Origin of the sequence: Amycolatopsis sp. NPDC024027 (assembly GCF_040638975.1) — a bacterium.
Classification (GTDB): domain Bacteria; phylum Actinomycetota; class Actinomycetes; order Mycobacteriales; family Pseudonocardiaceae; genus Amycolatopsis.
The window spans coordinates 841414-897628 of the sequence record NZ_JBEZYY010000001.1 but is presented as its reverse complement, the minus strand read 5'-3'; the positions used below and the strand labels follow the sequence as shown (position 1 = coordinate 897628).

The following is a 56215-nucleotide window of genomic DNA, read 5'->3' as shown; positions in this document are numbered from 1 at the left end:
GTCCGAGACACAGCTATCGAGCCCGTCAAGGGGGCAGTTTGCGCGATCGCTCGCCTCAGAGTAACCGTTGCTGAGTGTCGAAGTGAGCGTCAATCGGGGTGGCAAGCAGCGGACGTCCACAGACGCTCAGAGACTCTGAACGTGCAGGTCAGAGCCTGGAAGTCATGGTCAAGAAGTGACGAATTCCGCTCGTAATGAATAGGTCAGGGGTTCGATTCCCCTAGGCGGCTCCGCAGGTCAGGCCTCATCCGAGACACCTCGGGTGGGGCCTGACTCGTCTGGTGAGTGACAAAGTGAGTGACATAGACGCTCGGTCGCTGAGCGGAGAAAGTTCCGCGAGTTCACCCCTCGCGGGGAACTTGTCGATCGCGTCCGGCACCAGGCTGGGCGTAGCACGCTGACGCGGTTGAGCGACTCTGTGGTCATGAACATTGAGTTGGGCGACGCCGTCGCTACCCTGCGGGATGAGCTGCTGGACGCCGCCGACCGCGCAACGACCGCTGAGGTCGAGTTCGCGGTGGGGCCGATCGAGCTTGAATTTGCTGTCGAACTGAAAATGGACGCCAAGGCCAAGACCGGGTTCAAGGCGTGGGTGGTGTCAGCTGACGCTGAAGCCGGCGCCTCCCGCACGACCAAGCACAAGGTCACCGTGACGTTGACTCCGCGCGCACCAGGCGGCGGAGACATGATCGTGTCGAACAAAGCCCTCGACGGGGACGGACCCGGCGACGTGACCGGACACATCGGCCGGTAACGCGCGCCGATCAGAGGGAGGGACGCTCGCAGTGGAGCGGGAGCGGGTTGTAGCCGTGAACGGACCCGGGGGCCGAGGATCGGGCTATGCCATCGCCCCGCGGCTCGTGCTGACCTCGGCGCACGTCGTCACTAACACACAGGCGTCGTCGAAAGTGTTCCGGCCCGGCAGTCCTGGCAACTTCACGGCCCGCCCGGTGTGGTGCGGGACTCCGGAGGGCCGCAATGACGCCGCACTCGTGCTCATCGACGACCCGACGTGGCCGCCCTTGCCCGACGCCCCGTTGGCGTGGGGACGCACCGTCACACACCAGCCAGGTATCGCCTGCCAGACGTGGGGCTTACCGCAGATCGTGCAACGCGAAGGCCGTGCACCTGACACCGGCCAGGTAACAGGCACGCTCAACCCTGGCAGCAGGCTTGTCGCCGACCTGTATGAGCTGAACCTGGACTCATTCCCGCCCGAGGGTGATTCGCCGTGGGCTGGCATGTCCGGTGCGGCGGTGTTCTGCGGCGATCTACTCGCCGGCGTGGTCGCACTCGACCCCGCCGGACGGCAGCATGCGGCTTTGAACGCGGTGCCGGCCTACGTCCTACTCAACGACACAGCATTCGCAGAAGTGCTGGCCGAGTATGTGGGCGAGGACGCGCTGCGGTGTGAGGCGATCGAACTTCAGTCCTTGTTCGACTCCCGAAGTCACGTAACTCCAGGAGCGCCGATCTGCTCGCCTGCGGCGTTGCTGACGGCGCACCGCGCGGTGGTGCCGTTCCGCGGGCGAGATGACCTCCTAGCCGAACTGGAAACCTGGGTGGCGCAACCAGGCGTAGCAGTGTGGTTGCTGCATGGGCCGGGCGGTCAGGGCAAGACCCGGGTGGCGCAGGAACTCGCCACCCGGTTGCAGCACGAGAAGCAAGCTTGGGCGATCGTCTGGCTGGACCCTGCGGCGGATGCCGCGGGTATGGGCGTCCTGGCGGCTGTGTCGTCGTCAACACTGGTCGTGGTCGACTACGCGGAAAGCCGCGCCGACCAGCTCATCACCCTGTTCGCCATGCTGGCCCGACGCGATTCGATCGTGGCGGTGAAGGTGCTGTTATTAGCCAGGACCGCGGGCGTGTGGTGGGACGAACTGGTCGCGACCGGCGGTGACAGCGTGCGCGATCTCGCAGATCTAGTCCGATGCCGGTCGCTGCCGGCTCTGGATGCGACACCGCAGGCCCGAAACGCGACCTACCGGGCGGCGGTTTCCGCATTCGCGACGTCGCTGCATGCGGTGCAGGGTTTGTCCGACCGACCGTGGGTTGAGATCGTCGCAGCGTTACCAGAACCAACCGATCTCGCTTCGACGGTGCTGGGCGTGCAGATGAGTGCGCTGGCCGATCTGCTGGACGCGGTGACTCCCGCCACAAGCACAGGCGACGCCGACGTGACGCCGGACTTGCCGGGGCCTGAGGATCGCGTGCTGGCACATGAACGCGGGTATTGGAAATCCACGGGTATCGCCCAAGGACTGCTGCCAGGGCTAACGCTGGCGGCGTTGACCGATGTCGTGATCGCGACCGCGGTGCTCGGGCCGGCAACCGCCGAGGACCTCGGCGCGGTGGTGGCACGCGTACCGAGGCTGGCCGACCAGCCGACAGATCGGCAGGAGGCGGTTCGAACCTGGTTGCTGAGCATGTATCCGGCCGGTGACGGCGGCACCTTCGAAGGGCTAGTGCCAGACCGATTGGTAGAGCGACTGGTCGGTCGCTCAATCCTGCAGTCCGAGGGCATGTGCGTCGTGCATCAGCTGGCGCCTCAGGTCAGCGCCGGGGAGGCTGCGCGATTGCTGACCGTGTGTACGCGAGCGGCTGCGGATCCTCAGCTCGGCCAGGGGGTCGGCGACTGGGTGACACGGTGGTGCGTTGAGCAGGCCGACACACTCGCAGTAGCTGCGGTCGAGGTTGCAACCCGGGTCGAGGCGCCTGCGCCGCTAGTCCGGGCTGTCAACCAGATTGCCACCGCCGAGTGCGCGAATACGGCGTTACTCGAAGCTGTGCAGGATGCGTTCCCCTTGCAAAGTCAGGTGCACAGAGAAGCCGCGGCAAAGATCGCCCAAGCGTTGGTCGACCGTCATCGTCGGTCTTTCGCCAGGGATCCCAGCCAGGGCGGTCCGGACCTCGCTAAAAGTCTTAACAACCTCTCAATCCGCTTGCAGGGTCTAGGGCGGTTAGAGGAGGGAATGGCGGCCGTCATCGCGGCGGTCAAGATCTATAGCCGCCTAGTCAAGGAAGGTGCGGGTGCGTTCGCACTCGAACGGGTCAAATGCCTCAACAACCTTTCGAACTGTTGTTGGGCTTTGGGTCAGTGGGAGGCGGGTTTGGCGGCTATCACCGCGGTAGTCGCAGTAAACCGTCTGTTGGTCAGAGAGTATTCAGATACATTCTTGCCTGACCTGGCCATGAGTCTGTCTAACCTGTCGGCTTATCGTGGGGAGTCAGGGCGCCGGGAGGAGGCATTGGTCGCTATCTCTGAGGCTGTCGAGATTGGCCGTCGGCTGGCCGAGAGCAGCTCAGAGGTGTCCTTGTCCAACCTGTCTATGAATCTACTAAATCTCTCGAATTGTATGAGGGATTTGGGACGTAAAGAGGAGGCGTTGACGGCTGTCGTCGAGACCGTTGAGATCCGCCGTCGGCTGGCCGAGAATCGTCCAGATGCTTTCTTGCCCGACCTTGCCACGAGCCTGATCAACCTTTCGGCCAATCTTGGAGAATCAGGGCGGATGGATGAGGGTTTGACGGCTATCATCGAGGCCGTGGAGATTTACCGTCGGCTGGCCGGGAAGCGTCCAAATGCATTCTTGCCTGACCTGGCCGTCAGTCTGATCAATCTCTCTTTCTGTCTGTCGGGTTTGGGGCAGCGAGAAGAGGGGTTGGCGGCTATCGCTGAAGCCGTTGAGTTCTATCGTCGGCTAGCCAAAGATCGACCGGACGTGTTTTTGCCCAATCTCGCCATAAGTCTGAACAACCTCTCGGCCTGTTTGTGGGGTTGGGGGAGTCGGGAGAAGGGGTTGGAGGCCGCCGCTGAGGCCGTAGAGATCCGCCGTCGGCTGGCCAAGGATCGGCCGGATGCTTTCTTGCTCGATCTTGCCGTAAGTCTGAACAACCTTTCGATCTGTTTGGAGAGTTTCGGACGGCGGGAGGAAGGGCTAAGGGCCATCGCTGAAGCCGTCGAGGTCCTTAGTCGTTCGACGGAAGAGCGTCCTGACACGCACATCAGCGAGCTTAATCGGTCGCGTCATCTTCTAAATTGGCTGGCTGGCGATCCGTCACCCTCGCTCTCCACGGATACCAATATAAGGCCCTAGAGGGTGCTGAGTTCCTAACGTGGCTGCGTGAGTCGGGCCCCATCCGCAAGACACATCGGACGGGGCCCGACTTGTGTGGCGGTGACTACGACGCCTGGTCGGTGGACGAAGTACTTTTCGCAGCTCACTCATCACGGGGGAATAGCCGGTCCATTGCGGTCGCCCCGGACTCCACCACCGGCCGGATCTGTTTCCGGTAGACCAGCTCCGTCACGGCCGTGCTGCTGTGCCCGACCAGCCGCGAGATCTCCTCGATCGGCATCCCGCCGTCCGAGAGGATCGAGACGAAGCTGTGCCGCAACTCCCGGGGCGTCCACTCCGCCGGGTTGAGCCCGGCCGCCTTGATTACCCGGCGGAAGTCTCGCCGGACGTTGTTGACGTCCCGCTCGGTTCCGACGTTGGTTGCGAACACGAGTCCCTGTTCGTGCCAGTTGTCGCCCCCAACTGCCCTTACCGCCTGCTGGGCCACTCGGTGCGCTTCCAGTGCCTTGACGGCCCGTTCGGGCAGCGCCAGCGTCCGGCGGGACTTCCTCGTCTTCGTCTCGCCGCGGGCGCGGACCGAACGCCACACCTTGACGTTCGGCGGGATCGCCGGCGTCGCGTTCGGCTTGCCCACCAGGTCCACGTGGTCCCACGTCAGCGGGCGAATCTCCTCGGTCCGCGCGCCGGTCAGCAGGGACACCACGATGTAGGCGCGCCTCGGCGACGACTCCGCCGCCGCGAGCACCGCTTCGGCCTGGGCGAGCGTCAGCGCCTTCGACGGACGCCCGGTCCCCTTCCCGGCTGGCAGTTCGTCGCACAGCAGGACCACGTTGTATCGGACCCGCTTGCGCACCTGAGCGCGGTTGATCGCCCGGCGGAGGATCGAACGGAGTTTGCGCAAGGTCGAGGTCACTAGCACTTCGGCTTTCTCCGCCAGCCAGTCGTCGGCTTCGAGCTGACCAGCGGTCGGGTGCCGATCGCGGGCGCGATGTGGCTGTTGACCAGGGAACGGACGGTGGTGGCGTCCCGCTCGCCGGGTGGCTCAGCCGCGCTCGGCGAGCAGCTCCAAGCCTCCCGGGCCGAGGCGCAGCACCGAGGGGACCAGCTCCGTCGTCTCGTACGGGGACCCCGATACCTGCTCCCGGATCGTCTCCGCCAAGGCGGAATCGTCCCTCGCGACGTACATCTCGTCCGGGCAAGGGAGGCCGACGATCAAGTTGTGGTCCGCACCGAACTGCTGCGACAGCTGGAAGTACAGATCGGGCAAGGCCAGCGCGGACGCCGCCAGCAGGTTCTCCCGGATGACCGACACCAGCACGTCCGGACCCGAACGGCCCACCTCGAAGCGAAGCCCGCGGGCCAGGCTCTGGTACGCGACGCCGGCGAGGTCGGGGGCGCCCATCTCCTCGTGCTGGTGCCGGGTGATGTGGTGCATCCCGATGGTGCCGCGCGAAGTTCGGCCCACCACCGCGAAAGCCACCGACAACCGGCCGGGGACCAGCGGCTGGTGCGGCAGTGTGTCGAGCAAGCCGGCGCGGGGTGACGATGTGCTCCACAACACCGGGAGCACCTCCTCGGCCATCGCCGCGCGGGCTTCGGCGAATGCGCGCTCCCAGTCGCCGGCCGCCGGGCGGGGGAAGCTGTACGTGCACTCGGCCTTGCGGAAGTGCCTGGCCATGAACTTCTGGTCCGCCGTGGACGGCTGCCATTCGCTGTACACCGCCGAAACCGCCGATGCGCGCACCTTGTGCTGCTGCCGGACGCTCGCCCAGGCCTGCTCGACCGCGTCCTCGGCCTGGGTGGGGGCGCTGGCCAGCACCGGCTCGTCGAAGCCCTTGATGCGGAAGACGACGAGGTTCTCGGACACGTCGTCGTTCACCGGAACTCCCCCCAAAGCCGCATATCGCCTGTCTATCACGACCGGGCGCTCGGAAATCACCCGTACGGGGATGGCGAAGGGCCCCCGGCGAGAAGCCGGGGGCCCTTCGGACGGACTGGGGTTACTTCGGCGGGGTCACCTTCACCACCGTCGCCTTGGCGTCGCCACGGGGCGTTCGATAGGTGATCTCGTCGCCCGCCTTCCTGCCGACCAGGGCCAGGCCGAGGGGGCTGTCCGAGGTGATCGCGTCCGCGTCCTCACCCGGGACCGTCACCACCTGGAACGTCTCTTCGTCTCCGTCGGAGAAGCGCAGGGTGACGACCGTGCCGTCCGGGAGCTGGCTGTTGCCGTAGCCGCCGTGCTCCATCTTGGCCGCCAGCTCGGCGATCTGGCGGTCCAGCCGGGCCGCGGCCTCCGCCCGGTCGATCACGTCCGCCTGGTCCGCCGCGTCCCCGGTGCGCTCCTGCTCGCCGGGTTGCGGCGCGAGGGCTGCCCGCTGCGCGCGCAAGTTCTCGATTTCCTTCTCCAGCTGGCTGCGCGCAGCCGGGCTGAGCCCCTTGTCCCCTGAGATCACCATGCCGGGCATTGTCCGCCGCGCGGACCGGGGTGGCCAATCCGGTTTTTCACCCGAAAGCCGCTCACAGGACGTCTGCCCTAGGATTTCGGGTCCGGCGTCCAGGAAGAAGGTAACGAGAATCACCGTGAGCGCAGTCCCCGGCCGCAGCGAGCAGCTCTCGCCGAACCAGCTGGCCAAGCAGGAACAGATCGTCGAGGCCGCCCGCGTCGTCCTCGCCCGCGACGGGCTCGCCGGGTGCACCGTCCGGGCCATCGCCGACGCCGGCCCGCTCACCAAGAGCGCGATCCACTACTACTTCGCCGACATCGACGTCCTCATCGACCGGGCGATGGCCGCTCACATCACCGCCTTCGCCGCGGGCCTGCGCGAGGTCGCCGCGAAGCACGACGAACCCCGCGAGCGGCTCTTCGCCGTCCTCGAGGAGTACCTGAGCGTCTTCGCCGGGAACCCGAACGCCGCCTTCCTCTGGTTCGAGTATTGGATCGCCGCCGGCCGCGCGCAGCACCCGCAGGCCATCGACGTCATGCTGACGTCGCTCACCGAACTGCTCGCCGAGCTCCTCGCCCCGCTCGACGTCGACGACCCGCGGGCCCGGGCCCGTGCGCTGCTGTCGTACCTGCTGGGCACGGTCGTCCAGCAGCGCGTGCGCCCGCGGCCGTTCGCCACGCTGCGTGCCGACATCGAGGCGCTCTGCTTCGCGAACTACGGGTAGAAACCGCCAATAGATCCGTACTGCTCCGGATTGCGCGCTACGTCCGGCTCCCGCCAAGGTCGAGGAACCCCCGAGAGCAGGAGACGTGATGCGCACACGAACGTGCATGGCAGCGGCCGCGGCCGTCCTCTTGGTGCTCACCACCGGCGGCCAGGCCGGTGCCGCCCAGCCCGGCGGACCGCAGGTGTACGAGGTGAGCGGCGCCGCCACCGCCCAGCAACGCACCGAGGTCGCCCGGACCGGCGCCGACATCCTCGACGCCGACGGCGCCACGACCACGGTCATCGCCAACCCCGGCGAAGCGGCCCAGCTGCGCGCGCTGGGCTTCGGAGTCAAGACGCTCGGCAAGGTGAACCGGCCGCAGGGCACCGCCACCGTCGAGGACTTCCCGGCGGGCTACACCGGCTACCACACGTACGCGGAGACGCAGACCGAGCTGCAGAAGGCCGTCGCCAACTACCCGGCGCTCACCAAGCTGGGCAGCGCCGGCACCTCGTACGAAGGCCGCGCTATCTCGCTGATCAAGATCAGCGACAACGCCGCCACCGACGAGAACGAGCCCGAGGTGCTCTTCACCTGCAACCAGCACGCGCGCGAGCACCTCACCACGGAGATGTGCCTGCACATCGTCCAGCGGCTGACCAGCGGGTACGCGACGGACCCCGCGATCAAGCGGCTCGTCGACAGCACCGAAATCTGGGTCATCCCGAGCGTCAACCCGGACGGCTCCGAGTACGACATCTCCGGCGGCACGTTCCACAGCTGGCGCAAGAACCGCCAGGGCCCCGGCACCGACACCAACCGCAACTGGGGCTACAAGTGGGGCTGCTGCGGCGGTTCGTCGGGCTCGACGTCCAGCGAGACCTACCGCGGCACGGCGGCGTTCTCCGCGCCCGAGACCCGGGCCGTCTCGAACTGGGTGAACTCGCGCGTGGTCGGCGGCGTGCAGCAGATCAAGACGCACATCGACTTCCACACCTACTCCGAGCTGGTGCTCTGGCCGTTCGGCTACACCTACGCCGACACCGCGCCCGGCCTGACCGCGGCCGAGGCGCAGAAGTTCCAGACGCTCGGGAAGCAGATGGCCGCGACCAACGGCTACACGCCGGAGCAGTCCAGTGACCTCTACATCACCGACGGCAGCGTCAACGACTGGATGTGGGCGACGCACAAGATCTGGAGTTTCACCTTCGAGATGTACCCGAAGGGCAGCAGCCCGGGCTTCTACCCGCGCGACACCCAGATCGTCCCGCAGACCACGCGCAACGACCAGGCCGTGGACATCCTGATCAACGCCGCGATCACCGGCTGACCCCCAGCAGTCCGGGCGCGGCTCGCGAACGGCCTCCTTCTCCGCTGAGCCGGGGAAGGAGGCCTGCGCGGTTTAGGGTGCGGGCATGCCTCTGTTCTCGTTCGAAGGGCTCAGCCCGCAAGTCCACCCGGACGCCTGGATCGCACCCACCGCCACGCTCATCGGCGACGTCGTCGTCGAGAAGGACGCCTCGATCTGGTACGGCGTGGTGATCCGGGCCGACTTCGGCCGGATCGTCATCCGCGAGGGCGCCAACATCCAGGACAACTCGGTGATCCACGTCAACGACGGCGTCTGCGAAGTGGGCAAGAACGTCACCGTGGGCCACCAGTGCCTCGTGCACGACTGCACGATCGAGGAGCAGGCGCTGATCGGCAACGGCTCGACCGTGCTCGACAAGGCGAAGATCGGCGCGCGGGCGCTGGTCGCGGCCGGGGCGACCGTCACGCCGGCGACGGAGGTGCCGCCGGAGGTGATCGCGATGGGCAGCCCGGCGAAGAAGTTCGTCCCCCTGACCGACTCGGCGCGGATGTGGGTCGAGCACAACGCGGCGATCTACCAGGAGCTGGCGCGCCGGCACCGGGCGGGAACAAAACCGGTTTGACCCTCCAGTGACTGGAGACTCTAGCTTCGGGGCATGGCTCCGAAGAAGAAACTCACCCACCAGGTCACCCTGGAACTCGCCGCGGGCAACGCCCCGGTCGTCGACCTCGGCAAGATGCTGGGGCAGACCGGGGTCAACCTCGTCGAGATCAAGAAGACTTACGACGCGGCGACGGCGGCCCAGCGCGGCGACATCGTGCCGGTGGTCGTCTCGGTGTTCGAGGACCGCTCGTTCGCGCTCCGGCTCAAGACGCCCCCGACGTCGTTCCTCATCAAGAAAGCGTTGGGGGACAAGGGTTCTTCGCGGCCCGGGCACGAGGTCGCGGGCAAGCTGACGGAGGCTCAGCTGCGCGAGATCGCCGAGCGCAAGCTGCCCGACCTGAACACCGCCGACGTCGAGGCGGCGATGCGCACGATCGCGGGCACGGCCCGTTCGATGGGGATCGTGGTCGTGCCCTGAACGTCGGGTGAACCGGTCCGCGAGCGGAGTGGACTACGCTCTTCCCCGCAGCAGCGACTGGCGCCATCGAGGTGGAGCACCACCGGGAAGCGACGACGAGGCCGGCACCGCGCGCCTGGGTGAAGGCCACTCCAGAGCCGGAGTACGCCATGACACACCAGCCGAAACTGACCGCACTGGCCGCCGCCGATCCCGCCATCGCCGGGCTCGTCGAGGACGAAGCCCAGCGGCAGCACGACAAGATCCGCCTGATCGCGTCGGAGAACTACGTCTCGCAGGCCGTGCTCGAAGCCACCGGGACCGTGCTCACCAACAAGTACTCCGAGGGCTACGCGGGCAAGCGGTACTACGAGGGCCAGCAGTTCATCGACCAGGTCGAGCAGCTCGCCATCGAGCGGGCGAAGGCCGTGTTCGGCGCCGACCACGCGAACGTCCAGCCGTACTCCGGTTCTCCGGCCAACCTGGCCGTGTACCTGGCCTTCGCGCAGCCGGGCGACACCGTGCTCGGCATGGCGCTGCCCGACGGCGGCCACCTCACGCACGGCTGGAGCGTGTCCGCCACCGGCAAGTGGTTCACGCCGGTGCGCTACGGCGTCGCGAAGGAGACCGGCCGCGTCGACCTCGACCAGGTGCGCGACCTCGCCCGGCAGCACCGGCCGAAGCTGATCTTCGCCGGCGGGACGGCGATCCCGCGCACGATCGACTTCCCGGCGTTCGCCGAGATCGCCGCCGAGGTGGACGCGGTGCTCGTCGCCGACATCGCGCACATCGCCGGCCTGGTCGCCGGCGGTGCGCACCCGTCGCCGGTCGGGCACGCGCAGGTGATCACGACGACCACCCACAAGACCCTGCGCGGCCCGCGCGGCGCGATGATCCTGTCCGACGCCGACCACGCCAAGGCCGTCGACAAGGCGGTGTTCCCGGGGCTGCAGGGCGGCCCGCACAACCACACGACCGCGGCGATCGCGGTCGCGCTCGGCGAGGCGCAGCAGCCGTCGTTCAGCGAGTACGCGCACCGGATCGTCGCGAACGCCCGCGCGCTGGCCGACGCCCTGCTGGCCTGCGGTTACGACCTCGTGTCCGGCGGCACCGACAACCACCTGCTGCTGATCGACCTGACGAACAAGGGGGTCGCGGGCAAGCCGGCCGCGCAGGCCCTCGACCGCGCGGGCATCGAGCTGAACTACAACACGGTGCCGTTCGACCCGCGCAAGCCGTTCGACCCGTCCGGCATCCGGCTCGGCACGTCCGCGATCACGACCCGCGGCCTCCGGCCGGAGCACCAGGTCGAGGTGGCGGCGTGGATCGACCGCACGATCACCGCGGCGGCCGCCGAGGACGAAGCCGTGCTGGACACGATCGCCGCGGAGATCCGCGAGTTCCTGGCGCCGTTCCCGATCCCGGGCTACTCCGCCTGAGCCAGCGCGCCGAGCACCAGCGCGTGCAGGGCCGGTGCGGTCGCGACGAAGCTGCCGGCCGACGGCGTCCACGGGGCGCCGTCGGCGGTGGTGACCACCGCGCCGGCCTCGCGGGCGATCAGGGCGGCGCCGGCCAGGTTGGTCGCGTCGCGGCCGTACTGCCAGAACAGGTCCAGCCGGCCGGCGGCGACGTCGGCGACCTGCCACGACGTCGGCCCGAGGTTCCGCACGGCAGCGACCTGTCCGAGCATCGCGGTCAGCGACCGCCCGGCCGCTTCCGCGACCCCGGGCTGCTTCACGACGAACGGCGGTTGGCTGGTCGCCGCGATGACCGCGTCCAGGCTCTTCTTCCGTGAGGTCTCCACGGGTGTGCCGTTCCGGTGCGCGCCCTCGCCTCTCCGGGCCGCGTAGGTCTCCTTCAGCCACGGCGAGTGCAGCACGGCGAGCTCCGGTTCGCCGTCGCGCACCAGCGTCACGGTGAGGCAGTACTGCGGCAGGCCCTGGAGGAGCTGGACGGCGCCGTCGAGGGCGTCCACCACCCAGACCTCACCGCCGGGCAGGTCGTCGAACTCGTCCGCCCACGCCGCTGCGGGCCGGATCCCGGTGAGCGCGGCGCGGAGGCTCGCGGCCAGCGGGTCGTCGATCGCCCCGAACACCGAGGCGAGTTCTTCGAAGGTGGCGGGCGGCCGCTCCGGGGCGCGGACGCCGGCGGCCAGGGTTTCCACGATGTCGATCACGGATTTCAGCATGAGGCCAGGATTAGGCTCTGCTGGCGCCGGAAAGTACTCCCGGGCGTCGAGTCGAGCGAAACCGGACTTCGAAGTGCCTCTTTTGACGGAAATCGAACAGCGAGTGGTCTCCGCGCTGCAGGTCGACGGCCGCGCCGGGCCCGGCCGGATCGCCGAGGTCCTCGATCTCTCGCCGCGCACGGTCACCCGCGTGATCGCGCGGCTCAAGGCCGACGGCCGGTTGAGCGTGGTCTGCGTTCCGAATCCCGCACACGGCCTGCGTGGCGCGCTGCTTCTGCGGGTGAAGGTGCTTCGCGGCCGGACATCGGTGATCGCCGACGCGCTCGCGAAGCGCGACGACGTCCTCTTCGTCGACATCCTCGCCGGCGGCGAAGAGATCAGCGCCGTCGCGCTCGGCGGTCTCGACGGGCGGCTGGTGCACGACGCCTTGCCGTCGACGTCCGCGGTCACCGAGCTGCGCGCGCACTCGATCCTGCACGTGTTCTCCGACGCGACCCGGTGGCGAACCGGCCTGCTCACCGCCGACGAGGTCGCCGCGCTGACTCCGCCGCCACCCGGCGAGGACGTGCCGCTCGACGAACTCGACCGGCGGCTGCTGAACCGCCTCGCCGCCGACGCCCGGCTGGGCCCCGGCGACCTGGTCGCGGAAGCGCCGGAATCCACCGTCCGCCGTCGCCTCGACCGGCTGACCGCGGCCGGGTGCCTCCGCACCTACGCGAACATCGACGTCCGTGCGCTCGGCCTCGAGGTCGACGCGAACGTCTGGATGACCGTCCCGCCCGGCAGGCTCGACGACGTCGGGCAAGCGCTGGCGAGCCACCCGATGGTCCACGGCACCCTCGCCACGACCGGTGTCACGAACTTGATGGCCGCTGTCTGGTGCCGGGATCTGAGCGATCTCTACGCCTTCGTCACCAGCCTTGACGTCCCCTCCGCCGAGGTCACCGTGGTTGCCGGAGCGGTCAAGCGCGGTGGGAGACCGGGGTCACAGAAAATTTGATTGCATGATACAAGCGTCCGAGGAATACTTGGCTCAGACAAGTAGTTGAGGGGTACAAGCAACTACGCGGAGACTTCCCGAGGGAGACCACCATGAGCGACACCACCACGGCGGAAGGAGCAGCCGCTACGAACGGCAAACTGACTCACCGCCAGATCCTGACCGTGCTGTCCGGCCTGATGCTCGGCATGTTCCTCGCCGCGCTCGACCAGACCATCGTTTCGAGCTCGATGCGGACCATCGCCGACGAGCTCCACGGCCTGTCCCTGCAGGCCTGGGCGACCACCGCCTACCTCATCACCGCCACGCTCTCGACGCCGCTGTACGGCAAGCTGTCCGACCTCTACGGCCGCAAGCCCATGTACCTGACGGCGATCTCGCTGTTCCTGGTCGGCTCGCTGGCCAGCGGCATGGCGACGTCGATGTACGAGCTCGCCGCCTTCCGCGCCTTCCAGGGCCTGGGTGCCGGTGGCCTGATGTCGCTGGCGCTGGCGATCATCACGGACATCACCGCACCGCGGGAGCGCAGCAAGTACCAGGGCTACTTCATGGCGGTGTTCGGCATCTCGAGCGTCGCGGGCCCGGTCGTCGGCGGCTTCTTCGCCGGCATCGACACCTTCGCCGGCATCACCGGCTGGCGCTGGGTCTTCCTGGTCAACGTCCCGATCGCGCTCGCCGCGCTGGTCGTCGTCACCAAGGTGCTGAACCTCCCGCACAACCGCGTGGACCAGAAGGTCGACTACTGGGGTGCGGTGGCGCTGGCCACCGGCCTGGTGCCGCTGCTGATCGTCGCCGAGCAGGGCCGCGAGTGGGGCTGGGGCTCCGCCGCTTCGATCGCGATGTACGTCGTCGGCGGGCTGGGCGTGGCCGCGTTCGTCTGGATCGAACGCCGGATGGGCGACGCCGCCCTGCTGCCGCTGCGCCTGTTCGACCGGCCGGTGTTCCGGATGTCGACGATCGTCACCGTCGTGCAGGGCGCCGGGATGTTCGGCGCGATGATGTCGCTGCCGCTGTACCTGCAGATCGTCAAGGGCGCGACGCCGACCCAGGCCGGCCTGCAGATGCTCCCGCTGACGCTGGGCATCATGATCGCCAGCCTGACCAGCGGCCGCCTGATCTCCAAGACCGGGCGCTACAAGATGTTCGCGGTGGCCGGGATCGGCCTGATGGCGGCGGCGCTGTTCGCGCTGGCGACGATCACCGTCGACACCTCGCTGGCGCTGGTCATGGTGATCGCCTTCGTGATCGGCCTCGGCCTCGGCGCCTCGATGCAGACGCTGGTGCTGGCCGCGACCAACGACGTCCGCCCGCAGGACATCGGCGTCGCCACCTCGGCGGCGACGTTCTTCCGGCAGATCGGCGGCACGGCGGGCACCGCGGTGTTCCTGTCGATCCTGTTCGGCACGGTCGGCGACCGGATCGCGAACGCCATCCGCTCGGCGATGACCACGCCGGCCTACACGGCGGCGCTGGCGCAGCACCCGGAGTTCGCGAAGCAGATGCAGAGCGGCCTCGACGTCAACGACACGTCGTTCCTGTCGACGCTCGACCCGACGCTGGCCCGGCCGATCCTGCAGGGCTTCGCCGAGTCGATGAGCACGGTGTTCCTGGTCGGCGGGATCGTGCTGACCGTCGGCTTCGCGCTGGTGTGGTTCCTCAAGGAGAAGCCGCTGTCGGACAAGTCGGCCATGGAGCAGCGCGCGGAGGCCGAGGCGGACGCCGCTCCGGCTCTCGCCCTGGCGCACTGACCGCGCGAAAAGGCCCCCTCGGGAGATCCCGAGGGGGCCTTTTCGTGCGGGCTTAGTGGGCCGAGCCGCCGTTGGCCTTCTCCTTGGCCAGGCGGTCGGTCTCGCGCTCGTACGACCGGCCGATCTCGGCCTCGGCCTCGGTGCGGCCGACCCAGGACGAGCCTTCGACGCTCTTGCCGGGCTCGAGGTCCTTGTAGACCTCGAAGAAGTGCTGGATCTCCAGCCGGTGGAACTCGTTCATGTGGTGGATGTCGCGCAGGTGCTCGAGGCGCGGGTCGTTCGACGGAACGGCGATGACCTTGTCATCCGGGCCCTTCTCGTCGGTCATCCGGAACATGCCGATCGCGCGGCAGCGGATCAGGCAGCCCGGGAAGGTGGGCTCCTGGACGAGCACCATCACGTCCAAGGGGTCGCCGTCCTGGCCGAGGGTGTCGTCGATGAAGCCGTAGTCGGCCGGGTACTGCGTGGCCGTGAACAGGGTCCGGTCGAGCTTGATGCGGCCGGTCTTGTGGTCGACCTCGTACTTGTTGCGCTCCCCTTTGGGGATTTCGATCGTGACGTCGAACTCCACGCCTGTCCTCACTGCTTCTTCATCGGTCCCCGGCATACCCGCGACGCGGGCGGCAACCTTCATGACTGTCTTGACGTCTCCTAGTGTGGACTACGCCCTGCCCGGGGGTCGCATCGATGTCGGCCTCGCGGCATGTGAGCTTGGCCCCTCCCGGGGCAGGTGAGAAGGAGTGGTGGGTGCCGGAAAACGACCAGCCGATGTGGCCTTCGTCGGACGAAGACCGCTCGTCGTCCGGCGCGCGGGAGACCACTCCGATGTCCCTGCCGGACCCACCGGAGAGCGCGCCGGGCAGCTCCGGCGTGCCCAAGGTCACAGGCAGCCAGGCGCCGAAGGGATCGTGGTTCGCGCCGAACGTCCCGCCCGAGCCGGTGCCCGGTCTCAACGCCCCGGTGGAGGAGCCGCCCCCGCCGTCCCCGGCCAAGCAGGACCTCGCCGACCGCCTCGGCAGCCGCGCGAAGCAGCAGCCCGCGGCCCAGCAGCCCCCGGCGGACCAGCAGCCCGCGGCCCAGCAGCCTCCGGCGGACCAGCAGCCCCCGGCGGCGGAACCGGCCGAGCAGAGCACCCAGTACATCCGGGTCGAGCAGTCCGAGCTCGAGCCCGCCGCGCCGGAGTCGGCCGGCGAGAGCACGCAGTACGTCGAGCCGCCCGAGCCGAAGGCCGCCGCGCCGTCGCCGGCCGGGGAGAGCACGCAGTACATCGAGGTGAAGCCGTCCGGGCCGGTGCCGGTGGTGCCGATCGAGCGCCACGTCCCGCCGCGGGACGAGCCGAAGCCGGAGGAGCCGCAGCAGTGGCGTGAAGAGCTGCAGCACTGGCGCGAGGAGCAGCAACGCCGCGAAGAGCAGCTGAACCGCGGGGTCGGACAGCGGCGCGAAGAGCCGGAGGCGCAGCAGCAGCCCGCCGCACCCTGGAGCCAGCGCCTCGAGCTGCGTGAGGAGCGCGCCGGCGACCGGCCGGCCGAACCGGGCGACCGGCGTCCCGGGCTGCCGCCGGAGCCGCCGCGCGGGGTGGTGCCGTCGGCGTCCGCCGGCTCGCTGGCCCGGCCGCAGCGGATCGAACCCGACGGGCAGCGGTTCGACGCCGAGGCGACCGTCGGGATCGAGCGGCCCACCCAGTTCCCCGGCGTCTTCCAGCAGCAGCCCCAGCTCCGGGGCGACCAGCCCCGCACCGAGCAGCGGGCCGAGCCGCCCGCCGAGCCGCCGTCGCCGCCCGCGGCCGAAGCGCCGGCCGCCGCGGAGCCGCCGAAGAAGAAGCGGCGCAAGGGCAAGCTGATCGCGCTCGTCGTGGTCGTCCTGCTGGTGCTCGCCGGTGGCGGGGTGGCCGCGGCGACGCCGAAGGTGGCGAACCGGCTGGGCCTGCCGTGGGCGCCGAACGCGCCCAAGGGCGACTCGCCGGCGCCGTCCTCGGCCACGCGTCAGCTGCAGGGGCCGGCCACGTCCGGGACGACCCCGACCGCGAACGGCGTCAAGTCCGCGCTGGCCCCGGCGGCCGGCAACGGCGCGCTCGGGCAGCTCACCGGCAGTGTGATCGACCCGGTGAGCGGGACCGTGCTGTGGGACCACGGCTCGTCGACGCCGGTGACACCCGCGTCGACGACGAAGGTGCTCACGTCCGCGGCCGCGCTGCTTTCGCTGGACCAGAACCTGCGGCTGTCGACCAAGATCGTGCAGGGTGCGGAGCCGGGCACGGTGATCCTGGTCGGCGGCGGCGACACCACGCTCACCAGCCTGCCGCTGGGCACCGACTCCCCGCTCTACCCGGGGGGCGCGCACGTCGACGACCTCGTCGCGCAGGTCAAGAAGGCTGCGCCGGGCGTCAAGAAGGTGCAGGTCGACCTGACGCTGTTCAAGGGACCGACGACCGCGCCGGGCTGGGAAGCGGGCGACGCGCCGTCGACGTACGCGACGCAGATGTCCCCGGTGATGGCCGACGGCGGCCGCATCAACGCCAAGGACAACAACTCGCAGCGCACGGCGAACGCGGGCAGCGCGCTCGCGTCGACGATCGCCTCGAAGCTGGGTGCTTCGGCGGGTGGCCAGGCGACCGCGCCCAAGGACGCGAAGGTGATCGGCGAGGTCAAGTCGGCCCCGCTGACCGAGCTGGTGTCCGACCTGATGGTGCTGTCCGACGACGTCCTCGCCGAGGCGATCGCCCGGCAGGTCGCGCTCGCGAACGGCGAGGAAGCCAGCTACACCGGCGGCGCCAAGGCGACCATCAAGGTCCTGAAGGACCACGGCTTCGACGTCTCGGGCGTCACGCTGTCCGACGGCAGCGGCATCTCGTCGCAGAACCGCATTCCGGCGCGGCTGCTGACCCAGCTCCTGGCGGCCGCGGCGGCGCCGGAGGGCAAGAACCCGGGCACGGCGAAGCTGCGCCCGGTGCTCGCGGGCCTCCCGGTCGCCGGTGGTTCGGGCACCCTCGCCGACAAGCGGTTCGACACGCCGGCGTCGCAGGCCGGCCGCGGCTGGGTGCGGGCTAAGACCGGCACGCTCACCGGGGTCAACACCCTCGCCGGGCTGGTCCTCGACCAGGACGGCCGGGTGCTGGTGTTCGCGTTCATGTCCAACGGCTCCGACACCGACCCCGGCCGGGACGCCCTCGATGCCCTCGCGACGAGCCTTCGCAAGTGCGGCTGCGCCTAGCGGACGCCGAACCGTACGAAGATCGTGGCCGGAAACCGGCACCGGGGCAGGTAGCGTCGGAAGGGTGAGTCAGGAAACGCAGACCCGGCCCATGGTCGACTGGGCGATCGCCGCGCAGACCGGCGCGTTGCTGGTGCGCGGGGGCCCGCAGGTGCCGCGGGAACGTGCCGAAGAAGCCGTCACCGACCTGCGCGAGCTGACCGTCGAGGCCGAGGGGCACGTGCGGCAGCTGACGAACCTGGGACTCGACCTGCCGCTGCTGCCCGGTGAGGTGGTCGACCGCCCGGGCTGGGTCCGGTCGGCCGCGGCCGGGCTGGACGCGCTGACCGGGCGGGCGCTGCCGCAGCAGGGCGGGCCGCTCGGGCCGATCCTGGCCGGCGGCGCCGGTGTCCAGACCGGGCTGGTGCTCGCCTTCCTGGCCAGCCGGGTCCTCGGCCAGTACGACCCCTTCGGCGGCCCCGAGCGCGCCGGCACGCTGCTGCTGGTGGCGCCGAACGTCGTCGCCGCCGAGCAGGCGATGGACGTGCCCGGCCACGACTTCCGGCTCTGGGTCTGCCTGCACGAGTGCACCCACCGGCTCCAGTTCACCGCGGTCAAGTGGCTGCGCGACTACTTCGCCGACGAGGTCGAGCGGCTCGTCTCCGGGCTCACCAGTGGCGGCATCGGCGGCACCGACAGCCTGGCCGACCTGGTCGGCCGGCTGCCCGAGGCGATCAAGCAGGGCCCGAAGCTGAACCTGGCGGAGCTGTTCCAGTCGCCGAAGGAACGCGCGGTGTTCGACCGGCTGCTGGCGCTCTCGACGCTCCTGGAGGGGCACGCCGACTACGTCATGGACGCCGTCGGGCCGCAGGTCGTGCCGAGCGTCGACCGGATCCGCGCGCGGTTCACCGCCCGGCGGAAGGGCGGCGGCGTCTTCGACCGGCTGCTGCGCGCGCTGCTCGGCGTCGACGCGAAGATCCGCCAGTACGAAGAAGGCGCGAAGTTCACGAAGCACGTCGTGGACGCCGTCGGCATGGACGGCTTCAACGCCGTCTGGCGGTCGCCGAACACCCTGCCCTCGCGCGCCGAGATCGCCGACCCGGCGGCGTGGGTCCGGCGCCTGCACGGATGACCGGGCCGGCGGTCGCGGCCGTCCGCCGGGCCGTGCGTGCCTTCCTGGAGAGCACCGTGGCGCCGCCCGAACTCTGTGTCGCGGTCTCCGGCGGTGCCGACTCGCTCGCACTGGCCGAGGCGGCCGCGTACGTCGGGCACCATCGCGGGCACGTCGTCCGCGCGCTGGTCGTCGACCACGGCCTGCAGGAGGGCTCGGCGAAGGTCGCGGCCGACGCGGCTGCGGCGGCGAAGGCCCTCGGCGTCGACGAAGCCGAGGTGCGCCGGACCGACGTCACCGGCCCGGGTGGCCCGGAGGCCGCCGCGCGCAAGGCCCGCTACCGGACGCTGGCCGGCCACGACCTGGTGCTGCTCGGCCACACCCTCGACGACCAGGCCGAAACGGTCCTGCTCGGGCTCGGCCGCGGTTCCGGCCCGCGCAGCGTCGCCGGGATGCGACCGCACGATCCGCCGTGGGGCCGCCCGCTGCTCGCCGTGGGCCGGGCCACCACCCGGGCCGCGTGCGCCGAGCTCGGCGTCGAGCCGTGGGAGGACCCGCACAACGCCGAGCCGCGCTTCACCCGCGTCCGGTTGCGCACCGAAGTCCTGCCGCTCCTGGAAGACGTCCTCAACGGCGGAGTGGCCGCCGCGCTCGCCCGCACGGCCGCTCAGCTGCGGGACGACAACGAGGCGTTGGACACAGTGGCGGAGCGGATCTTCACCCGCGCGGGCGGCCCCGATGGGCTGGATGTGGCCACCCTCGCGCCGGAGCCCGCGGCGGTCCGGCGGCGGGTTCTCCGCAGGTGGCTGCTGGCGTCGGACGTGCGCGAACTCACGGACGCCCACCTCCGCGCGGTCGACGCGCTCGTCGCCCGGTGGCGCGGTCAGGGCGGCGTCTGGTTGCCGGGCAACTTGGAAGCGCGCCGGGCGCATGGCAGGCTCTGCGTCGTCTCCCAACCCACCACCCGAGGGGAATGACCCGTGTACGAGGGCGAAATCGCCTCCGTGCTCGTCACCGAGCAGCAGATCAAGGACAAGATCGCGGAGCTGTCGGAGCAGATCGCTGCCGACTATCCGGCCAACGGGCAGGGGGAACTCCTGCTGGTGGGCGTCCTGAAGGGTGCGGTCATGTTCATGACCGACTTCGCCCGTGCGCTGCCGCTGCCGACGCAGCTGGAATTCATGGCCGTCTCCTCCTACGGGTCGGCGACGTCGTCGTCCGGCGTCGTGCGCATCCTCAAGGACCTCGACCGCGACATCGCGGGCCGGGACGTCCTGATCGTCGAGGACATCGTCGACTCCGGCCTGACGCTGTCCTGGCTGCTGAAGAACCTCGCCAGCCGCAACCCCGCGTCGCTCGAGGTCGTTTCGCTGCTGCGCAAGCCGGAAGCGGTGAAGGTCGACGTGCCGGTGAAGTACATCGGCTTCGACATCCCCAACGAGTTCGTCGTCGGCTACGGCCTCGACTACGCCGAGCGGTACCGGGACCTGCCCTACATCGGCACCCTGGACCCGAAGATGTACGCCTCGTAGTGCACCGGCGGAGTTCACCGACCGTTCACCGCAACCACCGGATTTTCGGAACCTCCGGCCCACCGTTTGCGTCATAGGCTCTGATCACGTGCGTTAACCTATGCGAAGACCATTCGTGCCCGCGGTGACCGGGTCGGGGGAACGGGAGAGAGTGCAGATGGGGAACAGCAGCGCTGCCGACGCGAACGCCTTCAAGGCCGCGGCCGCGGCGGGTCAGGTCGGGATCGACCCCGACGCCGCCCAGGCCGTGCTGAACAAGATCCGCACCGGCAAGGACGCGGTCGAGGCCCTCCTCGCCGGCGCGGGCACGCTCGCCCAGCCGCCGATGCTGGGCGACAACCCGGTCGGCCACGCGATGGCCGCGAAGTTCGTGCAGCGTGCGGACGGCGGGGGCGACTCCTACGCCGCCGCGCTGCAGAACCTGCTCGACCAGTACTCCGACGCCGAAGAGGGCATCATCACGGCGATGGCCCGGTACCACGAGATCGACCAGGCCGCGGCCGACCCGTTCCGTAACGTCTGAGTCCAGAGGGGGATTTCGAAGTCATGGCTCCGAACCAAAGCGACCAGCCGTCGAACACCGACCCGGGCTCACTCGTCCCGCTCGGTGACAACTCGGCGTCGCAGAACATCGTCGAGAGCGCCCGCGGCCGGTCCGACGGCTTCGACGTCGGCGACGACCGCGCGATCGCCGACCCGCCGAACTGGAACGCCCAGAACAGCAACCAGCTCTGGCACGCTGCGAACGACAACAACGAGCCCGGCACGGCGGAGGCGACCGGGCACGTGTGGGCGCACCACGGTACCGAGCTGAAGCAGGCGTCGGACCACCTGTACAACGCGATCGCCGAGCTGGGCAACGCGTGGGTCGGCAAGGGCGCCGCGGGTGCGCAGGGCGCGCTCGTGGCGATCGCGAACTCCGGTTCGCAGGCCTCCGAGGCCGCGCACACGATGTCCGACCGGCTCCACCGGCAGTCCACGGCGGCCGCGGCGGTCAAGCAGATGCCGCAGCCCGTGGTCTTCGACTCGAAGACGGCGATGGAGCTGGCGCTGGCGGGTGGCCCCGCGACGCTGACGGACGACCAGAAGGTCCAGTACGACGCGGCCAACGACGTCAAGGCGCAGCAGGTCGCGATGTTCAACGCCTACACGCAGACGATGAGCGAGATCGACAGCTCGACCCCGAGCTTCGGCCCGGAGTCGCTCGGCATGAAGCCGACCGCGTCGCACAACTCCGTGTCGTTCAACGCGGTGAACAGCGTCGGCAGCACGGGCTCGGTCGACGCGCTGCCCGGCGCGGGCGACGCGATCTTCGCCTCCGGCGGCACGGGCTTCGGCGGCCACGGCGGCGCGTTCGGTGCGCAGCACGCCGGGGTCGTCGGCCCGAACGGCGGCCACGGCGGCGTCCCGGCCGCGGGCTTCGGCGCGGACGCGGCCACACTCGGCAGCGACGGCGCCGGCGGCACGGCCGCCGGAATGGGCACCACCACCGGCGCGGGCCACGTCGCCCCGGGTGGCGGGCAGTCGGGTGCCGGCACCGGCAACCCGCTCGGCAAGATCGGCATGGGCCTCGGTCTCGGCGGCGCGGCCGGCGGCCTCGGCGCGCTGGCGTCGCGGGCGCTGGGCGCGGGCAGCAAGTCCGGCGCGAAGAAGTCCGAGAACGAAACGACCCTGGCGTCGGCCGATGGCCAGGGCCAGAGCGCCGCGTCGGCCCAGGCTCCGCAGCAGGGCGTCGTCTCGTCCGCGGGCACCATCGGCGGGCAGACCCCGCCGCCGATGAACCCGGGCGGCATGGGCGGCATGGCCCCGCAGGGTGCCCAGGGCGAGCAGGACGAGGAGCACACGCACGCGTCCTTCCTCATCGAGGCGGACCCGGACGAGGCCTTCGGCGCGAACCAGGCGACCCCGCCGCCGGTCATCGGCGCGTGGTCCGAGGACGACGAAGACCGCTGATCCGTTCGGGCCGGGCACGCTCACCGGCGTGCCCGGCCCGGTTTCTCCTGGGGGTGGCTCGATGCCGAACGCTGAGCTGCTCACCCCGGTCGAGGTCGACTTCCTGTGGGAGTCGGCCGGGCTGGGCGAGCTGCCGTACCCGCTGAACATCCGTTCGCACGGCGCGACCGCCGACGAGCGGGCGATGCTGCGCCGACGGACGTTGGAGGGGCTCACCGCGCGTGGTCTCGCCGATGGCCGCGGCCGGCCCGAGCCGCACATCGAGGACTACTTCGGCGTGCTGGCCGCCCCCGAGCTGAGCCTGGACGCCGTCCAGCTGATCGCCCCGGACGCCGAGGCGCTGCTCGCCGTCGCCGGCGTGCTGGGCGGCCAGGGCCTGCTGGCCGTGCAGGACACCCGCGGCCTGCACCTGCAGCCGTGCCCGGCCGACGGGCTCGCGAGCGCGATCGTCTCGCTGCTGCCCGGTGGCCCGCGCGGGACCGAAAAGTCGATCACGGTGCCCCTGGAGCAGCTGGTCGGCGCGCAGGGCGTCGACTTCCTGCAGCGCCGCGGCACCGCCGACGAGCGCTCGTCGGCCGACGAGGACCGCAAGGCGCTGGCCCGGCTGCACGCCCAGCCGCGGCTGCGCGGCGGCCAGATCGGCGCCAACGCCCGCACCCGGATGGGCGGGCGCACCCGGACCCCGGTCCTGAGCTGGTTCGACACCGAGACCGGCCGCTACTTCACCCAGGCCACCCGCGGCCGCGACGGCCGCGACTGGATCACGATCGCCCCGGCCGACGCCGCCACGCTGCGCCACCGCCTCGGCGAGATGCTCGCCGGAGCCGCGACGACGAGCGCGGTCTGATCCCGGAGTCTCCGGACGTGCCCAGCTCGCCACCGGAGCGATCCAGTTTTGTCGGTGCCGCGGGCTACGCTGGGCAAGAGTCCGATCCGGGAGAGTGATGATGCAAGAGTTCTTCTCGCCACTGGCGTTCGACTTCCTCTGGGAGTCGGCGCGGGTCGGGGAGCTGCCGTACCCGCTGATCGTCCGGTCGCACGGCGCGACCGAGAACGAGCGCGTGTCGCTGCGTCACCGCGTCGACGTCGAACTCAAGGCGCGTGGCATCCGCGAACCGCGCGGCACGTTCGCACCGCCGATCGAGGACGCCCTGCACCTGCTGGCCTTCGCCCCGCTGACCATCGACGCGCTGCACATCCCGCAGTTCGAAGCCCCGACGGTCGGCGTCCTCGCGGCGGCCGACGAGACCAAGGGCGTGCTCGCGGTCCAGGACGCCGCCGGCATCTGGCTGCGGGACGTCCCACCGGACGCCCTCGTCTCCGCCGTTGTCGGGGTGTTGCCCGCCGGGCCGCGCGGCAGCGAGGCGTCGGTCACACTTCCACTGGACGAAGCCCTCCGCACCGCGCCGATCCGGGTGCCGGCGTCACTGCCACCGGGTGAGGAAGAAGACAGGCGCCGGGGCAAGGCGCGCCGGACACCGCTGAGCGAGCGCCTCACGGCCGATCCACGCGAGGCTTACGGCCGCATCGCCGGGCAGCCCCGGCTGCGCGGCGGTCAGCTGGCAGCGAACAGCCGTTCGCAGGTCGGGGCCAAGCAACGGTCCCGCGTGCTGGCCTGGTTCGACACCGCGACCGGGCGCTACCTGAGCCTCTCCCGCGCAGGTACGGACGGGCGTGAGTGGGTCACCGTGGCCCCCGCGGACCCGGCCACGCTGCGCACCCGGCTGGCCGAGATGGTGAGCAGTGTGTCGGACGGCACGCGATAGCGTGACCGGCGCGGACGCGGGCTGGGAACCCTGGCGCGGTATCGCCCGTTGACCTGCGAGAGGCTCACAGGGGATGAACGCGGCAGCGGACGGTACCCTGATGAGCAGGTGTTCAGGCACCACGGGTTGTCAAGATCGTGATGGCGGGTATCACAGGAGCCGCCCAACCAGGGAGGGTCGAGGCCACCAGGGCCGAGTCGTATGAACCGGAAGAGCGTGCTCAGGAACCCACTGTTGTGGATCGTCGCGGGGTTGCTGGCGTTGTTCGCGTACAACACGATCTTCGACAGTGATCGTGGGTACACCCAGGCACCCATCTCGGTGGCGAACTCCCAGATCACCTCGAACAACGTCAAGGAAGTCAGCCTCGAGGACAAGGAACAGCAGCTCAAGCTGCTGCTGGCCAAGCCCATCGACGTCGACGGCCAGCAGGTCACCCAGATCATTTCGCAGTACCCGGCGGACGCCACCCGCCCGATCTACGACTCGTTGATCAAGGCGCAGTCCGGCGGCCAGCCGATCAAGTTCACCACCAAGGTCACCCAGCAGGGCGTGCTGACGCAGATCCTCATCTTCGCCATCCCGCTCGCCCTCGTCCTGGGCCTGCTGATGTGGATGATGAACAACGCGCAGGGCGGCGGCAACCGCGTCCTCAACTTCGGCAAGTCCAAGGCCAAGCAGCTGAACAAGGACATGCCCAAGACGACCTTCGGGGACGTCGCGGGTGCCGACGAGGCCGTCGAAGAGCTGTACGAGATCAAGGACTTCCTGCAGAACCCGGCGCGATATCAGGCGCTCGGCGCGAAGATCCCGAAGGGCGTCCTGCTCTACGGGCCGCCCGGTACCGGCAAGACGCTGCTCGCGCGGGCCGTCGCCGGCGAGGCGGGCGTGCCGTTCTACACGATCTCCGGCTCGGACTTCGTCGAGATGTTCGTCGGTGTCGGTGCCTCGCGAGTGCGTGACCTGTTCGAACAGGCCAAGCAGAACGCGCCGTGCATCATCTTCGTCGACGAGATCGACGCGGTCGGCCGCCAGCGCGGCGCCGGCCTCGGCGGCGGGCACGACGAGCGCGAGCAGACGCTGAACCAGCTGCTCGTCGAGATGGACGGCTTCGACGCCCGCGGCGGCATCATCCTGATCGCGGCCACGAACCGGCCCGACATCCTCGACCCGGCGCTGCTGCGCCCCGGCCGGTTCGACCGGCAGATCCCGGTGTCGGCGCCCGACATGCGCGGCCGTCGCGCGATCCTCGAGGTGCACGCCAAGGGCAAGCCGATCGCGCAGGGCACCGACCTGGGCAGCCTGGCCAAGCGGACCGTCGGCATGTCCGGCGCCGACCTGGCCAACGTGCTCAACGAGGCCGCGCTGCTCACCGCCCGCAAGAACGGGCACGTGATCAGCGACGTCGAGCTCGAGGAGTCCGTCGACCGCGTCGTCGGCGGCCCCGCCCGCAAGAGCCGGATCATCTCCGAGAAGGAGAAGAAGATCACGGCCTACCACGAGGGCGGGCACGCGCTCGCCGCGTGGGCGATGCCGGACATCGAGCCGGTCTACAAGCTGACGATCCTCCCGCGCGGCCGCACGGGCGGGCACGCGTTGCTCGTCCCGGAGGACGACAAGGACCTGATGACCCGTTCCGAGATGATCGGGCGGCTGGTCTTCGCGATGGGTGGCCGCACCGCGGAGGAGCTCGTCTTCCACGAGCCCACCACCGGCGCGTCCTCCGACATCGAACAGGCGACGAAGATCGCCCGCGCGATGGTCACCGAGTACGGCATGAGCGCCCGGCTCGGCGCGGTCAAGTACGGCCAGGAACAGGGCGACCCGTTCCTCGGCCGCTCGGCCGGCCGGCAGGCGGACTACTCGCTCGAGGTGGCGCACGAGATCGACGAGGAGGTGCGCAAGCTCATCGAGACGGCGCACACCGAGGCGTGGCACGTGCTCAACACCTACCGCGACGTGCTCGACGAGCTGGTCATCGAGCTCCTCGAGAAGGAGACGCTGACCCGCAAGGACCTGGAGCGGATCTTCGCGACGGTCGAGAAGCGCCCGCACATCACCGTGTTCAACGAGTTCGGTGAGCGGACGCCCTCGGACAAGCCGCCGATCAAGACCCCGGGCGAGCTGGCGATGGAGCGCGGCGAGCCGTGGCCGCCGCCGGAGAAGGAGAAGCCGGTCCTGAAGCCGGAGCCGACCCCGGTCGGCACCGCTCAGGGCGGGGGTGACCTGCCGGGCGGCCCGCCGTACCCGTCGCCGGTCGACCCCAACGCGAACCCGTACGCCCCGCCGCAGCCGGGCGCCTACCCGAACGGCGGCCGTTCCTACGGCGGCCCGAACGGTGGCCCCAACGGCACGGCCCACTGGCCGCAGAGCTACGGCGGCCAGCAGCCCGGTGGTCCGGCCGGCCAGAGCGGCCCGCCGAACTACGGTGCCCCTCCGGGCTGGACGCCCGCGACTTCGCCGGGTGGTCAGCCGGGTCAGTCGTGGCGGCCCGGTGGTGAAGAACGCCCTCGTGAGCACGGCTGGTTCGCCGACCAAGCCGGCAACCAGCAGAGCGAGGGGGAGCGTCGTGACGTGGATGGACCAGAAAAGCCTCAGTGACGCCGACCGCCCGGTCTTCGACCACGACCGGGCGGAGAAGGCGATCCGCGAGCTCCTCTTGGCGTGCGGCGAGGACCCGGAGCGGGAAGGTCTCAAGGACACTCCCGCCCGGGTCGCCCGTGCGTACCAAGAGATGTTCGCGGGGCTCTACACCGAGCCCGACTCGGTGCTGGACCGCACGTTCGACGAGTCCCACGAAGAGCTGGTGCTGATCACGGACATCCCGATGTTCAGCCAATGTGAACACCACCTGGTGCCCTTCCACGGCGTCGCGCACGTCGGGTACATCCCGAACGCCGCCGGGAAGGTCACCGGGCTGTCCAAGCTCGCCAGGCTCGTCGACCTCTACGCCAAGCGCCCGCAGGTCCAGGAGCGCCTGACCTCGCAGGTCGCCGACGCCATCGTCCGCAAGCTCGAACCCCGCGGCGTCATCGTGGTGATCGAGGCCGAGCACCTGTGCATGGCGATGCGCGGCATCCGCAAGCCCGGCGCCCGCACGACCACCTCCGCCGTGCGGGGGCAGTTGAAGAACTCGCCGTCGTCGCGGGCGGAGGCGCTCGACCTCATCAGGGCGCGCCGGTGAGCGTGGGGCTTCCCGCGCCCCGCCGGTGCGTCGTGATGGGCGTGCTGAACGTGACGCCCGATTCCTTTTCGGACGGTGGCCGCTACCTCGGGCTCGACCAGGCGCTGGAGCACGCCCGCGAGATGTGGGCGCGGGGCGCCGACCTGATCGACGTCGGCGGCGAGTCGACCCGGCCGGGGGCGTCCCGGGTGGACGCCGCCACCGAACTGCGGCGCGTCCTGCCGGTGATCAAGACGCTCGCCGCCGAAGGGGTCGCGCTGTCGGTCGACACCACGCGGGCCGCCGTCGCCGCCGCGGCGCTCGAAGCCGGCGCGCACGTCGTCAACGACGTCTCCGGTGGGCTGGCCGATCCGGACATGGCCCGCGTCGCCGCCGAGGCCGGTGTGCCGTGGGTGCTGATGCACTGGCGCGGGCACAGCAAGGACATGCAGGCGCTCGCCGAGTACCGGGACGTCGTGGCGGACGTGCGGGCCGAGCTGCTGTCCAGAGTGGACGCGGCGCTCGCGGCCGGCGTGGCGGAGAGCGCCATCGTGCTGGACCCCGGGCTCGGGTTCGCGAAGAACGCCGAGCACGACTGGGCGTTGCTGCGCGGGCTCGACTCGCTGCGTTCGCTCGGTTTCCCGGTGCTCGTCGGTGCCTCGCGCAAGAGGTTCCTCGGCCGTCTGCTGTCCGAAAAGGACGGCACACCGCGCCCGCCGGACGGCCGGGAGGACGCCACCGCGGCGATCTCGGCGCTCGCCGCGGCGGCCGGTGCGTGGGGCGTGCGCGTGCACGAGGTGGGGGCTTCGCTGGACGCGGTCGCGGTGGCGGCCGCTTGGAGGACGGATGGCTGACCGGATCACGCTGACCGGGCTGCGCGTGTTCGGGCGGCACGGCGTGTTCGAGCACGAGAAGCGGGACGGCCAGGAGTTCGTCGTCGACATCACGGTGTGGCTGGACCTCGGGCCGGCCGCCGCGTCGGACGACCTGACCAAGACCTTGCACTACGGCGAGCTGGCCGAGCTGGCGGCCGGGATCGTCGCGGGCGAGCCGTATGACCTCATCGAGAGCGTCGCGGGCCGGATCGCCGACGAGGTGCTGCGCGACGAGCGCCTGAACGCGGTCGAGGTGACGGTGCACAAGCCGTCGGCGCCGATCCCGCTGACGTTCGACGACGTGGCGGTCACGGTCCGGCGCGACCGGTGAGCCGCGCGGTGCTGTCGCTGGGTTCGAACCTCGGCGACCGCCTCGGCTTCCTCCAGTCGGCACTCGACGCCGTCCGGCCGGCGCTGGTCGCGGTGTCGAGCGTGTACGAAACCCGGGCGTGGGGCGTCGAGGACCAGCCGGACTTCCTCAACGCGGTGTGCGTGGTCGACGACCCGGCGCGCGACCACTGGGCGTGGCTGCGCACGGGGCAGGCCGCCGAGCAGGCGGCGGGCCGGGTGCGCGAGCTGCGCTGGGGCCCGCGGACGCTGGACGTCGACGTGGTCACCGTGGACGGCGTGACGTCGGAGGACCCGGAGCTGCTGCTGCCGCACCCGGGAACGCCGGACCGCGCGAGCGTGCTGGTGCCGTGGGTGGAGATCGCCCCGGACGCGACCCTGCCGGGCCACGGCCCGATCGCGGAGCTGCTGAAGGCCCGTCCGGCGGACGAAGTGGCGACTGTCCGCCGGACGGACCTGGTCTTGCGCTGACGCGGACCAGGCCTGGGGTTCCAGCACGCGGTCCTGTGGACATGGACTTGGTTTTGCGTTGACGCTGGAGCAGGCCCAGGGCTCGAGCGCGCGGCGCTGTAGACACGGGCCTGGTCCAGCGTGACGCTGGACCAGGCCCGAGGCTCGGGCGCGCGGTCCTGTGGACACGGACCTGGCCCTGTGCTGACGCTCGACGAGGCCGGGGCGCCTCGGACGCGCGGCCCTGTGGACAACGCGCCGCCCCTGTGGACAACCCCGGGTGCGCGGAGCCGGAATTGTCGGCCCTCGCGAGTAACGTTGAAACCGGGGGTCCCCCGAGCGGCCGGGGTCGGAAAGGCGACTTATCGGTGAACCGGCGGTGGCCGTTACCGATCACCGCCGGTCCGTCGCCGAGCTGTCGTCTTCGTGCGGTCAGCCGCGCAGCGCGTCGATCATGAAGCGGACCGCGGGCTGGGCCGTCGGGACCGGGGGCCAGCCGTTGATCGTCGCCAGCAGCTGCCAGTAGCGCTCGGCCCGTGGGTCGCCGCTCGTGGCGAACCGGTCGGCCAGCTCCGCGCGGAACTCCGGTGCCGCCGCGTCCTGGTCCGGGCGGGCGGAGGCCGCCGCCAGGTCTGCCGCAAGCGCTTGCCCCGTCTCCGACGTGGGCGATTCGCCCGCCGCGATCGCCGTTTCCGCGCGGGAGACCCAGATCGGCCAGTTCTGCTGCCAGGCCTCCGCCGGCTGCTGGAACTCGCCGCCCTCGATCTGCTTCGCCTGGGTTTCGCTCATCTTGCGGATCAAGGCCCGGAACTCCGGGTCCTGGACCAGCTCGGCGAACTCGATCCAGGCCTCGAGCTGCTCGGGCGTCGGGTCGTCGGGCAGCTCCGGCTTCCCGGCGCGCATCCGGCGGTAGAACTCCTGGTCGATGTCGAGCCCGGCGACCATTTCGTCCCAGAACTCGTCGACCAGCCGCTTGCGCTCCTCGTCGGACATCGACGCGAGACGGTTCATCAGGTTCACTTCCTCCAGTTCGGAATTGCGCTTGGCCACCGCGCGCAGTACCGCCCGGCGCAGCCGCAGCCGCCGGATCTGCTCGTCGAGCGCCTCGACGTGCCGGACCGCCAGCTCGCCGACGGTCGTCGACCGGGTCAGGGCGGCGGAGACGTCGGCGAGGCCGAGACCCAGCTCCCGCAGCGTGCGGACCAGCTCCAGGCGGGCCATCGCCGCCGCGTCGTAGAGGCGGTAGCCGGCGTCCGTCCGCTCGGTCGGCGGCAGGAGGCCTTCGTCCGAGTAGAAGCGGATGGTCTTGACCGGCAGGCCGGTCCGCCGGGACAGCTCGCCGATGGTGAAGGTCGCGGTGGTGCCCACAAGACGCATGATGAACTCTCCAGTCGGTGGAGAGTCAACCGTACTTCGGGTCCGGTGGCGGGGCCGCGGAACATTACTGCGCGGTACCGTTGAGGTATGCACTTCACCCGGCCCCGTGACCTGGTGGTCGCCGGGCTGCTCGGCCTGGGTCTCGGCTACCTGCTCTTCCAGACGGCCTACGGCTCGCTGCCGCAGCTGCCGCTGCTCGCCGGCGTCACCTTCGCCGTGCTGGCCGTGCTCGAGGCCGTGCTCGCCTTCTCGGTCCGGTCGCGCATCAAGAACGGCCGGGTCGTCGGCGCGATCGGGGTAGCCCGATCGGTGGCCCTCGCCAAGGCTTCGTCACTCGCCGGAGCGGTCATGGCCGGCGCCTGGCTCGCGGCGCTCGCCTATGTTTTACCCAGACGTGACGAACTCGTCGCCGCGGTGCACGACACCCGCGCCGCGGCGGTCGGCGTCGTCTCCGCCGCAGCCCTGGTAGCTGCGGCTTTGTGGCTCGAACACTGCTGCCGGACCCCGCAGGACCACGATCGTGAGCGCACCCGCGGGACGACCGGTTAGCGCTGGAATCCCACCGCTCGCTGGACCGAGTAGGTCTCGTTCGGATTACGAGCAGGTACGGTGTCAGTCATGACCGGCGTGGGTGACGACTCGCGCGGCCGCCTACTGGGCAGGCCGTGGCTCGTTGTCGGCTTTGTCCTCGCCATCGGAGCCACCCTCGCACTGGTGCTCAGCGACGATCTCCGCTACCTCAGGCTCGGGATCGTCGCGGCCCTCTGGGCCGCCCTGATCGGCGCTTTTCTCGCCGTGAAGTACCGCAAGAGCGCGGCACAGAGCGAGGACGCGGTCGCCGAGGCGCAGGCTGTGTACGAACTGGAGCTGGAACGCGAGATCGCGGCCCGGCGCGAGTACGAGCTGGAGATGGAAGCGGAGAACCGCACCGCGGCCGACTCCAAGGGCCGCGAGGAGCTGGAGGCGCTGCGCGCGGAAGTGTCCGCGCTGCGCGACAGCCTCCAGTCGCTGTTCGGCGGCGAGGTGCTGCTCGAACGCGTCGCGCTGACCGCGCAGGCGACCCGGATGCGCAAGGTGTCCGACGAGAACCGCCTGATTCCCGACAACGCGCCGAAGAAGAAGCCCGCCCAGCTGATGGCCGGGAAGAAGCCGGTGGTCGAGGGCGGCGAGCGGCCGACCGAGCTGATCGACCGCGTCCTCGACGAGCGCCGCCGCAAGGCCTCGAACGGCAAGCCCGCCAACGGCAAGGGCCTCGGCAAGGGCAAGGGCTTCGGCGGCAAGCCGGTCCCGAAGACGCCGGCGAACGTCTCCGTGCAGAGCACCCAGCAGATGGCCCGGCCGAAGCCGCTGAGCGAGCGCCGTCCGCCGGTGCCGCCGGTCGACCCGGCGCTGAACGCCGCGCAGCGCGAGCTGAAGGCCGCCGAGCTGCGAGCCGAGGCGGCGCGCCGCCAAGCCGAGTCGCAGCCGATGCGGCTGCCGAAGCAGGACGAAATCGCGAAGCAGCCCGAGCGCCGGCCGGAGGCCGCCGCCGAGCCCACGCGCCGGGACGTGCCGCGGCCCGACCCCAAGACCGAGATCCGGCGTCCGCAGGAGCCGAAGACCGAGATCCGCCGACCGCAGGAGCCGAAGACGGAAATCCGCCGCCCCGAGCCGCCGCCCGCGCGCCGGGCCGAGATGTCGCGGTCGGACATCCGGCCCGTCGAGATGTCGCGGCCCGATATCCCGCGCGTCGAGATGTCACGCCCGGACATTCCCCGGGTGGAGATGTCGCGCCCGGACATCCCGCGCGTCGAGGCGCCGCGGCCGGACATGCCGCGGCCCGAGGCGCCGCGGCCGGACATGCCGCGGCCCGAGGCGCCGCGGCCGAACGTTCCGCGGGGCGAAGCGTCGCGATCGGACATTCCGCGGGTGGACATGCCGCGGCCCAACGTTCCGCGGGGCGAAGCGTCGCGGTCGGACATTCCGCGGGTGGAGATGCCGCGGCCCAACGTTCCGCGGGCCGAAGCGTCGCGATCGGACATTCCGCGCGTCGAGATGTCGCGTCCGGACATTCCGCGCGTCGACATGTCTCGGGCGGATATCTCGCGGGTCGAAATGTCCAGGCCGGACATTCCGCGCGTCGACATGTCTCGGGCGGATATCTCGCGGGTCGAAATGTCCAGGCCGGACATTCCGCGCGTGGAGATGTCGCGGCCCGATATCCCGCGCGTCGAGATGTCGCGCCCGGATATCCCGCGGGTGGAGATGCCGCGGCCGAACGTCCCGCGGGGCGAAGCGTCGCGATCGGACATTCCGCGGGTCGAGATGTCGCGGTCGGACCTTCCGCGCGTCGGCGGGCAGCCGAACGGCGCGCGGCCCGACCCCCGCAAGGCGCCCGAGCCGCCGCGGCCGGCGCCGGGTCGTCCGGCGGCCAACGTGCCGCCGCCGAAGCCGTCCGAGATGTCGCGTTCGGACATCCGGCCGGTCAAGGACCTCAGCGCGGCCTTCCAGAACCGCGACGACTTCGCCGAGCGCCAGCGGCCGAACCGGCCGAAGCCGCCGGAGCAGAAGCCGCCGATGCCGCGGGACGCCGCGGCGTCCCGCACCGACATCCCGCCGGTCGTCCCGCCGACCACGCCGGTGCCGAGCAACGGCCCGTCGCCGCGGCAGCCGTCGCGCACGGACCTGCCCCCGGTGGTGCCTCCGACCACGCCGGTCCCGGCGGCCGACGGCCGCCGCCCGTCGCGGCTGGAGCAGTTCTCGCGGGCCGACATGTCGCCGATCCTGGAGGAGCCGCCGTCCCGCCACGGTGGTGCGCACGGTGGTTCGCACCGCGCGCCGGCGGAGGCCGCCAAGGCCGAGGCCCCGATGGTGAACCCGACGCTGCCGGAGTCGGTCCGCAACTTCCAGGGCCGTTCCGGCGGCCGCCGCCGCAAGCCGGAGGAGTCGCAGCAGCTGCCGGCGATGCCGCCGGCACCGGAGCCCCCGGGTGGAGGCCGCCGCCGTCGCCCGGACGGCGAGCCCCCGGCCTGGGAAGGCATGGTCGCGGAGCGGGCCTCGATGTCCCGCCGCGGGATGGCCCCGGTGGACCCGGCGGACGTCGAGCAGCAGCAGAACGGCAACGGCCACAACGGAGCCCGCAACGGCCACCGAGCGGCCCCGGAGCCCACTCCGGGCAGCGGATCACACGCGGCGGGCCGCTCGGTGAGCGAACTGCTGGCGGCGAACGGCGGCACCGGCTCGACGCCCCGCCGCCGCCGACGCGCGGAGGACTGAGCCCGGCCGGTCGTGGATCGGGCTGTGGTCGGCACTCGGCGACCCGCTCGATCGCTGAGCTGTCAGCGGCCGGAGGTGGCGCGCGCCACGCCCCGCCGCACGACCACCGACCAACCCAGCCCGGTGGCGGCGCGGACGCGGGCCAACGCCTGCCGCCTGCGTGCGGAGAACCGAGGCCCGCGCGCCTGACGCAAGCGTCCAGGCCCTCGGGTGCGCGCAGACGCACCGGAGGCGACCCTGAGGCGCGTCTCGGCGGCGCTCAGCAGGCTGACCGGCGCGCCGTGTGTGCCAGGTGGCGTTTCTCTTCCGTTTCGGCCTGCGTAGGGTGACCCGCTGTGAGCGGAACCCTCTCGCCCGCGACGGGACTCGATCGCGGACGGCGGCCTCGCCGGGTCACCGTGCTGCTGCCGGTGCTCGGGCTGATCGTGGTGGCCCTGTGCGGCCTGTTCCTGTTCGGGCTCGCCACCGCGCGGGTCGGGCCCCTCGCCGTCACCATCGGGGTGCTCGCCGCGCTCGTGCCCGTGGCCGGTGTCGTCGCCGGGTTCCTCTGGGTCGACCGGTGGGAGCCCGAGCCCGCCAAGTTCCTCCTGCTCGCCTTCGCCTGGGGCGCCTGCATCGCGACCATCACCGCGCTGCTCATCAACACCACCGCCGAGGCCGTCGGGGACGAGCTGCTCGGCCAGGGCAGCGGGAACACCGTCGCCGCGCTCGTCTCGGCCCCCGTGGTCGAGGAGGCCGCCAAAGCCCTCTTCGTCGTGCTCATCCTCTGGCGGCGGTCCAGCGAGTTCGACGGCGTCGTGGACGGGGTCGTCTACGCCGGGTTCAGCGCCGCCGGGTTCGCCTTCACCGAGAACATCTACTACTTCGGGCGCGCCTTCGCCGACTACGGCTTCGGTGACGGGCACAGCCAGGGCGTCATCACGGCGTTCTTCCTGCGGGGCGTGCTCGCTCCGTTCACCCACCCGCTGTTCGCCGTGCTCACCGGCATCGGGCTCGGGATCGCCGCGCGGACGACGACCAAGGCCCTCAAGATCGTCGCGCCGATCGCCGGGTACCTCGCCGCCGTCTGCCTGCACGCGCTGTGGAACAGCGCCGCGCTGCTCGGCGGGTCGAAGTTCCTCACGGTCTACTTCCTGATCATGCTTCCGCTCTTCTTCGGCGTCGTCTACCTGGTCATCCTCCAGCGGAAACGGGAGCAGCGGATCATCGCCGCCGCCCTGCCGCACATGGCCGCCGCGCGGTGGATCGCCCCCTCCGAAGTCGAGCTGCTGGCCAGCCTGCCCGGCCGCCGGGCTTGGCGCCGCCAGGCGAAGCGGCAGTCCGGCAAGCAGGCCGCGAAAGCCGTCGCCGTCTACCAGGCGAGCGTGACGGAACTCGCGTTCCTCGACCGGCACCAGCTCACCAGCGACACCGACCGGCAGCGCCAGCAGGAGCTGCTGCGCACCCTGAAGGCCGCCCGCGCGGAGGCCACGCGCCTCGCCGACGAGGCCGCCCACGGGTGAACCGGTCCGGGTGAAGCTGGTCACCCGGGCTCAACGACGCCCGCTCGCCCGAGTTAGTCTCGCGCCGTCGTCCGGTACCCGGAGCGGGACTGGAACGAGAGCAGAGGGAGTCTGCCAACCATGAGCGTCCACAGGCGCACGCCATGATGAGGCCCGCCCGCCTCGCGGTCGGCGTCGTTTCCGCCGGCCGGGTGGGCAGCGTGCTCGGCGCCGCGCTGGCCCGGGCGGGGCACACGGTGGTCGCCGCGTCCGGCCTGTCCGCTTCGTCGCTGGCCCGCGCCGAGCGCCTCCTCCCCGACGTGCCACTCCTGCCGCCCGACGAAACCGTCCGCCGGGCGGACCTCGTGCTGCTCGCCCTCCCCGACGACGCGCTCGCCGGGATGATCCGCGGGCTCGTCGCCACCGAGTCGCTCCGGGCGGGGCAGATCGTCGTGCACACCTCCGGGGCGCACGGCATCGACGTCCTGGCCCCCGCGGCCGAGGCCGGGGCCCTGCCGCTCGCCCTGCACCCGGTGATGACGTTCACCGGCCGCGAGGAGGACCTCGAACGGCTGGCGGCCTGCAGCATCGGTGTCACGGCGGCCGAGGACGACGAAGCCGGGTGGCACGTCGGCGAAGCGCTGGCCGTCGAGATGGGCGCCGAGCCGGTGCGGATCCCCGACTCCGCGCGAGCGCTCTACCACGCTGCGTTGGCCCACGGCGCGAACCACCTGATGGCGCTGGTCGCCGACTGCGCGGACCTGTTGCGCCAGGCCGGAATCGGGCAATCCGAACGCCTGGTCGCACCACTGCTCTCGGCGGCGTTGGATAATGTGCTGCGACACGGCGATCGTGCCCTCACCGGCCCGGTCGCGCGTGGCGACCTCGGCACCGTCCGCAAGCACCTCGCGGTGCTGGCGGACCGGGCGCCGGAGGTGGCGCCGGCCTACCGCGCGCTGGCCAAGCGCACGGTGGCGCGTTCGACGGCTGCCGGGCTGCTGGACACCGCGGCCGCCAAAGACCTCACCGAACTCCTCGACGATCCCGCCGAAGGGCACCAAGACCAGTGACCACACCGAAATTCAGCCGCGGCACCCTGAACGCGTTCGCGTCGCCCGAGCAGGTGAGCCAGGTCAGCCGGGCGCTGCACGGCGTCGGCCGCAAGCTGGCGCTCGTGCCGACCATGGGCGCTCTGCACGCCGGGCACCGCGAGCTGATCCGCCGCGCGAAGCGGCTGCCCAACAACGTCGTGGCCACCTCCATCTTCGTCAACCCGCTGCAGTTCGGCGCGGGCGAGGACTTCGAGGCCTACCCGCGGCCGCTGGAGGCCGACCTCGACATCCTGCGCGAGGACGGCGTCGAAATCGCGTTCACCCCGAGCGCGGACGCCCTCTACGCCGAGGGTGCCGTGGTGACCGTGCACCCGGGCCCGCTCGGCGACGAGCTCGAAGGTGCCGTCCGGCCCGGTCACTTCGCCGGCGTGCTCACCGTCGTGGCGAAGCTGTTCAACCTGCTCCGCCCGGACTACGCCCTGTTCGGCGAAAAGGACTACCAGCAGCTGGTCCTGATCAAGCGGATGGTGCGGGACCTGAACATCGACACGCACGTGATCGGCGTGCCGACCGTGCGCGAGCGGGACGGGCTCGCGCTGTCGTCGCGCAACGTCTACCTGACGCCTGAACAGCGCGAAGACGCCATCGTCCTGTCGGCCGCCCTCACCGCGGGGGCGTTCGTCGGCCGGGACGGTGCGGACGCGGTCCTCGAGACCGCGTGGAAGACCCTCGCCGCGCGGCCCGCGGTCGAGGTGGATTACCTGGAGTTGAGGGGAACCGACCTCGGGCCCGCGCCCGTCGATGGTGAAGCACGGCTGTTGATCGCGGCACGGGTGGGGAGTACCCGGCTGATCGACAACGTTCCGGTGTTGCTCGGCGCTTCGGTGGAGCACCCGGCACACCCGGAGTGGGACGCAGGGGAATAGGAGTCCACTATGTACCGCACGATGCTCAAGTCGAAGATCCACCGGGTCACCGTGACCCAGGCCGACCTGCACTACGTCGGTTCGGTGACGGTCGACGAGGACCTGATGGAGGCCGCGGACCTGCTGCCGGGGGAACAGGTGTCCATTGTGGACGTCACCAACGGGGCGCGGCTGGAGACCTACGTCATCAAGGGGGAACGCGGCAGCGGGGTGCTCGGCATCAACGGCGCCGCGGCGCACCTGGTGCACCCGGGTGACCTGGTCATCCTCATCTCGTACGGCCAGATGGACGACGCCGAGGCGGCGACGTACCAGCCGCGCGTGGTTTTCGTCGACGCGGACAACCGGATCGTCCACCGGCACACCGACCCCGGCCACGCGCCGGAGGGATCCGGGCTGCTGTCCGGCACGGTGACGCTGCCGCCGGACGAGGAGACGGCGATCTTCCCGGTCGCCGAGACCGCGGACGCCCGTCGCCTCGACGCGTTGCTGCACGCGGAAAGCTGACCCGCTTGCTGCTCACCGTCGACGTCGGCAACACGAACATCGTCCTGGGATTGTGGTCCGGCCAGGAGCTCGTGGGCGACTGGCGCATGCGCACGGACGCGCGCATCACGGCCGACGAGCTGGCGTTGACGGTCCGCGGGCTGCTCGGCCCGCACGCGGACGCGGTGTCCGGGATCAGTGCACTGTCGACGGTGCCGGCCGTGCTGCGCGAGCTGCGGGTCATGCTCGGCCGGTACTACGCCCGGGTCCCGAAGATCGTGGTCGAGCCGGGCGTGCGCACCGGCGTGGCGCTGCTGGTGGACAACCCGAAGGAGGTGGGCGCGGACCGGCTGGTGAACACGCTGGCCGCGCACCACCTCCACAGCACGGCGTGCGTGGTGGTCGACTTCGGCACGTCGACGAACGTGGACGCGATCTCGGCCCGCGGCGAGTTCCTGGGCGGCGCGTTCGCCCCCGGGATCGAGATTTCGGTGGACGCGCTGGCGTTGCGGGCGGCGGCGCTGCGGAAGGTCGAACTGGTGCCGCCGCGGTCGGTGATCGGCAAGAACACCGTGGAGTGCCTGCAGTCCGGGATCCTGTACGGCTTCGCGGGCCAGGTGGACGGCCTGGTGCGCCGGATCGTCCGCGAGCTTTCCCCGGGCGGCACGGAACCGGTGGCGGTGCTGGCGACCGGCGGCCTGGCGCCGCTGGTGCTGGACGAGTCGGAGACGATCACCGACCACGTCCCGGAGCTGACGCTGCTCGGCCTGCGGCTGGCGTACGAGCGCAACATCCGGCCCTGACCTGCCCCGAGGTGGCGATCCACGCCACCTCGGGGGCATCCGGACCCTCAGCCGCGGGCCAGGCGGCGGCGCTCCAGCACGTACCCCAGCGCCGTCAACGCCAACGCCGGGACGGCGATCTTCGCCTGCGGGAACCGGTCGGCCCCCGGCGGATCCACCGCGCGGGAGCCCGGGTAGGCCAGCGCCGAAATCTGCGTCACCCAGTACAGCGACGCCAGCACCGCCCCCGCGTCGAGACCCGCCCGGGTCGGCCGCCGCCAGAGCTGCCACAAGCTCGTCGTCCCCAGCGCGAGCCCCAGGCTCATCGTCTGGCCGTTGTGGAACTTCGCGTGCGGTGGCCATTCCGGGTTGAACACGTGCGTCTCGTTCCAGTCGGCCTTGTACGGGCCCACCGCGGTCACCAGCGAGGTCAGCGAGATCAGGGCTCGCCCCCATGATTTCCTGCGCATTCCCGCAGTATCAAACCTCTACTTGGATCGAGGTCAAGGGCGAAGTGCGTCAGCGCCGCCGCGCGCGCAGGACCGTGGTGACCAGCGGCAGGTCGAACTCGCCGTTCGCGGTGGCCGGATTCTCCGCCAGGAACCGCCGGAGCCGGTCCAGCAGGGCCACCGACTCCTCCGGGGCCGACACGATCACCTTCGAATAGGTCGCGATCGTTTCCAGCAGGGTCTCCGCGGTGCGCCGTTGCGTGTGGCGAAACCGGTCGCTTTCGAACGATTCGAAGGCCGGGTGCGTCACCTCGCGCATATCTTCGATGCTCGTCGGGCGACGGGCGCCGTCGCGGCCCAGCGCGGTGAACTCGGCGACCCACGGCACCGATTCGTCTTCGTAGTTCCACATCGGCACGCACACCCCGCCCGGCCGCAGCACCCGGCCGATCTCCGTCATCGCCACCGGTACGTCGAACCAATGGAAGGCCTGGCCGACGAAAACCGCGTCGACGGTGTCGTCGGGGAGGGGGATCCGTTCCGCCTGCCCAGCCAGTGACGTCACCGACGGCGCGGCCCGCTCGAGTTCCGCGCGCATTTCCGGATCGGGCTCGACGGCGGTGACGTCGAGCCCGAGCGTGCTGAGGCCGAGGGTGAGTTTGCCGGTTCCGGCGCCGAGATCGAGGACCCGGCGCGGTGTTCCGCTCGCTCCGGAAAGCCCCCACTCGATCGCCTCCCGCGGGTAATCGGGCCGGTGCTGAGCGTACTCGGCGGCCCGGCTGCCGAAGGAAGACGCACGCTGACCGTGTGTGGGATCACTCACGACATCCAGGCTAATGGAGAGAAAGGTAAAGGTAATCCGGTTGGCGTAGCGGCCGGCCGGGTTCGTACCCTATGGCCATGACCGAAAAGCCCCCTCCCACCAGCGAGCCCGCCGAAGACGAACTGCCCGAGCAGATGCGGGTGCGCCGGGAGAAGCGCGACCGGATCCTCGCGGAGGGTATCGATCCCTACCCGGTCGAGGTACCCCGCACGCACTCGCTCGCCGAAGTGCGCGCGGCGCATTCCGGACTGCCCGCCGACACCGCCACGGGCGAGCAGGTCGGCGTCACCGGCCGGGTGATGTTCCTGCGCAATACGGGCAAGCTGTGCTTCGCGAGCCTCCGCGAGGGCGACGGCACCGAGCTGCAGGCGATGATCAGCCTGGCGAAGGTCGGCGAGGACGCGCTGGCGGCGTGGAAGTCCGACGTCGACCTCGGCGACCACGTGTTCGTGCAGGGTGAGGTCATCACGTCCAAGCGCGGCGAACTTTCGGTGATGGCCGACGCCTGGCGCATCACCTCGAAGGCGCTGCGTCCGCTGCCCAACGCCTTCAAGGACCTGGCGGAGGAAACGCGGATCCGCCAGCGCTACGTCGACCTCATCATGCGCCCGCGCGCGCGGGACGTCGTGCGCACGCGGGCCGGCGTGGTCCGGTCGCTGCGGGAGTCGTTCCACCGCCGCGGGTTCACCGAGGTCGAGACGCCGATGCTGCAGACGCTGCACGGTGGCGCCACGGCCCGCCCCTTCGTCACGCATTCCAACGCGTTCGACATGGAGCTGTTCCTGCGGATCGCGCCGGAGCTCTACCTCAAGCGCTGCGTCGTCGGCGGCATCGAGAAGGTCTTCGAGATCAACCGCAACTTCCGGAACGAGGGCAGCGACTCGTCGCATTCGCCGGAGTTCGCGATGCTCGAGTACTACGAGGCGTACGCCACCTACGACACCAATGCGGTGATGACGCGGGAGCTGATCCAGGAGGCCGCGCAGACGGTGCTGGACACCCAGGTCATCACCCTGCCCGACGGTTCGGAGTACGACCTCTCCGGCGAATGGACCACGCTCGGAATGTACGAGTCGTTGTCCGATTCCCTCGGCGAAGAGGTGACGCCGGAGACGCCCGCCGCCAAACTGCTCGGATTCGCGCAGGCCAGGGGCCTGGAAGTGGATCCGAAGCTCGGGCACGGGAAGCTCGTCGAGGAACTGTGGGAACACCTCGTCGGAGATCACCTGCACGCACCGACGTTTGTCCGTGATTTTCCGCTGGAGACGTCGCCATTGACGCGGCAGCACCGCTCCCGGGCGGGGGTGGCCGAGAAGTGGGACCTCTACGTGCGCGGATTCGAACTCGCCACCGGATACTCCGAGCTGGTCGATCCGGTCGTCGAACGGGAACGCCTCACCGAACAGTCGCTGCTGGCCGCGCAGGGCGATAGCGAAGCCATGCGGCTCGACGAGGATTTCCTGCGGGCCCTGGAGTACGGAATGCCCCCGAGCGGTGGCGTCGGAATGGGGATCGACCGCCTCCTCATGGCGCTGACCGGTCTCGGTATCCGGGAGACGATCCTCTTCCCGCTGGTGCGGCCCGAATAACCCGGCCGTGTGAGGATAGCCGTCGGTTATCGATACGAGATTTGCGTTGCACTGGAGAAGCGGGTACTAATGTTCTAGACAAAGTCTTCTGTCCCGGGGCTCGCCCCGTACCAGATCATTGAGTAAGCCCCGCAGGAGGAATCGGATGGCACAGAAGGTGCTCGTCTCGCTGGTCGACGACCTCGACGGCAGTGAGGCGGAAGAGACCGTCGAGTTCGGTTTGGACGGAGTCAGCTACCAGATCGATCTCTCCTCGGAAAACGCGGAGGAGCTCCGGGACGCGCTCGCTCAGTATGTCGAGCACGCGCGTCGTGCGGGCGGCCGCAAGCGCGCCACGGTTCGTCCGGTCGCGGGTAAGGGTTCGGCTCGTCCGGCCGCTGTCGACCGTGAGCAGAACCAGGCCATCCGGTCGTGGGCGCGCAAGAACGGTTACGCGGTTTCCGACCGCGGCCGCATCCCCTCCGAGGTCGTCGAGGCTTACCACAAGAAGAACTGAAGATTGTTCACACCGCCTCCGTGCGGGCCGGCTGTGGGTCGCTGACCAGCAGTTATCCTCTGTCGCGGTAGCGGTGTCGACGCGGGGTTTTCAGCGTGGCCGCCGGGCGAATTCCGCCCGGCGGCTTTCTTCATGTCCGATGGCTGTCCGGTTCCCGTTCGGGGGCGCGGGCGGTTCGGGCGTACTCGGCAGGCGACTGGCCGGTCACGGTCCGGAAATCGCGGATGAAGTGCGACTGGTCGCTATAGCCCAGTCGAACCGCCAGACCGGCGTAATCGCGTTGTCCTTCTGTGACGATCCGCTGCGCTGCGTCATTGAGCCGGTAAATCCGGATCGCCCACTTGGGCGGGAGACCGACGTGTTCGGCGAACACGCGCTGGATGGACCGGGTGGTTAGTCCAGTATCGGCACACAGTTGCGCCACCCGGGTAATTCCCGGATCCCGCGCGATTTGTTCCACCGCCTCCGCCGCCGCACGGGCGGCCGGGGACAGCCGCACGGGATTTGCGATCAGCAAGTTGTCGATCGCGCCGACCATTTGCGCATCGCCGCCCGCGGTCCGCACCGATTCGGCGGCCGCCGAGGCCGCCGGTCCGAAAACATCGGTGAGCGGGACGGCCCGGTCGGCGATGTCACGCACGGGTCCGCCGAGGAACGCGCGGAAGGTGCCCGGCCGGAATCGCACGCCCAGGCCCTGGACCCGGCCGGCCAAGCGGTGGGAAAAGACGTCGCGGGCCGGGCCGTGGACGCCGGAGGCGCCCGGGAAGAACGTGACGTGGACCGAGAGGTTCGGCAGCACCCGCTGCTCGTGCGGCGGTTTGCCGCGCCGGTCCCAGCGCAGGATCCAGTGGTATTCGACGAATTCGGCGAGTTCCGGGGCCGGTGGGTGCCTGGCCAGCGTGAACATCGTGCGCGCGGTGGCTTCGGCCACGATGCCGCGCGGGATCCGGTGCGTCACGGGTTCACGGTAGCTGTCGCGTTCGTTCAAGACGCGCTGCTCGCCGGGGAGTTTGGATCACCGCCATGACTGCCGAGTTGCTGCGTCCGGCCGCGGCCGAATTCCTCCGGATCGCGTGTGCGGTCCCCGACCTGACCGCGCCGACGCCGTGCGCGGGCTACGACGTCCGGGGGCTGCTCAACCACCTCCTGTACTGGGGTCCGTGGCTGATCGCCGCGGGACGGCGCGAGGGGCCGCCCGCGATGGGGGCCGGCGAGGCGGAGGCGGCCCTGGTGACGGACGGCTGGCGCGCGGATCTGGAGAAGCAGACGGAGACGCTGGTGGAGGTATTCGGGACACCGGCGGCGTGGACGGGCACGACTTCGCTGGGCTCGGCGCCCATGCCGGCGGCGGTGGTGGGCGCGATGGTCCTGGGCGAGTTCGTGCTGCACGGCTGGGACCTGGCCCGGGCGAGCGGGCAGCGGCTGCAGTGCGCGCCCGAAGCGGCGACGGCGGTGTACGAGTCCGCGGTGGCGATGGGCGACCGGGCGCGGTCGATGGGGGTGTACGGGCCGGCGGTGGCGGTGGCTGCTGAGGCCTCGCCACTGGAGCGGGCGCTGGGAGCGGCGGGGCGGGATCCGGGGTGGAGTTGTCCACAAGTGGGTTGAGCTGTGGACAGGTGTGGGGTGCGGGGCCGCGATCGGCGGGTTTTGTCGGGTGGGGTCGATAGGCTGGCCCAGGGGCCGCCCCCAGGGATCGGGCGGGGCTGTTTGCCGGGGGCCGGCGCACTCGGACGACGACGGCAGCAAGCACTAAAGCAGCAGCTCTCCCGCCGCGGGGTGGCCGGTTCATGCGCGGCATGAGGCCGGCGGGTTCAATCGAGCTGCTGGTTGGGGTCTTCCTGGCTGATCGTTGAGACCGCGGTCGGCTCAGCTCGGTCGCGGTTATCGGCAGTGAGATCCCGGCCCGGGCGGCGCGCCGGGCCTGACGACTCCTGAAACTCAGGTGGCGCGACTACCCCTGGAATCCGCCCAGGGATCAGGCCGGGCTGTGTGATCGGGCCCGGGCTGTGTGCGGCCCACCTGGCTAGCGCGAGCAGGTCCGTGGACAGCCGTCGCACTCGGAAGACGATGGCAGCAAGTACGAAAAACAGCAGCTCTCGCGCCGCCGCGTCCACTCGCGGTGGCCGTCCGGGCTCTCTCGCAAGCGCAACGTCGACGCCGACGTCAGTGGCGGGTACCGCGCGTCGAGCACCAGTGCCGCGTCCGCCACGCCCGCTCCCTCGGCCTCCGGTGTCCCGCCCTGGCGGCCCGCCCACCACAGCGAGTTCTCCAGCGCGTCCGTCGCCGCTGCCCACAGGGTTCGGCGGCCCAATCTGCTGAGCGGTGCGTACGCCCGGACGAACTGGGCCGCGTGAGCCAGGTAACGGGCCCGGAGGACCGCCGCCAGTGCGCGCTCGTCGCGGACCACGGTTGCCTCGGGGCGGGCCGAGCCCGGGTCGGTCGGGAGGCAGTGGAACGCGTCACCCAGCACCGCCATGCCGTCCGGGTGCGGGCGGTCGTCGGCCAGGCGGAACGCCAGCTCCGCCGGCTTCAGCGACGGCACCCGGCGCTCGTGGTGCCACAACAACCCCGCGACGTACGCCGGGACGTGCAAGTACCACGTCAGGACCCAGCTGGCCGTGGTCGGCGAAGGCGCCGAGGAGTGCTCGCGCAGGAGCCAGTCGCCCAGCAGGCCGCGCCACTCGTCGAAGTAGGCGGGCGTCTCCAGCAGCTCCGAACAGCGGATCCAGCCGGCCGGGACGTCGCGGCGCAGCTCGGTGCGTTCCTGCAGGCCGGAGACCCGCCGCAACGACGACGCGAGGCCGTCGCCGACCTCGCGTGCGTCACGGAAGGACCGCTGGTGGCTCAACCGCGGCCCTCCTTGTGGCGCCGTAGTGGATTAGGCGTGCCTAACCTTACAGACTTCCGGAAGCTGCGCCAATCGGGTGGGGGCACTCTCAGCTTGCGGACTGTTCGCGGTGAGCGGACAGAGCGCGGATGGCGGAATCCCGGTGGCCGTTCGCACGTTGGGCTTGACGTAAAGGTGCAGGGCAACCTGATGATGGAAGCACCCGGCGGACCCCACGTCCGGGTGCGGAAAAGACCGCGAACAGCCGTAGTGGTAAGCCAGCGCCACCGCTTGGCTACTAGAGTGGTCTCACGGTGCTGAATCCATCGCGGTGAAAGCACGATGGAAACGGGCCGCCGGCGCAGCAGTCGAGGGAGTGCACATGTTTGAGAGGTTCACCGACCGCGCGAGGCGGGTGGTCGTCCTGGCTCAAGAAGAGGCCAGGATGCTCAACCACAACTACATCGGCACCGAGCACATCCTCCTGGGTCTGATCCACGAGGGTGAGGGTGTCGCCGCCAAGGCGCTGGAGTCGCTGGGCATCGCCCTGGAGGGCGTGCGCCAGCAGGTCGAAGAGATCATCGGCCAGGGCCAGCAGGCGCCGAGCGGGCACATCCCGTTCACGCCGCGCGCCAAGAAGGTGCTGGAGCTGTCGCTGCGCGAAGCGCTGCAGCTCGGCCACAACTACATCGGCACCGAGCACATCCTGCTGGGCCTGATCCGCGAGGGCGAGGGCGTCGCCGCGCAGGTGCTGGTCAAGCTGGGTGCGGACCTCAACCGGGTCCGCCAGCAGGTGCTGCAGCTGCTCTCGGGCTACCAGGGCAAGGAGTCCACCGAAACCGGTTCCGGCGGCCGTGGTGAAGGCACCCCGTCGTCGTCGCTGGTGCTGGACCAGTTCGGCCGCAACATGACCGTGCTCGCCCGCGAGGGCAAGCTCGACCCGGTCATCGGGCGCGGCAAGGAGATCGAGCGGGTCATGCAGGTGCTGTCCCGCCGGACCAAGAACAACCCGGTGCTCATCGGCGAGCCGGGCGTCGGCAAGACCGCCGTCGTCGAGGGCCTCGCGCAGAGCATCGTCAAGGGCGAGGTGCCCGAGACGCTCAAGGACAAGCAGCTCTACACGCTGGACCTGGGCTCCCTGGTCGCCGGTTCCCGCTACCGCGGTGACTTCGAAGAGCGCCTGAAGAAGGTGCTCAAGGAGATCAAGACCCGCGGCGACATCATCCTGTTCATCGACGAGCTGCACACGCTGGTCGGGGCGGGTGCCGCCGAGGGTGCGATCGACGCGGCTTCGATCCTGAAGCCGATGCTCGCCCGCGGTGAGCTGCAGACGATCGGCGCGACCACGCTCGAGGAGTACCGCAAGTACATCGAGAAGGACGCCGCCCTCGAGCGCCGGTTCCAGCCGATCCAGGTCGGCGAGCCGTCGCTGGAGCACACGATCGAGATCCTCAAGGGCCTGCGCGACCGGTACGAGGCGCACCACCGCGTCTCGATCACCGACTCGGCGCTGGTCGCCGCCGCGACCCTGGCGGACCGGTACATCAACGACCGGTTCCTCCCGGACAAGGCGATCGACCTGATCGACGAGGCCGGCGCCCGGATGCGCATCCGCCGGATGACCGCGCCGCCGGACCTGCGCGAGTTCGACGAGAAGATCGCGAACGTCCGCCGTGACAAGGAGTCCGCGATCGACGCGCAGGACTTCGAGCGGGCCGCCCGCCTGCGTGACGAGGAGAAGACCCTCCTCGGCCAGAAGGGCGAGCGGGAGAAGCAGTGGAAGGACGGCGACCTCGACGTCGTCGCCGAGGTCGACGACGAGCAGATCGCGGAGGTGCTGGCCAACTGGACCGGCATTCCGGTGTTCAAGCTGACCGAGGAGGAGACCACCCGGCTGCTGCGCATGGAGGACGAGCTCCACAAGCGCATCATCGGCCAGGAGGACGCGGTCAAGGCCGTTTCGCAGGCAATCCGCCGTACGCGTGCCGGTCTGAAGGACCCGAAGCGCCCGTCGGGCTCGTTCATCTTCGCCGGCCCGTCCGGTGTCGGTAAGACCGAGCTCTCCAAGGCGCTGGCGGCGTTCCTGTTCGGCGAGGACGACGCGCTCATCCAGATCGACATGGGCGAGTTCCACGACCGGTACACCGCTTCGCGGCTCTTCGGTGCCCCTCCGGGCTACGTCGGCTACGAAGAGGGTGGCCAGCTGACCGAGAAGGTGCGGCGCAAGCCGTTCTCGGTGGTCCTGTTCGACGAGATCGAGAAGGCGCACCAGGAGATCTACAACACGCTCCTGCAGGTGCTGGAGGACGGCCGCCTGACCGACGGTCAGGGCCGCACGGTCGACTTCAAGAACACGGTCCTCATCTTCACGTCCAACCTGGGCACGTCGGACATCTCGAAGTCCGTCTCGCTCGGGTTCGCCGGGTCCAACGACACCGGCACCCGGTACGAGAAGATGAAGCAAAAGGTCAACGAGGAAATGAAGAAGCATTTCCGCCCGGAGTTCCTGAACCGGATCGATGACATCATCGTGTTCCACCAGCTGACGCAGGAACAGATCATCATGATGGTCGACCTGATGATCGGCCGCGTGGAGAAGCAGCTCAAGGCCAAGGACATGGAGCTGGAGCTCACGGCGAAGGCCAAGTCGCTGCTGGCCAAGCGCGGCTTCGACCCCGTGCTGGGTGCGCGGCCGCTGCGCCGCACGATCCAGCGCGAGATCGAGGACCAGCTGTCGGAGAAGATCCTCTTCGGCGAGGTCGAGCCCGGCCAGATCATCCTGGTCGACGTCGAGGGCTGGAGCGGCAACCCGGAGGACAAGGACGACCAGGCGAAGTTCACCTTCCGCGGTGAGCGCCGGCCGTCGTCCATCCCGGATGCCCCGCCGGTGAGCATCGGCGCGGGCCACGAAGAGCAGGGCGGCGAAGCCGAAGGCGAGTGATCGTCGCGTAGTCCGCCAGGAGGGCGGTTCCCCCGAGTGGGGAGCCGCCCTTCTCGCTGTCCAAGCCCGTGAGACGATGCCCGCGGACCTTGGGAGGGGGAATCCGCGTGGACGTGCTCTCGATCGACTTCGGGACTTCCAGCACCGTCGGGGTCCTCTCCGCCTTCGGGCGTGGACCGCGGGCCATCGAGGTCGACGGGTCCGTCACGATGTCTTCTGCCGTCTACGTCAACGATGACGGCCTGCTCGTCGTCGGCCAGGACGCCGAACGGCGGGCGCGGCTCGACCCCAGCCGGTTCGAGCCGAACCCCAAGCGGCGCATCGACGAAGGCACTCTCCGGCTCGGCGAAACCGATGTCGACATCGCCGACGCCTTCGCCGCCGTCCTGCGCCGGATGGGCGAGGAAGCCGAACGGCAGCTCGGCCGCCCACCCGCGCAGACCCGGATTTCGCACCCGGCCGGTTGGGGTGCCGGCCGGCAGGACGTCCTCCGGGCCGCCGCCGCGAAGGCCCGGTTCGCCGACGTGCGGCTGATCCCCGAACCGGTGGCCGCCGCTGCCCACTACGCCAGCCTGGGGAGCCGGGCCGGCGGCCCCATCGGCGTTTACGACCTCGGGGCCGGCACCTTCGACTGCGCCGTCGTCGGGATCACCCAGCAGGGGTTCACCGTGCTGGCCGAGGACGGCCTGCCCGATCTCGGCAGCCTCGACATCGACCAGGCCCTGCTCGTCCACATCGGACGCTCCGTCTCGCACGCCGATCCGGCGCAGTGGCAACGCCTCCTGCGGCCGCAGACCACCGCCGACCGCCGCACGCGCCGCGCGCTGCTGCAGGATGTCCGTGACGCCAAGGAAAGCCTCTCGCGGCACGCGCAGACCCACGTGCCGATGGCCGAGCCGTTCGGGGACGTCCTCGTCAGCCGGGACGAGCTCGAAGCGCTGGTGCGGCCCAGCCTGCTGCGCAGCGCCGAACTGCTCGCCACCACGATCCGCCGCGCCGGCTTGACGCCCGCGCAGCTCGCCGGCGTCTACCTCGTCGGCGGGCCGAGCCGGATGCCGCTGCTGGCCACGCTGCTCGGCCGGCAGCTCGGCGTCGCGCCGACCACGCAGGACCAGCCCGAGACGGCCGTCGCGTTCGGGCTCCACCACGTTCCGCTGGGCACCACCACCGACCTCACCGTGCCCGCGTTCGCGCCCGTCCGCCCGCCCGTGACGCCACCGCGGCCGCAACCCTGGCAGCAGCAGCCCCCGCGGCCGCCGCAGCACCCGCCACCGCCGGAGCCGCGCCGGAAACCCCAGCGCTGGTTCCTCGCGCTCGCCGTGCTCCTGGTCGCCGCGGTCGTGGCCACCGTCGTCGTGTTCGTCATCCGTGACCAGGCCGCGCAGGCCGCAGCGGACTGCACGCAGACGGCGCAGCGCGACCGGGCCGGCTTCACCCCCTGCCTGCGCGCACTGGCCGGGTCCGTCCCGGACCGGAGCACCTGCAAGGAAAACGACCACTTCGCGCAGCTACTGGGCGGCCAGCTCTCGGTCGTCTGCGACTTCACGGGTGGCAGCGTCCGCTACTTCCAGGGCATGACCACCGAATACATCGAGGTGAACACGAAGCTGACGCCCGCCGGCAGTGCCGTCGGCCGCGGCACCTGGGACGGCGGCGGCCTGCACGGCGAGTACCTCGCCAGTGCCGACAAAAAGACGTCGATCGTGCTTTTCGGCGTGCATGAGCGCCGGGTGGCCGCGATCTACCTCACGGAAGCCCCCAGCCGCCTCGATGATCTGATCGCCGGCTTCATCCGCGAGGTCAAGCCGGCCTGACTCACCAGGCCTTGTCGAACCGCATGCCGCCGGCGTACCAGTCGTCGTCGGCGACCGGGCCGGACGGCGGCGCGGAGGCCGCGGCCTCCGAAGACCGGTCCTGCAGCACCTTGCCATCCGTGGCCGGAGCCGCCGGTGAAGGTGCCGGAGCGGCGACCGGCACCGGTTCCGGCTCGAACTGCACCCGCCAGCGCAGCCGGTCCATCAGGTAGCCGCCGGTGCCCAGCGGCGCCAGCAGCTGCCCGGTCCGCTTCGCCGACTCGCGCTGGGCCTCGACGTACGTGCGCAGGACGGCGTCCGCGATCTCCGACGGCGACATCCCCGAGACGGCGTCGGTGAGCCGCAGCCGGGTCAGCACGCCGTCGGTGTTGACCGACAGCGAAACCGCGCCGCCGGCGGACGTCGCCGTCGCCGACAGCGCGTCGAGCTCGGCGAGCAGGGTTTCGCGGTCCGGTTTCGCCGGACGGTCAGCCATGCATCAGCCCCAGGTGGCCGTCGTTCCGCGAGACCTCGCCGTCGGGGGCGATGTCGACGTGCTCGTCGCGGACGTTCTTCTCCGTCTGCCGCGAGGTGTGGTCGGTCTCGAAGTTGTCCGGGTCGAAGCTCGAGCCCGGGCTGACGTCCGGCGGGTCGGGGATCTTCGGCAGGTCGACGGCTTCGTCGCCGATGCGGTTCGCCAGCGTCCGGGCCGCCTCACCGGCACCGTCGCGGATCTTGCCCGCGCTGTCGAGGAAGCTCTGGTGCAGGTCGAACGCGTTGTCGCCGGTGATCTCGGCCTGGTTCGCCACGATCGCGCTGATCGCGCCGCCGGCGGCGTTCCCGGCCACCAGCGCGCCGTTGGCCGCGGTGAAGATCGCCGCGCCCGCCGGGGCCGCGACGCCGGCGCTGGCCACGGTGAGCAGCCCGGCGACCGCGCCCGCGAAGGTCGCCGCCAGCACCTTCGACATCGCGGCTTCGCGCTTGCGGGACTGGTCTTCCTGGTACTTCTTCGCCGTCTCCAGGAACGTGGTGCCGAGGTTGCTCAGGTCCTGGCGGGCCGAGGCGATGGCTTCGCGCGCCGCCACGACGTCGCTCTCCAGCACGGTGATCTTGGTTTCGACCTCGGTGAAGGCGTCGGCCAGCTGGTTGAGGTAGGCCTTGACCGCGTTCGCGGCCGAGCCGCGCCAGACGTCGAGGAACTGCCGGGCGTCGTCGAGCTTCGGCCTCGAGTCGCGCTGCAGCTGCTTCCAGACGGCGTCGTGCTTCATGATCAGGCTCTGCAGGCCCGAGGCCGACTCGTGGTCGATGTCGGCGTCGGAGAACTCGCGGTAGACGGCGGCCGTGTCGTCCTGCATCTTCCGGAAGTTCTCGTTCGAGTCGTCGAAGCCGAACAGCCAGATCTCGGTCATCCGCAGGACGTCGAGCGCGTCCAGTGCGTCGTTCGCGCCGTCCTTCAGGTCCTCGGACACGCCCTCGAGGAGTTCGGCGCGGCGGTCTTCACCGCTGGACATCGGCTCGGCGTCGAGGCCGGTGTCGAAGTAGCCGTCCACGTCCTCAGTTCCCTTCCAGGCCCGCGGCCGCGCGGTTGACGTGCCGCTTCGAGTCCTCGTCGGCCTGCTCGTACAGCTCTGCCACCCGCATCAACGCGTGGCTCGTGTCGGCGGTGGTCCGGTGCAGCTGCGCGACCAGCTTCTGGATCTTCGCCAGGTGGTCGTTGTAGGCCGCCGCGACGGCGGGCATGCCCAGCGAGCGGCCGAAGGCGTTGTCCGCGGGGAACATGCCGGCGAGACCGCCGAGGAAGCCGCCGGCGGCGACGGGGACGTCGGTGCCGCGCAGGCCGCTCGACGCGGTTTCCGCGGCACCGGCCGCGTCTTGGAGGGCTCCGGCCGAGTCCCGCAGGTCCTGCAGGTCGGTCTCGAATCCGATCATCACTCACCTCTTCTTCGGGCTGCGCGTCGGGACATGTAAACACCGTTCGACCGGCCGGCAGGGGCGTTTGCGAACGGTGTGCCCCAGATCACGAGTGCGGTGCCGTACCGCCGATCGGGCGAAATTCGTCCGTGGTGGGAGGGTTCGCCGCTCCTCCCTGCATGAGCACAGCCACGGAAACGAGCACGGTCACGGAACCTCGCGCGCCGACCGTGCGGAGCCGGTTGCGCGAGGCAAAACGCTTCTCCTGGACGGGCTTCGCGGTCACGGTCGGGGCGTCGCTGCTCGGCACGCTCGTCCCGGCGGCGATCGGGGCCGGCCCGGAGGCGACGCTGATCTCCACGCTGGTGGTCACGGTCCTGGCGGCGGGTGGGTTCACCGCCAAGGACGGCAGCGCTCGCGGCATCAAGGCGATCGCGATCCTGCTGCTGGCAACGGGTGCGCTGGTTCTGACGGTGACCGGGGTGACCGTGCTCGACCTCGTGCGCGGGCGCTCGGCGACGTTCCCGGGCGTGCCGGAGGTGGCCGCGGAAGCGCGGGTCGTCGTCCCGGAGTCGGTCACCTGCCCCGCGACACCCGTGCACACGACGACGACCTGCGTGGTGGCGGTCCGCAGCGTCGGCGCGAGCGCGTTGCGGGTCAGCGGGATCGAGGTGGACAGCACGGACTTCGCGGTGGACGCGAGCGCGTGCGTCGGCCACGAGGTGGCGCCGGGCCGCCGGTGCACACTGGTCGTCAGCTTCACCCCGGCCCGGAGCGGCGACCGGGTCGCGGACCTGACGGTCCACCACAACGTCCCGGGCCCGGCGGCGTTCGTCGAGCTCACCGGCCGGAGTGGCTAGCCGCGGGTCAGCCGCGCCCCGGCGGCGAAGGCGATCCACGCCTGCACGGTCCCGAACGCGAGCGCCGTGACCAGGACGGGCGGGCCGTGGACCGACGCGACCGCGCCGTACGGCTCGACGAGGACGACCGGCAGGAGAAACGCCCCGGTGAGCACCCGGCGCCGTGGCTCGATGCCGCCCAGCGACAGCACCGGCCACATCACGAACCCGGCGAACAGCGGGGTGACCACGACGAGCGCCGGGACCCAGAAGATCTCCCCCAGCCCGCACATGCTTTCGGGGTTGATCGCCCGGGTCGGCCGCGCAGGACTGCCGCAGGTAAGAGCTGACCGCGTGCGCGAACGCGCCGATGCCCGCGCCGGTCAGCAGGGCCGTGACGCCGACGGTCAGCACCGCCCCGGGTCTCGCCCAGCCATCGCTTTTCAAGACTCCGCGCCCGCGCTGACCTTCAGGTCTTCGGTGACCCGCAATGCCGTGTCCGCCAAGGCTTCCAGCGCGTCGGCGATCCGGTCCACGCTCAACGACGGCTCGGGCTTGCCCGCGGCCGCGACCTGCTCCGGGCTGAACGGGACGTGCACGAACCCGCCGCGCACCTCCGGGAATTCCGTGGCCAGCAGGTGCATCAACCCGTAGAACACCTGGTTGCACACGTACGTCCCGGCGGTGTGGGAGACCGACGCCGGGACGCCCGCCGCGCGGATCGCCGCCACGCAGGCCTTCACCGGCAGCGTCGTGAAGTACGCCGCCGGGCCCTCCGCGACCACCGCTGCGTCCACCGGCCGGTCGCCCGCGTTGTCCGGGATGCGGGCGTCGATCAGGTTGACGGCCACCCGTTCCGGGGTCACCTCGGCGCGGCCGCCCGCCTGGCCGGCGCAGACCACCAGCGACGGCCGGTGCTCTTCCAGCGCCCGCCGCAGCGTGGGCAGCGACGTCGCGAATTCGCAGGGCAGCTCCACCGCCGCGACGTCGTCACGACGCGCGCCCACCAGCGAAACCGCCTGCCACGACGGGTTGACCGGCTCGCCGCCGAACGGCGCGAACCCCGTCATCAGCACCCTGGCCATGTCGCCTCCCGGAGCGGAGCGAAAAACGTCGAGGCCACCCTACGTCCGCAGGGTGGCCTCGACGACGACCGCGCTCAGGCGGCGGGCTTCAGCCCACCCGGGTAGAGGTACTGGTCGGCCGGCTTGCCGGTGCCGTACACCCACGCGTCGAAGAAACCCTGGAGGTTCCGGTGCGCGGCGAATTCGGTGAACCGCTGGAACTCCTGCATGCTCGCGTTCCCGTCGCGGTGCAGCGACGGCCAGGTCTTCAGGACCCAATCGAACGCCGGCTGCCCGATGTAGTTGCGCAGCGCGTGCAGCATCATCGGGCCCTTCGAGTACACGTAGGTGAACTCCTGGCCCTGGCCCATGTCGTACAGCTTCCCGTTCCAGAACGCTGTGGAAGCCTTCTTGACGTTGTCGGCGTACTGCTTGTTCAGGTCGACGCCTTCCTTCGCCTCGTTCCACAGCCAGGTGGCGTAGGAGGCGAAGCACTCGTTGAGGCAGACGTCGCGCCAGTGCGCGACCGCGACCGAGTCGCCGTACCACTGGTGGGCGTTCTCGTGGACGATCGTCGGCACCGTGCCGGCCCAGCCCGCCGAGTAGATCGGCCGGCTCATCGTCTCCAGCGAGAAGCCGATCTGCTCGTTGAGGAAGATGCCGCCGGCGGCGTCGATCGGGTACTTGCCGAACTTCGACTCGAGGAAGTCGAGGATCTCCGGCAGCCGCGCCTCGGCCTGCTTCGTCGAGTCGGGGACTCCCGGAGCGAACGCGCTGACGATCGGGGTGCCGTCCTTGCGCTTCTGGCGGTCGAAGGTCCACTTGTCGATCGCGACCGTCGTCATGTACGGCACGATCGGCGTCTCTTCGGCCCAGACGTGCGTGGTGCCGCCCGGCGCCTTGACCGACGGCTTCTCGCGGCCGTTGGCGATCACGCCCCACTCGTCGGGCACGGTGATGGCCAGGTGGAACGTGGCCTTGTCGAGCGGGGTGTCGTTGACCGGGTACCAGGTGGTGGCCGACTTCGGCTCGCCGGCGACGAACGCGCCGCCCGCCTGGGCGAACTGCCAGCCGTTGTTGCCGAGCGCCGGGTCGTCGATCGGCGCGGGCACGCCGTGGTAGGCGATGTTCACCTTGAAGCGCTGGCCCCGCCAGAGCGCCCGCGACGGCGTGATGACCAGCTCGTGGTCGCCGGTGCGGCTGAACTTCGCGTCCCGGCCGTCGACCTTCACCGAGTCGACGGTCAGGCCGTGCAGGTCCAGGTTGAACGAACTGAGCGACTGCGTCGCCCGCGCGGCGATGTCCTGGTCGCCGGTCAGCTGGTGCGACGCCGGATCGTAGCTGACCTTGAGGTTGTAGTCGGCGACGTCGTAGCCGCCGTTGCCGTCCTGCGGGTAGTAGCTGTCGCCGGTGCCGTCGCTGCCGGGCTTCGGCGCGCCCCAGCCTTCGCCGGCCGCGGCGACGCCGGTGCCCAGGCAGAGACTGGCGACCACGGCGGCCGCCACCACGGCCGGTTTCTGTCCCCTCATGAACGCTCCTGTCCGTGTCGGTGGACCTCGTCCGCAACGTATCGCCACGAACGGGTGGTCCGGGAGATCGTGTCGTATTTGTCCGGATAATCAGCACTTCCGTCGGCCCGCCCCGGCGGCGAGCCGACGTCTGGAAAGCTGGACACATGCGCGTTGCGCTGCTGGGCCCGCTGCGGGCAGCGGAAGACGACGGCACGCCGATCGACATCGGCGGCGCCCGCCTCCGCATGCTCCTGGCCAGGCTCGCGCTGGACGCCGGGCGCGCGGTCCCGGCCGACGCGCTCGTCGACGGCCTTTGGGGCGCCGGACCGCCGGCCGACGCGGCCAACGCCTTGCAGTCGCTGGTCTCGCGGCTGCGGAAGGTGCTGCCGGTGGCCGTCGAATCCGGGCCGGGCGGGTACCGGCTCGCGGTGGCGGCCGGCGACGTCGACGCCGAACGGTTCGAACGGCTCGCCGCCGAGGGCCGCCGCGAGCTGGCCGCGGGCCGTGACGCGCGCGCCGCCGGCCTGCTCACCGAGGCGCTCGCGCTGTGGCAGGGCGCCGCACTGGCCGACGTCCTCGACGCGCCCTTCGCGCCGGCGCCGGCGCGGCGGCTCACCGAGCTGCGGGCCGAGGCGGCCGAGGACCGGTTCGAAGCGCTGATCCGGCTGGGCGAGTACGCGGCGGTCCTCGCCGACCTGGCCGTGGCGGCCGACGCCGACCCGCTGCGCGAGCGGCTCACCGGGCTGCGGATCCGCGCGCTGTGCGCGGCCGGGCGGCAGCCGGAAGCGCTGGCCGTCTACGCCGGGTTCCGCCGCACCCTGGCCGACCAGCTCGGCGTCGACCCCTCGGCCGAGCTGCAGGAGATCCACGTCGCCGCGCTGCGCGGCGAGTTCGCGCCGCCGTCGCCGGTGGCCGACCGGCTGCCGACCCGGCTGACCACGTTCGTCGGCCGCGACGACGAGCTCAAGCTGCTGGCCGAGCTCCTGGGTGGCGCCCGGCTGGTCACCCTGACCGGCCCGGGCGGGGCGGGCAAGACCCGGCTGGCCACCGAGGCGGCGTCGCGGCACCCCACGCACCAGCGGGGCCGGGTGTGGTTCGCCGCGCTGGCCGGCGTCCGCGACCCCGACGACGTCGCCGGTGCGCTGCTGGGCGCGCTCGAGGTCCGCGAGATCCGCGCCGAGACCGAGGTCCACCGGCGGCCACCGGATCCGGTGGAGCAGGCCGTCGAGGTGCTCGGCGGCGAGGAAGCACTGCTGGTGCTGGACAACTGCGAGCACGTCGTCGACGCCGCCGCGCGGCTGGCCGACGAGCTGCTGCACCGGGCACCGCGGCTGCGGATCCTGGCCACCAGCCGCGAGCCGCTGGCCATCACCGGGGAGGCGCTCTGCCCGCTCGGCCCGCTGCCGGTGCCCGCGGAACGCGCCGCGCCCGCGGAGGCCGCCGAGCTCGACTCGACCCGGCTGTTCCTCGACCGGGCCGCCGCCGTCCGCCCCGACTTCGTCCTCGATGAGTCCACTGTGGACCACGTGGGGCAGATCTGCCGCCGGCTCGACGGGATGCCGCTGGCACTGGAGCTGGCCGCGGCGCGGCTGCGGTCGATGACCGTGGCCCAGATCGCCGGCCGGCTCGGCGACCGGTTCCGGCTGCTCACCTCGGGCAGCCGGACGGCGCTGCCGCGGCAGCGGACGC

At 70.7% G+C, this 56215-nt stretch carries 53 protein-coding genes (2 of these 53 running past the window's edge); 37 read left to right on the top strand and 16 right to left on the bottom strand.

Going from position 1 to position 56215, the window contains the following annotated elements:
* The 3 genes from AB0F52_RS04365 to AB0F52_RS04355 form a co-directional block, all read left to right on the top strand.
* Positions 1–64, top strand: partial view of a hypothetical protein gene (locus tag AB0F52_RS04365; RefSeq protein ID WP_360164403.1) — the 3' end only. It extends 149 nt beyond the left edge of the window; the window shows 64 of its 213 coding nt (coding positions 150–213); the start codon falls outside the window, past its left edge; the stop codon is at positions 62–64.
* A gap of 360 nt (positions 65–424) precedes the next feature.
* Positions 425–754 (top strand): trypco2 family protein, encoded by a 330-nt coding sequence (locus AB0F52_RS04360; RefSeq protein WP_360164401.1) that lies wholly within the window; start codon positions 425–427, stop codon positions 752–754.
* 31 nt (positions 755–785) lie between these two features.
* Positions 786–4097: a tetratricopeptide repeat protein gene (locus AB0F52_RS04355; RefSeq protein ID WP_360164399.1), complete on the top strand. Its 3312-nt coding sequence runs from the start codon at positions 786–788 to the stop codon at positions 4095–4097.
* A gap of 124 nt (positions 4098–4221) precedes the next feature.
* Here AB0F52_RS04355 and AB0F52_RS04350 read toward each other — a convergent pair whose 3' ends face one another.
* From AB0F52_RS04350 to AB0F52_RS04340, 3 genes are all read right to left on the bottom strand, one after another.
* On the bottom strand, positions 4222–4992 hold the full coding sequence (locus AB0F52_RS04350; protein WP_360164397.1) for a site-specific integrase: 771 nt from the start codon (positions 4990–4992) through the stop codon (positions 4222–4224).
* A 129-nt stretch (positions 4993–5121) separates the two neighbouring features.
* Complete coding sequence (locus tag AB0F52_RS04345; protein ID WP_360164395.1) at positions 5122–5958, bottom strand: hypothetical protein; 837 nt, start codon at positions 5956–5958, stop codon at positions 5122–5124.
* 121 nt (positions 5959–6079) lie between these two features.
* Positions 6080–6535 carry a GreA/GreB family elongation factor gene (locus AB0F52_RS04340; RefSeq protein ID WP_360164393.1) on the bottom strand — a complete coding sequence of 152 codons (456 nt, stop codon included), beginning with the start codon at positions 6533–6535 and terminating at the stop codon, positions 6080–6082.
* A gap of 124 nt (positions 6536–6659) precedes the next feature.
* Between AB0F52_RS04340 and AB0F52_RS04335 the strand changes: the two genes are divergently transcribed.
* From AB0F52_RS04335 to glyA, 5 genes are all read left to right on the top strand, one after another.
* A complete protein-coding gene (locus AB0F52_RS04335; protein ID WP_360164391.1) occupies positions 6660–7247 on the top strand; it encodes a TetR family transcriptional regulator in 588 nt (195 codons plus the stop codon).
* 106 nt (positions 7248–7353) lie between these two features.
* On the top strand, positions 7354–8559 hold the full coding sequence (locus tag AB0F52_RS04330) for a M14 family metallopeptidase (protein ID WP_360164613.1): 1206 nt from the start codon (positions 7354–7356) through the stop codon (positions 8557–8559).
* A gap of 85 nt (positions 8560–8644) precedes the next feature.
* Positions 8645–9163, top strand: coding sequence for a gamma carbonic anhydrase family protein (locus tag AB0F52_RS04325; protein WP_103340672.1), 519 nt, complete (start codon positions 8645–8647; stop codon positions 9161–9163).
* Between the two features lie 33 nt (positions 9164–9196).
* Positions 9197–9622, top strand: a complete 426-nt coding sequence (rplK, locus tag AB0F52_RS04320) for a 50S ribosomal protein L11 (protein WP_360164389.1) — start codon at positions 9197–9199, stop codon at positions 9620–9622.
* Between the two features lie 149 nt (positions 9623–9771).
* The gene (gene glyA, locus AB0F52_RS04315) at positions 9772–11040 is read left to right on the top strand and encodes a serine hydroxymethyltransferase (protein ID WP_360164387.1); all 1269 of its coding nucleotides are present in this window, start codon (positions 9772–9774) and stop codon (positions 11038–11040) included.
* Here glyA and AB0F52_RS04310 read toward each other — a convergent pair.
* On the bottom strand, positions 11028–11789 hold the full coding sequence (locus AB0F52_RS04310; RefSeq protein WP_360164385.1) for an inositol monophosphatase family protein: 762 nt from the start codon (positions 11787–11789) through the stop codon (positions 11028–11030). The genes glyA and AB0F52_RS04310 overlap by 13 nt on opposite strands.
* 73 nt (positions 11790–11862) lie before the next feature.
* Here AB0F52_RS04310 and AB0F52_RS04305 point away from each other — a divergent pair, with 73 nt between their 5' ends.
* Positions 11863–12789: an Lrp/AsnC family transcriptional regulator gene (locus AB0F52_RS04305; protein WP_360164383.1), complete on the top strand. Its 927-nt coding sequence runs from the start codon at positions 11863–11865 to the stop codon at positions 12787–12789.
* 92 nt (positions 12790–12881) lie between these two features.
* Positions 12882–14537, top strand: coding sequence for an MDR family MFS transporter (locus tag AB0F52_RS04300; protein ID WP_360164381.1), 1656 nt, complete (start codon positions 12882–12884; stop codon positions 14535–14537).
* A gap of 52 nt (positions 14538–14589) precedes the next feature.
* On the opposite strand, the gene AB0F52_RS04295 is transcribed toward AB0F52_RS04300, so the two are convergent.
* Positions 14590–15108 carry an inorganic diphosphatase gene (locus AB0F52_RS04295; protein ID WP_360164611.1) on the bottom strand — a complete coding sequence of 173 codons (519 nt, stop codon included), beginning with the start codon at positions 15106–15108 and terminating at the stop codon, positions 14590–14592.
* 176 nt (positions 15109–15284) lie between these two features.
* On the opposite strand from AB0F52_RS04295, the gene dacB reads away from it, so the two are divergent.
* The 13 genes from dacB to folK all read left to right on the top strand — a co-directional run bounded on the left by dacB (position 15285) and on the right by folK (position 28945).
* The gene (gene dacB, locus AB0F52_RS04290) at positions 15285–17747 is read left to right on the top strand and encodes a D-alanyl-D-alanine carboxypeptidase/D-alanyl-D-alanine-endopeptidase (protein WP_360164379.1); all 2463 of its coding nucleotides are present in this window, start codon (positions 15285–15287) and stop codon (positions 17745–17747) included.
* A gap of 91 nt (positions 17748–17838) precedes the next feature.
* Positions 17839–18858, top strand: a complete 1020-nt coding sequence (locus AB0F52_RS04285) for a zinc-dependent metalloprotease (RefSeq protein WP_360164609.1) — start codon at positions 17839–17841, stop codon at positions 18856–18858.
* Positions 18855–19814 carry a tRNA lysidine(34) synthetase TilS gene (gene tilS / locus AB0F52_RS04280; protein ID WP_360164377.1) on the top strand — a complete coding sequence of 320 codons (960 nt, stop codon included), beginning with the start codon at positions 18855–18857 and terminating at the stop codon, positions 19812–19814. Before AB0F52_RS04285 ends, tilS begins: the two co-directional genes overlap by 4 nt.
* 3 nt (positions 19815–19817) lie before the next feature.
* Positions 19818–20369 (top strand): hypoxanthine phosphoribosyltransferase, encoded by a 552-nt coding sequence (gene hpt / locus AB0F52_RS04275; RefSeq protein ID WP_360164375.1) that lies wholly within the window; start codon positions 19818–19820, stop codon positions 20367–20369.
* Between the two features lie 157 nt (positions 20370–20526).
* Positions 20527–20892 (top strand): hypothetical protein, encoded by a 366-nt coding sequence (locus AB0F52_RS04270; RefSeq protein WP_360164373.1) that lies wholly within the window; start codon positions 20527–20529, stop codon positions 20890–20892.
* A gap of 23 nt (positions 20893–20915) precedes the next feature.
* The gene (locus tag AB0F52_RS04265) at positions 20916–22322 is read left to right on the top strand and encodes a hypothetical protein (protein WP_360164371.1); all 1407 of its coding nucleotides are present in this window, start codon (positions 20916–20918) and stop codon (positions 22320–22322) included.
* 61 nt (positions 22323–22383) lie between these two features.
* Positions 22384–23169 (top strand): ESX secretion-associated protein EspG, encoded by a 786-nt coding sequence (locus AB0F52_RS04260; RefSeq protein WP_360164369.1) that lies wholly within the window; start codon positions 22384–22386, stop codon positions 23167–23169.
* A gap of 97 nt (positions 23170–23266) precedes the next feature.
* Positions 23267–24088, top strand: coding sequence for an ESX secretion-associated protein EspG (locus AB0F52_RS04255; RefSeq protein WP_360164367.1), 822 nt, complete (start codon positions 23267–23269; stop codon positions 24086–24088).
* A 201-nt stretch (positions 24089–24289) separates the two neighbouring features.
* On the top strand, positions 24290–26689 hold the full coding sequence (ftsH, locus tag AB0F52_RS04250; protein WP_360164365.1) for an ATP-dependent zinc metalloprotease FtsH: 2400 nt from the start codon (positions 24290–24292) through the stop codon (positions 26687–26689).
* Positions 26667–27272 (top strand): GTP cyclohydrolase I FolE, encoded by a 606-nt coding sequence (folE, locus tag AB0F52_RS04245; RefSeq protein WP_360164363.1) that lies wholly within the window; start codon positions 26667–26669, stop codon positions 27270–27272. The genes ftsH and folE overlap by 23 nt, the downstream gene beginning before the upstream one ends.
* Positions 27273–27307: 35 nt before the next feature.
* The gene (folP, locus tag AB0F52_RS04240) at positions 27308–28105 is read left to right on the top strand and encodes a dihydropteroate synthase (protein ID WP_360164607.1); all 798 of its coding nucleotides are present in this window, start codon (positions 27308–27310) and stop codon (positions 28103–28105) included.
* Positions 28098–28457 (top strand): dihydroneopterin aldolase, encoded by a 360-nt coding sequence (folB, locus tag AB0F52_RS04235; protein ID WP_360164361.1) that lies wholly within the window; start codon positions 28098–28100, stop codon positions 28455–28457. The genes folP and folB overlap by 8 nt, the downstream gene beginning before the upstream one ends.
* Entirely contained in the window at positions 28454–28945 is a 492-nt protein-coding gene (folK, locus tag AB0F52_RS04230; RefSeq protein WP_360164359.1) for a 2-amino-4-hydroxy-6-hydroxymethyldihydropteridine diphosphokinase, read from the top strand. Before folB ends, folK begins: the two co-directional genes overlap by 4 nt.
* A 411-nt stretch (positions 28946–29356) precedes the next feature.
* Here the strand turns inward: folK and AB0F52_RS04225 are convergent, their stop codons facing one another.
* Complete coding sequence (locus AB0F52_RS04225) at positions 29357–30292, bottom strand: MerR family transcriptional regulator (protein ID WP_360164357.1); 936 nt, start codon at positions 30290–30292, stop codon at positions 29357–29359.
* A 96-nt stretch (positions 30293–30388) separates the two neighbouring features.
* Between AB0F52_RS04225 and AB0F52_RS04220 the strand changes: the two genes are divergently transcribed.
* The 7 genes from AB0F52_RS04220 (at position 30389) to AB0F52_RS04190 (ending at position 38304) form a co-directional block, all read left to right on the top strand.
* Positions 30389–30850: a DUF3180 domain-containing protein gene (locus AB0F52_RS04220; protein WP_360164355.1), complete on the top strand. Its 462-nt coding sequence runs from the start codon at positions 30389–30391 to the stop codon at positions 30848–30850.
* A gap of 69 nt (positions 30851–30919) precedes the next feature.
* The gene (locus AB0F52_RS04215) at positions 30920–33556 is read left to right on the top strand and encodes a DUF6779 domain-containing protein (protein ID WP_360164353.1); all 2637 of its coding nucleotides are present in this window, start codon (positions 30920–30922) and stop codon (positions 33554–33556) included.
* A 398-nt stretch (positions 33557–33954) separates the two neighbouring features.
* Positions 33955–35058 (top strand): PrsW family intramembrane metalloprotease, encoded by a 1104-nt coding sequence (locus tag AB0F52_RS04210; protein ID WP_360164605.1) that lies wholly within the window; start codon positions 33955–33957, stop codon positions 35056–35058.
* A gap of 143 nt (positions 35059–35201) precedes the next feature.
* A complete protein-coding gene (locus AB0F52_RS04205) occupies positions 35202–36107 on the top strand; it encodes a DUF2520 domain-containing protein (RefSeq protein ID WP_360164351.1) in 906 nt (301 codons plus the stop codon).
* Positions 36104–37015: a pantoate--beta-alanine ligase gene (gene panC / locus AB0F52_RS04200; RefSeq protein ID WP_360164349.1), complete on the top strand. Its 912-nt coding sequence runs from the start codon at positions 36104–36106 to the stop codon at positions 37013–37015. The genes AB0F52_RS04205 and panC overlap by 4 nt, the downstream gene beginning before the upstream one ends.
* A 9-nt stretch (positions 37016–37024) precedes the next feature.
* The gene (gene panD, locus AB0F52_RS04195) at positions 37025–37522 is read left to right on the top strand and encodes an aspartate 1-decarboxylase (RefSeq protein ID WP_013230457.1); all 498 of its coding nucleotides are present in this window, start codon (positions 37025–37027) and stop codon (positions 37520–37522) included.
* A gap of 5 nt (positions 37523–37527) precedes the next feature.
* On the top strand, positions 37528–38304 hold the full coding sequence (locus AB0F52_RS04190; RefSeq protein ID WP_360164346.1) for a type III pantothenate kinase: 777 nt from the start codon (positions 37528–37530) through the stop codon (positions 38302–38304).
* A 47-nt stretch (positions 38305–38351) separates the two neighbouring features.
* Here the strand turns inward: AB0F52_RS04190 and AB0F52_RS04185 are convergent, their stop codons facing one another.
* Positions 38352–38753: a DUF6640 family protein gene (locus tag AB0F52_RS04185; protein WP_360164344.1), complete on the bottom strand. Its 402-nt coding sequence runs from the start codon at positions 38751–38753 to the stop codon at positions 38352–38354.
* 49 nt (positions 38754–38802) lie between these two features.
* Entirely contained in the window at positions 38803–39555 is a 753-nt protein-coding gene (locus tag AB0F52_RS04180; RefSeq protein WP_360164342.1) for a class I SAM-dependent methyltransferase, read from the bottom strand.
* A 77-nt stretch (positions 39556–39632) separates the two neighbouring features.
* On the opposite strand from AB0F52_RS04180, the gene lysS reads away from it, so the two are divergent.
* Complete coding sequence (gene lysS / locus AB0F52_RS04175) at positions 39633–41144, top strand: lysine--tRNA ligase (RefSeq protein ID WP_360164340.1); 1512 nt, start codon at positions 39633–39635, stop codon at positions 41142–41144.
* A gap of 145 nt (positions 41145–41289) precedes the next feature.
* Entirely contained in the window at positions 41290–41640 is a 351-nt protein-coding gene (locus tag AB0F52_RS04170) for an Lsr2 family protein (RefSeq protein ID WP_013230453.1), read from the top strand.
* A gap of 130 nt (positions 41641–41770) precedes the next feature.
* Here the strand turns inward: AB0F52_RS04170 and AB0F52_RS04165 are convergent, their stop codons facing one another.
* Positions 41771–42628 carry a helix-turn-helix domain-containing protein gene (locus AB0F52_RS04165; RefSeq protein WP_360164337.1) on the bottom strand — a complete coding sequence of 286 codons (858 nt, stop codon included), beginning with the start codon at positions 42626–42628 and terminating at the stop codon, positions 41771–41773.
* 35 nt (positions 42629–42663) lie between these two features.
* On the opposite strand from AB0F52_RS04165, the gene AB0F52_RS04160 reads away from it, so the two are divergent.
* Positions 42664–43245 (top strand): TIGR03086 family metal-binding protein, encoded by a 582-nt coding sequence (locus AB0F52_RS04160; protein ID WP_360164335.1) that lies wholly within the window; start codon positions 42664–42666, stop codon positions 43243–43245.
* 418 nt (positions 43246–43663) lie between these two features.
* On the opposite strand, the gene AB0F52_RS04155 is transcribed toward AB0F52_RS04160, so the two are convergent.
* The gene (locus AB0F52_RS04155; RefSeq protein ID WP_360164333.1) at positions 43664–44488 is read right to left on the bottom strand and encodes a (2Fe-2S)-binding protein; all 825 of its coding nucleotides are present in this window, start codon (positions 44486–44488) and stop codon (positions 43664–43666) included.
* 361 nt (positions 44489–44849) lie between these two features.
* On the opposite strand from AB0F52_RS04155, the gene AB0F52_RS04150 reads away from it, so the two are divergent.
* Positions 44850–47408 carry an ATP-dependent Clp protease ATP-binding subunit gene (locus AB0F52_RS04150; protein WP_103343575.1) on the top strand — a complete coding sequence of 853 codons (2559 nt, stop codon included), beginning with the start codon at positions 44850–44852 and terminating at the stop codon, positions 47406–47408.
* Between the two features lie 107 nt (positions 47409–47515).
* Positions 47516–49222, top strand: coding sequence for an Hsp70 family protein (locus tag AB0F52_RS04145; RefSeq protein WP_360164331.1), 1707 nt, complete (start codon positions 47516–47518; stop codon positions 49220–49222).
* 1 nt (position 49223) lies between these two features.
* Here the strand turns inward: AB0F52_RS04145 and AB0F52_RS04140 are convergent, their stop codons facing one another.
* From AB0F52_RS04140 to AB0F52_RS04130, 3 genes are read right to left on the bottom strand one after another with little or no spacing between them, the layout of a single operon-like run.
* Positions 49224–49697, bottom strand: a complete 474-nt coding sequence (locus AB0F52_RS04140; protein ID WP_360164329.1) for a YbaB/EbfC family nucleoid-associated protein — start codon at positions 49695–49697, stop codon at positions 49224–49226.
* Positions 49690–50751: a hypothetical protein gene (locus AB0F52_RS04135; protein WP_360164327.1), complete on the bottom strand. Its 1062-nt coding sequence runs from the start codon at positions 50749–50751 to the stop codon at positions 49690–49692. The genes AB0F52_RS04140 and AB0F52_RS04135 overlap by 8 nt, the downstream gene beginning before the upstream one ends.
* A 4-nt stretch (positions 50752–50755) precedes the next feature.
* Positions 50756–51130: a hypothetical protein gene (locus AB0F52_RS04130; protein WP_360164325.1), complete on the bottom strand. Its 375-nt coding sequence runs from the start codon at positions 51128–51130 to the stop codon at positions 50756–50758.
* Between the two features lie 161 nt (positions 51131–51291).
* Here AB0F52_RS04130 and AB0F52_RS04125 point away from each other — a divergent pair, with 161 nt between their 5' ends.
* Positions 51292–51972, top strand: coding sequence for a hypothetical protein (locus AB0F52_RS04125; RefSeq protein ID WP_360164323.1), 681 nt, complete (start codon positions 51292–51294; stop codon positions 51970–51972).
* Here the strand turns inward: AB0F52_RS04125 and AB0F52_RS04120 are convergent.
* The 3 genes from AB0F52_RS04120 to AB0F52_RS04110 form a co-directional block, all read right to left on the bottom strand.
* Positions 51969–52244 (bottom strand): hypothetical protein, encoded by a 276-nt coding sequence (locus AB0F52_RS04120; RefSeq protein WP_360164321.1) that lies wholly within the window; start codon positions 52242–52244, stop codon positions 51969–51971. The genes AB0F52_RS04125 and AB0F52_RS04120 overlap by 4 nt on opposite strands.
* 150 nt (positions 52245–52394) lie before the next feature.
* Complete coding sequence (gene pcp / locus AB0F52_RS04115) at positions 52395–53036, bottom strand: pyroglutamyl-peptidase I (protein WP_360164319.1); 642 nt, start codon at positions 53034–53036, stop codon at positions 52395–52397.
* 74 nt (positions 53037–53110) lie between these two features.
* The gene (locus AB0F52_RS04110; RefSeq protein WP_360164317.1) at positions 53111–54544 is read right to left on the bottom strand and encodes a M1 family metallopeptidase; all 1434 of its coding nucleotides are present in this window, start codon (positions 54542–54544) and stop codon (positions 53111–53113) included.
* Positions 54545–54690: 146 nt separating this feature from the next.
* On the opposite strand from AB0F52_RS04110, the gene AB0F52_RS04105 reads away from it, so the two are divergent.
* Positions 54691–56215: the start of a BTAD domain-containing putative transcriptional regulator gene (locus tag AB0F52_RS04105; protein ID WP_360164315.1), read on the top strand. It continues 1643 nt past the right edge of the window; 1525 of the gene's 3168 nt are visible here — the first part of the coding sequence; its start codon is at positions 54691–54693; the stop codon falls past the right edge of the window.

What these genes read in the sequence shown, in the direction of transcription:
- AB0F52_RS04360 (WP_360164401.1), top strand. Translation starts at nt 425, where the DNA reads ATGAACATTGAGTTGGGCGACGCCGTCGCTACCCTGCGGGATGAGCTG.
- AB0F52_RS04340 (WP_360164393.1), bottom strand. Translation starts at nt 6,535, where the DNA reads ATGGTGATCTCAGGGGACAAGGGGCTCAGCCCGGCTGCGCGCAGCCAG.
- AB0F52_RS04330 (WP_360164613.1), top strand. Translation starts at nt 7,354, where the DNA reads ATGGCAGCGGCCGCGGCCGTCCTCTTGGTGCTCACCACCGGCGGCCAG.
- AB0F52_RS04325 (WP_103340672.1), top strand. Translation starts at nt 8,645, where the DNA reads ATGCCTCTGTTCTCGTTCGAAGGGCTCAGCCCGCAAGTCCACCCGGAC.
- rplK (WP_360164389.1), top strand. Translation starts at nt 9,197, where the DNA reads ATGGCTCCGAAGAAGAAACTCACCCACCAGGTCACCCTGGAACTCGCC.
- glyA (WP_360164387.1), top strand. Translation starts at nt 9,772, where the DNA reads ATGACACACCAGCCGAAACTGACCGCACTGGCCGCCGCCGATCCCGCC.
- AB0F52_RS04310 (WP_360164385.1), bottom strand. Translation starts at nt 11,789, where the DNA reads ATGCTGAAATCCGTGATCGACATCGTGGAAACCCTGGCCGCCGGCGTC.
- AB0F52_RS04300 (WP_360164381.1), top strand. Translation starts at nt 12,882, where the DNA reads ATGAGCGACACCACCACGGCGGAAGGAGCAGCCGCTACGAACGGCAAA.
- AB0F52_RS04285 (WP_360164609.1), top strand. Translation starts at nt 17,839, where the DNA reads ATGGTCGACTGGGCGATCGCCGCGCAGACCGGCGCGTTGCTGGTGCGC.
- tilS (WP_360164377.1), top strand. Translation starts at nt 18,855, where the DNA reads ATGACCGGGCCGGCGGTCGCGGCCGTCCGCCGGGCCGTGCGTGCCTTC.
- AB0F52_RS04270 (WP_360164373.1), top strand. Translation starts at nt 20,527, where the DNA reads ATGGGGAACAGCAGCGCTGCCGACGCGAACGCCTTCAAGGCCGCGGCC.
- AB0F52_RS04265 (WP_360164371.1), top strand. Translation starts at nt 20,916, where the DNA reads ATGGCTCCGAACCAAAGCGACCAGCCGTCGAACACCGACCCGGGCTCA.
- AB0F52_RS04260 (WP_360164369.1), top strand. Translation starts at nt 22,384, where the DNA reads ATGCCGAACGCTGAGCTGCTCACCCCGGTCGAGGTCGACTTCCTGTGG.
- AB0F52_RS04255 (WP_360164367.1), top strand. Translation starts at nt 23,267, where the DNA reads ATGATGCAAGAGTTCTTCTCGCCACTGGCGTTCGACTTCCTCTGGGAG.
- ftsH (WP_360164365.1), top strand. Translation starts at nt 24,290, where the DNA reads ATGAACCGGAAGAGCGTGCTCAGGAACCCACTGTTGTGGATCGTCGCG.
- folE (WP_360164363.1), top strand. Translation starts at nt 26,667, where the DNA reads ATGGACCAGAAAAGCCTCAGTGACGCCGACCGCCCGGTCTTCGACCAC.
- folP (WP_360164607.1), top strand. Translation starts at nt 27,308, where the DNA reads ATGGGCGTGCTGAACGTGACGCCCGATTCCTTTTCGGACGGTGGCCGC.
- folB (WP_360164361.1), top strand. Translation starts at nt 28,098, where the DNA reads ATGGCTGACCGGATCACGCTGACCGGGCTGCGCGTGTTCGGGCGGCAC.
- AB0F52_RS04220 (WP_360164355.1), top strand. Translation starts at nt 30,389, where the DNA reads ATGCACTTCACCCGGCCCCGTGACCTGGTGGTCGCCGGGCTGCTCGGC.
- AB0F52_RS04215 (WP_360164353.1), top strand. Translation starts at nt 30,920, where the DNA reads ATGACCGGCGTGGGTGACGACTCGCGCGGCCGCCTACTGGGCAGGCCG.
- AB0F52_RS04205 (WP_360164351.1), top strand. Translation starts at nt 35,202, where the DNA reads ATGATGAGGCCCGCCCGCCTCGCGGTCGGCGTCGTTTCCGCCGGCCGG.
- panD (WP_013230457.1), top strand. Translation starts at nt 37,025, where the DNA reads ATGTACCGCACGATGCTCAAGTCGAAGATCCACCGGGTCACCGTGACC.
- AB0F52_RS04185 (WP_360164344.1), bottom strand. Translation starts at nt 38,753, where the DNA reads ATGCGCAGGAAATCATGGGGGCGAGCCCTGATCTCGCTGACCTCGCTG.
- lysS (WP_360164340.1), top strand. Translation starts at nt 39,633, where the DNA reads ATGACCGAAAAGCCCCCTCCCACCAGCGAGCCCGCCGAAGACGAACTG.
- AB0F52_RS04170 (WP_013230453.1), top strand. Translation starts at nt 41,290, where the DNA reads ATGGCACAGAAGGTGCTCGTCTCGCTGGTCGACGACCTCGACGGCAGT.
- AB0F52_RS04160 (WP_360164335.1), top strand. Translation starts at nt 42,664, where the DNA reads ATGACTGCCGAGTTGCTGCGTCCGGCCGCGGCCGAATTCCTCCGGATC.
- AB0F52_RS04150 (WP_103343575.1), top strand. Translation starts at nt 44,850, where the DNA reads ATGTTTGAGAGGTTCACCGACCGCGCGAGGCGGGTGGTCGTCCTGGCT.
- AB0F52_RS04140 (WP_360164329.1), bottom strand. Translation starts at nt 49,697, where the DNA reads ATGGCTGACCGTCCGGCGAAACCGGACCGCGAAACCCTGCTCGCCGAG.
- AB0F52_RS04130 (WP_360164325.1), bottom strand. Translation starts at nt 51,130, where the DNA reads ATGATCGGATTCGAGACCGACCTGCAGGACCTGCGGGACTCGGCCGGA.
- AB0F52_RS04125 (WP_360164323.1), top strand. Translation starts at nt 51,292, where the DNA reads ATGAGCACAGCCACGGAAACGAGCACGGTCACGGAACCTCGCGCGCCG.
- AB0F52_RS04120 (WP_360164321.1), bottom strand. Translation starts at nt 52,244, where the DNA reads ATGTGCGGGCTGGGGGAGATCTTCTGGGTCCCGGCGCTCGTCGTGGTC.
- pcp (WP_360164319.1), bottom strand. Translation starts at nt 53,036, where the DNA reads ATGGCCAGGGTGCTGATGACGGGGTTCGCGCCGTTCGGCGGCGAGCCG.
- AB0F52_RS04110 (WP_360164317.1), bottom strand. Translation starts at nt 54,544, where the DNA reads ATGAGGGGACAGAAACCGGCCGTGGTGGCGGCCGCCGTGGTCGCCAGT.